The 54,104-nt window shown below is 73.8% G+C and carries 55 protein-coding genes (1 of these 55 running past the window's edge); 29 read left to right on the top strand and 26 right to left on the bottom strand.

All coding sequences use genetic code 11. From position 1 onward, the window contains the following. From ABZX67_RS12215 to ABZX67_RS12205, 3 genes are all read left to right on the top strand, one after another. Window positions 1–1,169 carry the 3' portion of a cytochrome P450 gene (locus ABZX67_RS12215; protein WP_355357858.1) on the top strand. It extends 28 nt beyond the left edge of the window, so the window shows 1,169 of its 1,197 coding nt (coding positions 29–1,197); the start codon falls outside the window, past its left edge; its stop codon occupies window positions 1,167–1,169. Further along, window positions 1,166–1,390 (top strand): ferredoxin, encoded by a 225-nt coding sequence (locus ABZX67_RS12210; RefSeq protein ID WP_355357855.1) that lies wholly within the window; start codon window positions 1,166–1,168, stop codon window positions 1,388–1,390. Before ABZX67_RS12215 ends, ABZX67_RS12210 begins: the two co-directional genes overlap by 4 nt. A 98-nt stretch (window positions 1,391–1,488) precedes the next feature. Continuing rightward, the gene (locus ABZX67_RS12205; RefSeq protein ID WP_355357852.1) at window positions 1,489–3,114 is read left to right on the top strand and encodes a CocE/NonD family hydrolase; all 1,626 of its coding nucleotides are present in this window, start codon (window positions 1,489–1,491) and stop codon (window positions 3,112–3,114) included. Here the strand turns inward: ABZX67_RS12205 and ABZX67_RS12200 are convergent. Beyond that, a complete protein-coding gene (locus ABZX67_RS12200) occupies window positions 3,111–3,779 on the bottom strand; it encodes an isochorismatase family cysteine hydrolase (protein WP_355357849.1) in 669 nt (222 codons plus the stop codon). The genes ABZX67_RS12205 and ABZX67_RS12200 overlap by 4 nt on opposite strands. A 228-nt stretch (window positions 3,780–4,007) precedes the next feature. On the opposite strand from ABZX67_RS12200, the gene ABZX67_RS12195 reads away from it, so the two are divergent. The 3 genes from ABZX67_RS12195 to ABZX67_RS12185 are packed head-to-tail and all read left to right on the top strand — an operon-like array spanning window position 4,008 to window position 5,870. Continuing rightward, on the top strand, window positions 4,008–4,514 hold the full coding sequence (locus ABZX67_RS12195; RefSeq protein ID WP_355357846.1) for an NUDIX domain-containing protein: 507 nt from the start codon (window positions 4,008–4,010) through the stop codon (window positions 4,512–4,514). Further along, the gene (locus ABZX67_RS12190) at window positions 4,511–5,182 is read left to right on the top strand and encodes an HAD-IB family phosphatase (protein ID WP_355357843.1); all 672 of its coding nucleotides are present in this window, start codon (window positions 4,511–4,513) and stop codon (window positions 5,180–5,182) included. The genes ABZX67_RS12195 and ABZX67_RS12190 overlap by 4 nt, the downstream gene beginning before the upstream one ends. Next, window positions 5,175–5,870, top strand: coding sequence for an SMI1/KNR4 family protein (locus ABZX67_RS12185; protein WP_355357840.1), 696 nt, complete (start codon window positions 5,175–5,177; stop codon window positions 5,868–5,870). Before ABZX67_RS12190 ends, ABZX67_RS12185 begins: the two co-directional genes overlap by 8 nt. 68 nt (window positions 5,871–5,938) lie before the next feature. On the opposite strand, the gene ABZX67_RS12180 is transcribed toward ABZX67_RS12185, so the two are convergent. Both ABZX67_RS12180 and ABZX67_RS12175 read right to left on the bottom strand, forming a co-directional pair. Next, window positions 5,939–6,865 carry an aminoglycoside phosphotransferase family protein gene (locus ABZX67_RS12180; RefSeq protein ID WP_355357837.1) on the bottom strand — a complete coding sequence of 309 codons (927 nt, stop codon included), beginning with the start codon at window positions 6,863–6,865 and terminating at the stop codon, window positions 5,939–5,941. A gap of 132 nt (window positions 6,866–6,997) precedes the next feature. Next, window positions 6,998–7,372, bottom strand: coding sequence for a hypothetical protein (locus ABZX67_RS12175; RefSeq protein ID WP_355357834.1), 375 nt, complete (start codon window positions 7,370–7,372; stop codon window positions 6,998–7,000). Window positions 7,373–7,692: 320 nt separating this feature from the next. Here ABZX67_RS12175 and ABZX67_RS12170 point away from each other — a divergent pair, with 320 nt between their 5' ends. Both ABZX67_RS12170 and ABZX67_RS12165 read left to right on the top strand, forming a co-directional pair. After that, a complete protein-coding gene (locus ABZX67_RS12170) occupies window positions 7,693–8,592 on the top strand; it encodes an SGNH/GDSL hydrolase family protein (protein ID WP_355357831.1) in 900 nt (299 codons plus the stop codon). 213 nt (window positions 8,593–8,805) lie between these two features. Next, window positions 8,806–9,858: a glucose 1-dehydrogenase gene (locus ABZX67_RS12165; RefSeq protein ID WP_355357828.1), complete on the top strand. Its 1,053-nt coding sequence runs from the start codon at window positions 8,806–8,808 to the stop codon at window positions 9,856–9,858. Here ABZX67_RS12165 and ABZX67_RS12160 read toward each other — a convergent pair. The 4 genes from ABZX67_RS12160 to ABZX67_RS12145 form a co-directional block, all read right to left on the bottom strand. Then, window positions 9,842–10,078: a tetratricopeptide repeat protein gene (locus tag ABZX67_RS12160; protein ID WP_355357825.1), complete on the bottom strand. Its 237-nt coding sequence runs from the start codon at window positions 10,076–10,078 to the stop codon at window positions 9,842–9,844. The two genes, ABZX67_RS12165 and ABZX67_RS12160, sit on opposite strands and share 17 nt — an antisense overlap. Further along, complete coding sequence (locus tag ABZX67_RS12155) at window positions 10,024–10,881, bottom strand: NB-ARC domain-containing protein (protein WP_355357822.1); 858 nt, start codon at window positions 10,879–10,881, stop codon at window positions 10,024–10,026. The genes ABZX67_RS12160 and ABZX67_RS12155 overlap by 55 nt, the downstream gene beginning before the upstream one ends. 339 nt (window positions 10,882–11,220) lie before the next feature. Further along, window positions 11,221–12,054 (bottom strand): DNA polymerase III subunit beta, encoded by an 834-nt coding sequence (locus ABZX67_RS12150; RefSeq protein WP_355357819.1) that lies wholly within the window; start codon window positions 12,052–12,054, stop codon window positions 11,221–11,223. Next, the gene (locus ABZX67_RS12145) at window positions 11,997–12,314 is read right to left on the bottom strand and encodes a MerR family transcriptional regulator (RefSeq protein ID WP_355357816.1); all 318 of its coding nucleotides are present in this window, start codon (window positions 12,312–12,314) and stop codon (window positions 11,997–11,999) included. The genes ABZX67_RS12150 and ABZX67_RS12145 overlap by 58 nt, the downstream gene beginning before the upstream one ends. A gap of 132 nt (window positions 12,315–12,446) precedes the next feature. On the opposite strand from ABZX67_RS12145, the gene ABZX67_RS12140 reads away from it, so the two are divergent. The 3 genes from ABZX67_RS12140 to ABZX67_RS12130 all read left to right on the top strand — a co-directional run bounded on the left by ABZX67_RS12140 (window position 12,447) and on the right by ABZX67_RS12130 (window position 15,438). Further along, window positions 12,447–13,709: an MFS transporter gene (locus ABZX67_RS12140; RefSeq protein WP_355357813.1), complete on the top strand. Its 1,263-nt coding sequence runs from the start codon at window positions 12,447–12,449 to the stop codon at window positions 13,707–13,709. A gap of 95 nt (window positions 13,710–13,804) precedes the next feature. Then, window positions 13,805–14,005: a hypothetical protein gene (locus tag ABZX67_RS12135; protein WP_355357810.1), complete on the top strand. Its 201-nt coding sequence runs from the start codon at window positions 13,805–13,807 to the stop codon at window positions 14,003–14,005. A gap of 131 nt (window positions 14,006–14,136) precedes the next feature. Continuing rightward, window positions 14,137–15,438: a phytase gene (locus tag ABZX67_RS12130; protein ID WP_355357807.1), complete on the top strand. Its 1,302-nt coding sequence runs from the start codon at window positions 14,137–14,139 to the stop codon at window positions 15,436–15,438. Window positions 15,439–15,466: 28 nt separating this feature from the next. Here the strand turns inward: ABZX67_RS12130 and ABZX67_RS12125 are convergent, their stop codons facing one another. The 4 genes from ABZX67_RS12125 to ABZX67_RS12110 form a co-directional block, all read right to left on the bottom strand. Beyond that, the gene (locus ABZX67_RS12125; RefSeq protein WP_355357804.1) at window positions 15,467–15,907 is read right to left on the bottom strand and encodes a DUF2267 domain-containing protein; all 441 of its coding nucleotides are present in this window, start codon (window positions 15,905–15,907) and stop codon (window positions 15,467–15,469) included. Window positions 15,908–16,050: 143 nt separating this feature from the next. Next, on the bottom strand, window positions 16,051–17,031 hold the full coding sequence (locus ABZX67_RS12120) for a TIGR03557 family F420-dependent LLM class oxidoreductase (protein WP_355357801.1): 981 nt from the start codon (window positions 17,029–17,031) through the stop codon (window positions 16,051–16,053). A 124-nt stretch (window positions 17,032–17,155) separates the two neighbouring features. After that, window positions 17,156–17,347 carry a hypothetical protein gene (locus ABZX67_RS12115; RefSeq protein WP_355357798.1) on the bottom strand — a complete coding sequence of 64 codons (192 nt, stop codon included), beginning with the start codon at window positions 17,345–17,347 and terminating at the stop codon, window positions 17,156–17,158. 122 nt (window positions 17,348–17,469) lie between these two features. Beyond that, window positions 17,470–18,417, bottom strand: a complete 948-nt coding sequence (locus ABZX67_RS12110; RefSeq protein WP_355357795.1) for a GNAT family N-acetyltransferase — start codon at window positions 18,415–18,417, stop codon at window positions 17,470–17,472. 120 nt (window positions 18,418–18,537) lie between these two features. On the opposite strand from ABZX67_RS12110, the gene ABZX67_RS12105 reads away from it, so the two are divergent. The 3 genes from ABZX67_RS12105 (at window position 18,538) to ABZX67_RS12095 (ending at window position 20,496) form a co-directional block, all read left to right on the top strand. After that, on the top strand, window positions 18,538–18,846 hold the full coding sequence (locus ABZX67_RS12105; protein WP_355357792.1) for a hypothetical protein: 309 nt from the start codon (window positions 18,538–18,540) through the stop codon (window positions 18,844–18,846). A 30-nt stretch (window positions 18,847–18,876) separates the two neighbouring features. Beyond that, window positions 18,877–19,956 carry a YihY/virulence factor BrkB family protein gene (locus ABZX67_RS12100; protein ID WP_355357789.1) on the top strand — a complete coding sequence of 360 codons (1,080 nt, stop codon included), beginning with the start codon at window positions 18,877–18,879 and terminating at the stop codon, window positions 19,954–19,956. 84 nt (window positions 19,957–20,040) lie between these two features. After that, a complete protein-coding gene (locus ABZX67_RS12095; RefSeq protein ID WP_355357786.1) occupies window positions 20,041–20,496 on the top strand; it encodes a DUF4383 domain-containing protein in 456 nt (151 codons plus the stop codon). Here the strand turns inward: ABZX67_RS12095 and ABZX67_RS12090 are convergent. Then, window positions 20,483–21,484: a DUF3048 domain-containing protein gene (locus tag ABZX67_RS12090; protein ID WP_355357783.1), complete on the bottom strand. Its 1,002-nt coding sequence runs from the start codon at window positions 21,482–21,484 to the stop codon at window positions 20,483–20,485. The genes ABZX67_RS12095 and ABZX67_RS12090 overlap by 14 nt on opposite strands. 128 nt (window positions 21,485–21,612) lie before the next feature. Here ABZX67_RS12090 and ABZX67_RS12085 point away from each other — a divergent pair, with 128 nt between their 5' ends. After that, complete coding sequence (locus tag ABZX67_RS12085) at window positions 21,613–22,503, top strand: ribonuclease BN (protein ID WP_355357780.1); 891 nt, start codon at window positions 21,613–21,615, stop codon at window positions 22,501–22,503. A gap of 48 nt (window positions 22,504–22,551) precedes the next feature. On the opposite strand, the gene ABZX67_RS12080 is transcribed toward ABZX67_RS12085, so the two are convergent. Further along, on the bottom strand, window positions 22,552–23,067 hold the full coding sequence (locus ABZX67_RS12080) for a hypothetical protein (RefSeq protein WP_355357777.1): 516 nt from the start codon (window positions 23,065–23,067) through the stop codon (window positions 22,552–22,554). Window positions 23,068–23,289: 222 nt separating this feature from the next. On the opposite strand from ABZX67_RS12080, the gene ABZX67_RS12075 reads away from it, so the two are divergent. Next, window positions 23,290–24,090, top strand: coding sequence for a VOC family protein (locus ABZX67_RS12075; protein WP_355357774.1), 801 nt, complete (start codon window positions 23,290–23,292; stop codon window positions 24,088–24,090). Window positions 24,091–24,113: 23 nt separating this feature from the next. On the opposite strand, the gene ABZX67_RS12070 is transcribed toward ABZX67_RS12075, so the two are convergent. Together ABZX67_RS12070 and ABZX67_RS12065 are read right to left on the bottom strand one after the other, a co-directional pair. Beyond that, window positions 24,114–24,992 carry a hypothetical protein gene (locus ABZX67_RS12070; protein ID WP_355357771.1) on the bottom strand — a complete coding sequence of 293 codons (879 nt, stop codon included), beginning with the start codon at window positions 24,990–24,992 and terminating at the stop codon, window positions 24,114–24,116. Between the two features lie 145 nt (window positions 24,993–25,137). After that, window positions 25,138–26,163 carry an NAD-dependent epimerase/dehydratase family protein gene (locus ABZX67_RS12065; RefSeq protein WP_355357768.1) on the bottom strand — a complete coding sequence of 342 codons (1,026 nt, stop codon included), beginning with the start codon at window positions 26,161–26,163 and terminating at the stop codon, window positions 25,138–25,140. A 412-nt stretch (window positions 26,164–26,575) separates the two neighbouring features. Between ABZX67_RS12065 and ABZX67_RS12060 the strand changes: the two genes are divergently transcribed. Further along, complete coding sequence (locus ABZX67_RS12060) at window positions 26,576–28,075, top strand: SpoIIE family protein phosphatase (protein WP_355357765.1); 1,500 nt, start codon at window positions 26,576–26,578, stop codon at window positions 28,073–28,075. A gap of 60 nt (window positions 28,076–28,135) precedes the next feature. On the opposite strand, the gene ABZX67_RS12055 is transcribed toward ABZX67_RS12060, so the two are convergent. After that, window positions 28,136–29,626, bottom strand: coding sequence for a hypothetical protein (locus ABZX67_RS12055; protein ID WP_355357762.1), 1,491 nt, complete (start codon window positions 29,624–29,626; stop codon window positions 28,136–28,138). A gap of 234 nt (window positions 29,627–29,860) precedes the next feature. Between ABZX67_RS12055 and ABZX67_RS12050 the strand changes: the two genes are divergently transcribed. Next, entirely contained in the window at window positions 29,861–30,979 is a 1,119-nt protein-coding gene (locus ABZX67_RS12050) for an aminoglycoside phosphotransferase family protein (RefSeq protein WP_355357759.1), read from the top strand. 67 nt (window positions 30,980–31,046) lie between these two features. On the opposite strand, the gene ABZX67_RS12045 is transcribed toward ABZX67_RS12050, so the two are convergent. Continuing rightward, entirely contained in the window at window positions 31,047–31,412 is a 366-nt protein-coding gene (locus ABZX67_RS12045; RefSeq protein ID WP_355357756.1) for an ANTAR domain-containing protein, read from the bottom strand. 249 nt (window positions 31,413–31,661) lie between these two features. Between ABZX67_RS12045 and ABZX67_RS12040 the strand changes: the two genes are divergently transcribed. Together ABZX67_RS12040 and ABZX67_RS12035 are read left to right on the top strand one after the other, a co-directional pair. Next, window positions 31,662–33,383 (top strand): PP2C family protein-serine/threonine phosphatase, encoded by a 1,722-nt coding sequence (locus ABZX67_RS12040; protein ID WP_355357753.1) that lies wholly within the window; start codon window positions 31,662–31,664, stop codon window positions 33,381–33,383. A gap of 132 nt (window positions 33,384–33,515) precedes the next feature. Further along, complete coding sequence (locus ABZX67_RS12035; RefSeq protein WP_355357750.1) at window positions 33,516–35,777, top strand: terpene synthase family protein; 2,262 nt, start codon at window positions 33,516–33,518, stop codon at window positions 35,775–35,777. Between the two features lie 16 nt (window positions 35,778–35,793). Here the strand turns inward: ABZX67_RS12035 and ABZX67_RS12030 are convergent, their stop codons facing one another. The 5 genes from ABZX67_RS12030 to ABZX67_RS12010 form a co-directional block, all read right to left on the bottom strand. After that, window positions 35,794–36,189 carry a S4 domain-containing protein gene (locus ABZX67_RS12030; protein WP_355357747.1) on the bottom strand — a complete coding sequence of 132 codons (396 nt, stop codon included), beginning with the start codon at window positions 36,187–36,189 and terminating at the stop codon, window positions 35,794–35,796. Between the two features lie 4 nt (window positions 36,190–36,193). Beyond that, complete coding sequence (locus ABZX67_RS12025; protein WP_355357744.1) at window positions 36,194–36,694, bottom strand: hypothetical protein; 501 nt, start codon at window positions 36,692–36,694, stop codon at window positions 36,194–36,196. A gap of 121 nt (window positions 36,695–36,815) precedes the next feature. After that, window positions 36,816–37,262 carry an ACT domain-containing protein gene (locus ABZX67_RS12020; protein WP_355357741.1) on the bottom strand — a complete coding sequence of 149 codons (447 nt, stop codon included), beginning with the start codon at window positions 37,260–37,262 and terminating at the stop codon, window positions 36,816–36,818. 55 nt (window positions 37,263–37,317) lie between these two features. Next, the gene (locus ABZX67_RS12015; protein WP_355357738.1) at window positions 37,318–37,560 is read right to left on the bottom strand and encodes a DUF397 domain-containing protein; all 243 of its coding nucleotides are present in this window, start codon (window positions 37,558–37,560) and stop codon (window positions 37,318–37,320) included. A 71-nt stretch (window positions 37,561–37,631) separates the two neighbouring features. Next, entirely contained in the window at window positions 37,632–38,507 is an 876-nt protein-coding gene (locus ABZX67_RS12010; RefSeq protein WP_355357735.1) for an alpha/beta hydrolase, read from the bottom strand. Between the two features lie 196 nt (window positions 38,508–38,703). Between ABZX67_RS12010 and paaK the strand changes: the two genes are divergently transcribed. Continuing rightward, window positions 38,704–39,990, top strand: coding sequence for a phenylacetate--CoA ligase PaaK (gene paaK / locus ABZX67_RS12005; RefSeq protein ID WP_355357732.1), 1,287 nt, complete (start codon window positions 38,704–38,706; stop codon window positions 39,988–39,990). Window positions 39,991–40,001: 11 nt separating this feature from the next. On the opposite strand, the gene ABZX67_RS12000 is transcribed toward paaK, so the two are convergent. Further along, window positions 40,002–40,868, bottom strand: coding sequence for an RNA polymerase sigma-70 factor (locus tag ABZX67_RS12000; RefSeq protein ID WP_355358121.1), 867 nt, complete (start codon window positions 40,866–40,868; stop codon window positions 40,002–40,004). Between the two features lie 271 nt (window positions 40,869–41,139). Here ABZX67_RS12000 and ABZX67_RS11995 point away from each other — a divergent pair, with 271 nt between their 5' ends. From ABZX67_RS11995 to ABZX67_RS11985, 3 genes are all read left to right on the top strand, one after another. Next, on the top strand, window positions 41,140–41,619 hold the full coding sequence (locus ABZX67_RS11995; RefSeq protein WP_355357729.1) for a carboxymuconolactone decarboxylase family protein: 480 nt from the start codon (window positions 41,140–41,142) through the stop codon (window positions 41,617–41,619). A 139-nt stretch (window positions 41,620–41,758) separates the two neighbouring features. Further along, window positions 41,759–42,850, top strand: coding sequence for a glutamate--cysteine ligase (locus tag ABZX67_RS11990; protein ID WP_355357726.1), 1,092 nt, complete (start codon window positions 41,759–41,761; stop codon window positions 42,848–42,850). 104 nt (window positions 42,851–42,954) lie between these two features. Next, window positions 42,955–45,354: a penicillin acylase family protein gene (locus ABZX67_RS11985; protein WP_355357723.1), complete on the top strand. Its 2,400-nt coding sequence runs from the start codon at window positions 42,955–42,957 to the stop codon at window positions 45,352–45,354. On the opposite strand, the gene ABZX67_RS11980 is transcribed toward ABZX67_RS11985, so the two are convergent. Next, window positions 45,344–46,516: an ionic transporter y4hA gene (locus tag ABZX67_RS11980; RefSeq protein ID WP_355357720.1), complete on the bottom strand. Its 1,173-nt coding sequence runs from the start codon at window positions 46,514–46,516 to the stop codon at window positions 45,344–45,346. The two genes, ABZX67_RS11985 and ABZX67_RS11980, sit on opposite strands and share 11 nt — an antisense overlap. A 150-nt stretch (window positions 46,517–46,666) precedes the next feature. Here ABZX67_RS11980 and ABZX67_RS11975 point away from each other — a divergent pair, with 150 nt between their 5' ends. The 4 genes from ABZX67_RS11975 to ABZX67_RS11960 all read left to right on the top strand — a co-directional run bounded on the left by ABZX67_RS11975 (window position 46,667) and on the right by ABZX67_RS11960 (window position 50,058). Then, the gene (locus ABZX67_RS11975) at window positions 46,667–48,484 is read left to right on the top strand and encodes a serine hydrolase (protein ID WP_355357717.1); all 1,818 of its coding nucleotides are present in this window, start codon (window positions 46,667–46,669) and stop codon (window positions 48,482–48,484) included. A 78-nt stretch (window positions 48,485–48,562) separates the two neighbouring features. Beyond that, on the top strand, window positions 48,563–49,414 hold the full coding sequence (locus ABZX67_RS11970) for an arylamine N-acetyltransferase (RefSeq protein ID WP_355357714.1): 852 nt from the start codon (window positions 48,563–48,565) through the stop codon (window positions 49,412–49,414). Between the two features lie 91 nt (window positions 49,415–49,505). After that, complete coding sequence (locus ABZX67_RS11965; protein ID WP_355357711.1) at window positions 49,506–49,697, top strand: antitoxin; 192 nt, start codon at window positions 49,506–49,508, stop codon at window positions 49,695–49,697. A 184-nt stretch (window positions 49,698–49,881) separates the two neighbouring features. After that, window positions 49,882–50,058, top strand: coding sequence for a hypothetical protein (locus ABZX67_RS11960; protein WP_355357708.1), 177 nt, complete (start codon window positions 49,882–49,884; stop codon window positions 50,056–50,058). 63 nt (window positions 50,059–50,121) lie between these two features. On the opposite strand, the gene ABZX67_RS11955 is transcribed toward ABZX67_RS11960, so the two are convergent. Together ABZX67_RS11955 and ABZX67_RS11950 are read right to left on the bottom strand one after the other, a co-directional pair. After that, the gene (locus ABZX67_RS11955) at window positions 50,122–51,687 is read right to left on the bottom strand and encodes an NAD(P)/FAD-dependent oxidoreductase (protein WP_355357705.1); all 1,566 of its coding nucleotides are present in this window, start codon (window positions 51,685–51,687) and stop codon (window positions 50,122–50,124) included. Next, the gene (locus ABZX67_RS11950; protein WP_355357702.1) at window positions 51,684–53,708 is read right to left on the bottom strand and encodes a tetratricopeptide repeat protein; all 2,025 of its coding nucleotides are present in this window, start codon (window positions 53,706–53,708) and stop codon (window positions 51,684–51,686) included. Before ABZX67_RS11950 ends, ABZX67_RS11955 begins: the two co-directional genes overlap by 4 nt. A gap of 148 nt (window positions 53,709–53,856) precedes the next feature. On the opposite strand from ABZX67_RS11950, the gene ABZX67_RS11945 reads away from it, so the two are divergent. Beyond that, window positions 53,857–54,057, top strand: a complete 201-nt coding sequence (locus ABZX67_RS11945; protein ID WP_355357699.1) for a hypothetical protein — start codon at window positions 53,857–53,859, stop codon at window positions 54,055–54,057. Window positions 54,058–54,104: the final 47 nt, after the last annotated feature.

Below are 54,104 nucleotides of genomic sequence, written 5' to 3'. Positions count from 1 at the left end.
TGCCGACGGCGCGTCCCCCCGGCTGCCCCTTCGACCCTCCGGCGGAGCTGATCGACGCGCGTCGGCACGGCCCCATCAGCCGCTACACCCACCCCGGCGGAAAACCCGGCTGGCTGATCACCGGATACGACCTCGTCCGGTCGGTCCTGGCCGACGCGCGGTTCAGCTCGCGCAAGGAGCTCATGAACGTCGTGGACTTCGAGCTTCCTCCGGCGCCGCCCGGCGAGTTCCTCCTCATGGACGAGCCCCGGCACGGGCGCTACCGGAAACCGCTGGTGGGCAAGTTCACCGTTCGGCGGATGCGCCTGCTCACCGAGCGCATCGAGCAGATCACCTCCGGCTGCCTGGACGCCATGGAGGAGGCCGGGCCGCCGGCGGACCTGGTGACCGCGTTCGCCAAGCCCATCCCCACCATCGTGATCTGCGAGCTGCTCGGGGTCCCGTACGAGGACCGGGGCTCCTTCCAGGAGCAGATCGACGCGTTCATGGGCGGGGAGGTGAGCGACGAGGAGCTGGTAGCGGCCTACACCGCGACTCAGGAGTACCTGGCGGAGCTGGTGGCCGCCAAGCGCGCGCACCCCACCGACGACGTGCTCAGCGAACTCACCGACAGCGATCTGACCGACGAGGAGCTGAAGGGCATCAGCCTGATTCTGCTGGCGGCCGGGTTCGACACGACCGCGAACATGCTGTCCCTCGGCACGTTCGCGCTGCTGCGCAACCCGGAGCAACTGGCCGCGCTGCGCGCCGACCCCGCGCTCACCGACGGCGCCGTGGAGGAGCTGCTGCGGTATCTGAGCGTCGCCCAAACGGTCATGAGGACGGCGCTGGTGGACGTCGAGCTGGGCGGCCACACCATCGAGGCCGGCACGACGGTCGTCCTGTCGTACCACACCGCCAACCGCGACCCCGAGCGCTTCGCCGATCCCCATGTGCTCGACCTCCACCGGCCGTACGGAGGGCATGTGGCCTTCGGCCACGGCATCCACCAGTGCCTCGGGCAGCAATTGGCCCGCGTCGAGATGCGCGTCGCGTTCCGCGCGCTGGTCGACCGCTTCCCCACGCTGCGCCTGGCCGTACCGGCCGAAGAGGTCGCCCTGCGTCCGGCGACCGCGGACATCCACGGGGTGAAGAGCCTTCCGGTCACCTGGGACAAGGGGGCGTCATGAGGACGACGGCGTACGTCCGCGTCGACCGTGAGCGCTGCATCGGCGCGGGGATGTGCGTACTGACCGCCCCGGAGGTCTTCGACCAGGATCCCGAGGACGGCCTCGTCCTGCTGCTGGACGCCGAGCCGCCCGCGGCCCCTCTCGCGGCGGCGCGGATGGCCGCCGGTGTGTGTCCCTCCAGGGCGCTCACGGTTCACGAGCCGGAAGCCGGCGGTTCCTAGGCGGTGACCATCGGCACGTGGGGTCGTTCACCAGCACAGCACCACGCCGGCCGACACGCGCGCACACGCGCGTGTGCACTGATCACGGACGCCTCCCCATGCCCTTGCCGCCGCATCCCGCAGGCTCCCCGCGCCACCGCCGACGCCGCCACCGCTGGGCGGCGGCCGTGGCCGCAGCCGTCGCCCTCGGGCTGACCTGGTCCGCGTCGCCGCCCACGGTCCCGCGGGCCACCGCCCGGGTGGTCGACGCACTGCCGCTCGCGCAGCGCATCGCGACCGAGCCCGGGGTGACCCTCGACGTGCGGGTATACGCCCCGGCTCGCGCCGTGCGACCCCGGGGAACACGGCCGCCGCTGCTGGTGATGCCCGGGACGTGGATGGCCGGCAGACTGCCCTACCTCCTCGAGGCCCGCCACTACGCCGACGCCGGATACCTCGTGGTCGCGTACTCCCCGCGGGGGTGGGGCTCGTCCATCGGCACCATCGACACCGGAGGGCCCGGCGACGTCCGTGACCTGTCGGCCGTCATCGACTGGGCCGTACGCGGCCGGGTGGCCGACCCGGAGCGCAGCGGCGTCCTCGGCTACTCCTACGGAGCCGGGCTCGGCCTCCTGGGTGCCGCCGCCGATCCGCGCATCGACGCGGTCGCCGCGATCGGTGGCTGGGCCGACCTCGGCGAGGCTCTGCTCGGGCGTACGACGGAGGAGCGGGCCAAGGTCGCCATCCTGGCGGCCTCCGCTCACCTGCTCGGGCGTCCGTCGCCCGAGCTGACGGCGTACGCGCGGGCGGCGCTCACCGGTACCACCACCGCGCGGATGCGGGCGTGGGCGGAGGTGCGGTCACCGCGGCACCACCTGAAGGCGCTCAACGCCCGCCGCCCCGCGGTCTTCCTGGTGCACAACTGGGGCGACATGCTCGTGGCCCCTCCCGCCCAGATGGCCCGGTTCTTCACGTCGCTCAAAGGCCCGAAACACCTGGAGTTGCGGCCGGGTGACCATGTCGAGCCGCTGCTGCACTGCGGCCTGAACCTGCGGCTCGAACCGTGCCGGCGTGCGCAACGGTGGCTCGACACCTACGTCCGGGACCAGAAGGACGGGGCCCGCGAGCCTCTGCCGCTGCTCGTACGGCCGCGCCTCGGACACGGCGACGAGCGCTACACCGGCTGGCAGGCGATGACCGGTCGGACGCCGGAGCTGCGGCCGCTGGTGCCGCGTACCGCCACCGTCCGCGCGGGCGTACTCACCGGTGCGGACGCGGGGTTGCCCGGCCTGTCCCCCACCCTGGACAAGCACGGCCTGCCGCAGCCGGTCGTCATGCCGCTCGTTCCGGCCGCGGGCGCGGCCGTGTGGGACCTGCTCCCCGGCCGCCCCCGCCCCCTGCCGGTGCGCGGCACGCCGTCCCTGACCCTGACCGTCACACCCGGCGCTCCCCGGGGCACGCTGTTCGCCTACCTCTACGAGGTGGAACCCCTCGGTATCGGGCGGCTGATCAGCCACGTGCCGTACACGTTCCGCGATCGCGCCCCCGGGGTGCCGTTCACCGTGGAGTTGGACATGGGGGCGACGGCGTACGACGTTCCCGCCGGCAACCGGATCAGTCTGGTGGTCGACACCACGGACCCCGTCTACCGGCAGCACAACCCGCCGGGCGCCCGCATGTCCCTGAGCTCGCCCCGCGTGACGCTTCCGCTGCGGGCCGCGCCTGCGGCAGGCGGGGACCGTTAGCCGATCAGGGCGAGGACGTCCGCTGTCGGCCGCACGTCGCCGAAGGAGCGATAGACGGTGCGGAGGGTGGCGTTGTGGTCCTCGTCGCGGCCGGTGGCGCAGGCATCGGCCACCATGATGACCCGGTATCCGAGCGTCCAGGCGTCGCGGACCGAGGATTCGCAGCACACGTTGGTGACCGTGCCGGTGATCAGCACCGTGTCGATCGACCGTTGCCGCAGCAGTTCGTGCAGGGGGCAGCGGCCGGGGAAGAAGGCGCTGGGTGCCGTCTTCTCCACCAGGACGTCGTCGGCGGCGACGCCGAAGCCGGGCCACAGGCGTGTGGCGAGCGGCCCGCTGCCGCCGCAGGCCCGGAACATCTCGGCCGCCTCGGGGCCGTGGAACTCGTCGCCGACAGGGGTGCGATCGGTGCGTCCGGGGAGTACCCAGGCCACTGTTCCGCCGGCCGCGCGCAGGCGGTCGCCCAGGCGCTGGATGTTCGGCACGATGCCGCGGCAGTACGGGTTGGCGTCGACGAAGAACGGGACCATGTCGACCACCACCACAGCGGTGCGGGCGGGGTCCAGGGTCTCGTACGCGAATCGGCGGCCACGGCGCTCCTCCTGACGCCGGTAGTCCCGGTCCTCGATGTGCCAAGCGTGCAGGAGCGGTTCGTTTCCCGTCACGGCGGTGCTCTCCCCTCGGTGGTGGTCGGGGCGGTGGGTTCCGGCCGGCCGCCGGCCGCCGCCGCTCTGGTTGCTCCCCATGCGGCGAGGGGTCCATCCGCCGGTTCCCGGTCGGCCGAACGGCGGTGCGATGATGCGTTCGTGGTGACAGAACGGAGAAGCGATGGGGGCACCGTGCGCAGGGGCGGAGGCGGCCCGGGGGAAGTTCACCGGAGCGGGCCCTCGGCGGTGACGAGCTCGTCCGCGCGGGGGCCCCGGCCGGTCGTCGGGGTCGGAGCCGTACTGCTGCGGCCCGACGGCGCCGTGCTGATCGGGCACCGGGTGAAGCGGGGGGAGTCCGCGTCCTGGTGTCTGCCCGGAGGACACGTGGAGGCCGGGGAGACCTTCGAGCAGGCCGCTCTCCGGGAGACTGCCGAGGAAAGCGGCATCACCGGGGCGGGCGGCGCGCGGGTGTTCGCCATGGCCCTGCACACCGCCGGCGACCGCACCCACATGACGGCGGGCGTGCTGGCGCGGGTCGCGGCCGAGGACGCCGTCGCCGCCGTCCTCGAGCCGGAGGTCCTCGACCGATGGCTCTGGGCGCGGCCCGAGGACCTGCCCGCGCCGCTGTTCCCGCCGAGCGCGGCGCTGCTCGCCGCCTGGCTGAACCGGCCCGCCCCGGACGGCTGGGCCGTGTATCCGGCGGCCGCACAGGACGCGCCGGACGCGCCGGGCGGCCCGTGGGCAGGGCGATGAGCCGCCTGCACGTCTTCGACATGGACGGCACTCTGCTGCGCGGCACCACCGCCGGCCTGGAGATCGCCCGCCGTCTGGGCTGCCTGCCGGAGCTGGTCCGGCTGGAGGCGGCCTTCGCGGCGGGAGCCGTGGACACCCGCGGGTTCGCGTCCGAACTGTGCGGGTTGTGGCGGGGGTTGGCCGCCGAGACGGTGGCGGGCGTGTTCGCCGGCGCTCCGTGGATCGGCGGGCTGGCGGAGGTGGTCGCGGACATCCGGGAGCGCGGCGAGCACAGTGCCGTCATCACCATGTCCCCCGACTTCTTCGCCGGCCGCCTGACGGCGCTCGGCGTCGACCAGGTCGTCGCCTCCGGGTTCCCGCCGCTGCCGTTGCGCACGGCGCCCGATCCGGCGCGGATCCTCACCCCCGCCGACAAGGTCCTCGTCATGGACCGCATCCGCACGGCGCTCGGCCTCGACCGGGACTCCTGCGTCGCGTACGGGGACTCCGGCTCGGACATCCCCCTGTTCCTCGAGCTGACCCACACCGTGGCCGTCAACGCCGGCAGCGCCCTGCGTCGACTCGCCCGCCACCGGTACGACGGTGACGACCTGCGTGGGGCGTACCAGGCCGCCAGGACCTCCATGGGGTGCTGTCAGTGCGCGGCCGTAGGGTGCGGGCATGGCTGAGACCTTCGACATCCACGCCGGGCTGACCCGGGCGCTTCACGACCGCGCGGAGGCCTGGCGGTTCATCGCCGGCTTCGCCGCGTACTGGCAGCGGCCGCTGCGCCCCGGCGACGGCTGCAGCCCGGCGGAGGTGGAGGCGGCCGAGCGTCGACTGGGCCTGCGCCTGCCGGCGGCGCTGCGCGAGGCGTACCTGCGTTTCGGGCGTCGGGGCGACCTCACCGGCAATCACGACACCCTGCTGGCGCCGGAGGAGCTGTACGTCGCCGACGGCGCGCTCGTCTACCGGGTGGAGAACCAGGGCTGTGCCTTCTGGGGCGTCGCCCTGGAGGAGCTCGACCGCGACGAGCCCGGCACCGTGATGCGTACCGATCTGGCGGACGCGTCCCAGGAGCGCTGGGAGCCCTGGGAATCGAGCCTGACCGCGGCCTGCGTCGAGATGGTCATGTCGGAAGTGGTCCTGTTCGACGGCGGGTTCTGCGACTACCTGGAGACCGAGGCCCGGGAGATCGCGGTGGTGGAGCGGCTGTTCCGGGAACTGCCGCCCGTGGGGCGCGGGATGCGCTGGTTCTCCGGCGAGGACGTCCTGATACGAGAGCTCGAGGGTTTTTGCGTGTACGCCCGGGCGCGTACGGAGGCGGCGCTGGAGCGGTTGCGGGAGGCGGTGCCGGGCGACTGGCTGGAGGGGTGAGGAGCGCCGGGGCGTCGGCGGGAGCCGGCCGCCGAGCCCCGGTGTCCCGGTACCCCGGTGCCCCCGCCTCACCGGGTCCGCGCCGGTCCGCCGACGTGCTCCTGGTCGGCGAGGACTTCGTCGATGACGTGTCGGGCGATCCTCGCCATGGCCGGGTTCGTGTCGCGGTAGTACCGCAGTTCGAGGAGCGCGATCGACAGGGCCCAGCCGCGGCCGCGCGCCCAGGAGGCGTCGTCGGCCTCCAGCGCGTCCCGGAACGTGCCGCGCGCCTCGGCCGGCAGGACGTACCAGGCGGCGATCAGGTCGACGGCGGGGTCCCCCAGGCCCAGGCATCCGAAGTCGATGACGGCGCTGAGCCGGCCGTGGGCGGTCAGCAGATTGCCCGGCTGGAGGTCGGCGTGGATCCAGACGGGCGGGCCGGGCCAGGCGGGCGCGCGCAGAGCCGTGTCCCAGACCAGGGACGCGCGGGCCGCCGCGTCGGTACCGAGGGTTCCGCGCAGGTGCGCGAGCGCGGCGCGGGTCTCGGCGTCCCGTCTCGCCAGGGGTTCGCCGCGGTACGAGGCAGGCCCGCCGGCGGTGTCGAGGCCGTGCAGCGCGGCGGCGAACTCGGCGAGATCGCGCGCGAACGCGTCCGGTTCGGCGATGCGCCCGATGTCCGGGTTCGCGCCGTCGAGCCACCGGTAGACGGACCACGGCCACGGATAGCCCTCGGCGGCCCGCCCCGTGCCCAGCGGCACGGGAATCGGCACGGGGAGCGCGGGGGCCAGCCGTGGCAGCCACGTGTGCTCTCTGCCCACATCACCGGCCGCCCCCGCCGTGCGGGGCAGCCGTACGACCATGTCCTCGCCGAGCCGGTACATGGCGTTGGACGTGCCCGCGGAGTCGACCGGGGCCACGGGCAGCCCCGCCCACCGCGGGAACCGTGCGGCGATCAGCCGGCGTACGAGAGCCGCGTCGATGTCCGGCTCGTCCGCGTGCATCTTCGCGGCGCGCATGGGTTCCTCCAGCGGTGGTGACAGGCGGGGCTGTGACGGTCGGGGCTGGGCCGCCCGGCTGGGGGCCGACCGCGACACCACTGGAACGCGGGAGCCCGGGGCCGGTCAACTCATTTCGCGCCCCGCCGTCTTCTAGAAGAGGCCCACTCTGCTCGGCGGGATGAACAGATGCGCGGCCCGGTGCTCTGCGGCGACCAGTTCGTAACCGGTCGCGTCCTTCCTGGTCAGCCATCTCCGGTGGTCGGCGCAGCGCGCGCATCCGCCGAGCCAGTCGGGCAGCAGGTCCCGGTGGGAGGTCGCCAGATGGTGTGCGAGGCGGATCTGTGATCCGGGGCCGCTGTCGAAGGGGTCGTAGTCCACGCCGGGTTCGACGGTGAGGCTGAGGATGTCGATCTCCGCCAGGGTGCGTTTCATCGCCCCGTAGATGCGGACGCAGTCCGCGCAGTCGAACATCCACGCGGGAGGCAGGGGCCATTCGTCATCGGGATTGATGTCGTCGGTGCTCATACCCGTCACGGTAGGAGCTGACGGCCGCGGGGTGGGGCCGCTTGCCGATGTTCGAGTGCCTCATCGAAGGGCGGCGGTGACAGGGGGCTCAGCCCAACAAGTATCCGATTGAACGACTTCTTGCGAGATCCCTTGACGGACCGTCACGTCGACCGCATATTACGTGCCAGTACAACTGGTCAGTAACTGCGCGCGCAGTGCCCTCGCGGTGTCATCGGGCAGGCGGACGGGCCCGCCTCGCCTCCATGACGCCGTGCGCCTTGCCCACCTGTCCCGACCGCCAACGGCAGGCGCTCCACCCCCACTTGAGAGGCACCGTCATGCGATCAGTTCCGTCGAGCCGCCGCCCCCGCCCCCGTACCCGTACGCGGGCCCTCCTCGCCCTCACCGCCACCGCGGCCGCCCTCGCGACCACCGTCGGAGCCGGTGCGAGCCCCGCACTCGCCGACGAGGCCGCGGTCAACCGCTATGTCGCCCTGGGTGATTCGTACGCCTCGGCAGCCGGTGTACCGGACCAGACCGACTCCACCTGCGCGCGCTCCAGCCGCAACTACCCCGCGCTGGTGAACGCCGCGCTGGCACCCGCCGCCCACAAGGACGTCACCTGCGGCGGCGCCACCACCGTGCACCTGACGTCAAGCCAGCACGCGTCCGTGCCACCGCAGTTGGACGCGCTCAGCGCCGACACCGACCTGGTCACCCTCACCGTGGGCGGCAACGACATCGGCTTCGCCAACATCATCGTCCGCTGCGTGAGCCTCGGCCTGTTCAATATGTCGGGCTCCCCGTGCAAGACCAGCTACACCTGGACCGGCACCGACCGGCTGGCCCAGACCATCAACGCCACCGCCCCCAAGATCGCCGCCGCCATCGAGGGCATCCGCCAGCGCGCCCCCCAGGCGAGAATCCTGGTCACGGGCTACCCCGCGATCCTGCCGGACGACGGCACCAACTGCCCGTCGGTGGTCTCCATCGCCAAGGGCGACGCCCCGTGGCTGCGCGACACCCACAAGCGCCTCAACAGCATGATCGCCACGCAGGCCGCCGCGCACGGCGCGGTCTACGTCGACACGTACACCACGTCCATAGGCCACGACGCGTGCAAGCCGGCCGGCACCCGCTGGGTGGAGCCGCTCAGCACGAATGCCGCCGCTCCGTTCCACCCCAACGCCGCCGGGGAGCGGGCCATGGCCGACGCGGTCCTCGCCACCCTCGACTGACCACCGTCGACCGACCTCCCCCGGACCTGCGGCTTCCGCCGGCTCGCGCGGTCGCGCCGAGCCGGCGGAGGCGTTCCCGCGCTCTGCCGGGTCCGTGTCGCTCGGGCCGTTTGGCCCGCCTCGGCCGGGTACCCGCGACAGGCAGGCGACGTACAGCGGCCGCGTGCGCCCGGCCGCTGTGCTCCGAGTCCGCGCAAACCCAGGGAGAAGCCGATGCGCGCCGTCACCATCCGCCCGTCGTCCGCCCGGTCCCTGGAGGTACGGGACGTTCCCGAGCCGGTCCCGGGCCGTGGCGAGCTGCTGGTCGAGGGCCTGGCGGTCGGGGTCTGCGGCACGGACAAGGAGATCCTGGCCGGAGAGTACGGCTGGGCCCCGCCGGGCGAGGAGCGGCTGATCCTCGGGCACGAGTCGCTGGGGCGGGTGCGCGAGGCCCCGCCGGGCAGCGGGTTCGAGACGGGGGACCTGGTGGTGGGCGTGGTGCGCCGTCCGGACCCGGAGCCGTGCAGTGCCTGCGCGCACGGCGAGTTCGACATGTGCCGCAACGGCCGCTACACCGAGCGCGGCATCAAGGAACGCCACGGGTACGGCAGCGAATTCTGGACCGTGGAGGGCGACTACGCGGTCCGGCTCGACCCCGGCCTGGAGGAGGTCGGCGTGCTGCTGGAGCCCACCACCGTGGTCGCCAAGGCCTGGGAGCAGGTGGAGCGGGTCGGCGGACGGGCCTGGTTCGAGCCGCGGCGCGCGCTGGTGACGGGGGCCGGGCCGATCGGTCTGCTGGCCGCGCTCCTCGGCGTACAGCGCGGACTGGACGTGCACGTCCTCGACCGGGTGACCTCCGGGCCGAAGCCGGACCTGGTGGCCGCCCTGGGGGCGACGTACCACAGCGAGGACATCGACCGGGTGACGTCCTCCGTACGTCCCGACGTGGTGATCGAGGCGACCGGGGCCGGGCACCTGGTCTTCGACGCGATGGCCGGGACCGCCACGTACGGCATCGTGTGCCTGACGGGCGTGTCGCCCAAGGGGCGGCAGCTGTCCGTCGACGCGGGCACCATCAACCGGGAGCTGGTGCTGGAGAACGACGTGGTCGTGGGTTCCGTCAACGCCAACCTGCGCCACTACCGCCACGCCGCCGACGCGCTCGCCAAGGCGGACCGGGGCTGGCTGGAGCGCATGATCACCCGGAGGGTGCCGCTGGAGCGCGCCGAGGAGGCGTTCGCGGCGCAGGGCGACGACATCAAGGTCGTCATCACCCTGACGGGCTAAGCCCCCGGTCTCCCCCGGCCCTCTTCGTGTTCGCGCCCTTCGCCCGCGTCGCGCGCACCAGGTTGTGCATCGCCGCGTTCTCGCTCGCCGGATCGGCCGTGTCGCGGAACAGCCGCAGGGCCCGCCGGCAGGCGTCGGCGGCCTCGTCGTAGCGCCGCAGCTCGATCAGTGCCGTGCCCAGGTTCGTGTACGCCCCCGCCGCGGCGTGGGGGTCGCCCATCTCCTCGAAGACGCGGGCCGCCTCGCGGCCTGCCTCGGCCGCCTCGTGGTGGAAGCGTTCCATCCTGATGTACGCGATGGCGGCGTTGGCGGAGGCTCGTCCCTCGCCGTGCCGGTCGTGCGTGTGCCGGTAGATGGCGGCGGCGTCCCGGTGGGCTCCTCGACGTCGTGCGGGTCCTCGCCGGTGAGACGGGCCGCCGCCTCCGTCGCCAGGTCGGGCCCCGCGTTGAGGGCCAGCAGCCGGAACAGCCGTGCCTGCCGCTCGGTGAGCACGCGGTACGACAGGTCGAAGGCGGCTCGTACGGCCCGGTCCTCGCGGTGCAGTCCGTCGAGGCGGCGGTGCGCGTCGCCCAGCGCCTCGGCCAGGGACGCCAGGGGGCGGGCCGGCGTGTCGGCGAGCCGGGCCGCGGCGATCTGGACGGCCAGCGGCAGCCCGCCGCACAGCTCGGCGATGCGGGCGGCCTGCTCCGGTTCGCGGTCCACCCTGGTGTCTCCGGGCCGGGACCGGCGCAGCAGCCGGCGCAGGAGCGCGACGGAGTCGCCGGTTTCGAGCACGTTCAGGTCGAAGAGGCGTTCACCGAGGTGGAGGGCGAGCGTGTGGCGGGAGGTGACGAGAACGGCGGTGGTGGCGTCGGCGGGCAGCAGCGGCCGCACGTCCTCGCCGGCGGACGCGTTGTCGAGGACGACGAGGACGCGCCTGCCCTCGTCGGCGTACCCCTGGAGGAGGGTGCGGTACAGCAGGGTGCGGCTCTGCACGTCGGGCGGGATGTGCTGCGCCGGCACCGCCAGCGCGCGCAGCAGCACGTCGAGGGCGTGCGCCGGGGTCAGGCGGCGCTCGTCGTCGTAGCCGAAGAGGTCCAGGAAGAGGACGCCGCCGGGGAACCAGTCGGGCCGGCTCAGCGCGCGGTGGGCCGCTTGGAGGGCGAGCTCGGTCGGCGCGGTCGAGGCACTCCTGGTTCCAGTGCAGTGTCTCCTCGGGCGTCGGCTGGTGCCGGGCCAGATAGTGGGCGGCGACGCAGGCTTCGTAGTCGTCGGTGGCGCTCTCCCACGCGCGCCGGAACAGGGCCTGGGCGTCGGTCTCCCGACCTTCGGTCTCGGCCTGCATGCCCTGGGCGCACAACTGGACGACGGGGTTCTCGGGGTTCACGCCGACTCCTCCCTGACGGGTATCACGAGGGTGGTGAAGCTTCCCTGGTCGGCGGAGCGGACGACGACCGGCTCCGCGGGTGAGGAGACCTCGAGGAGCACGTCGGGGCCGACCCCGGCGTCGAGCGCCGCGAGGAGCACCTCGGGGTCGAAGGAGACGCGCAGCGGCTCCCCGGTGCGCAGGGCCCGCTGGGTCACGGGCGCGGCACCGGGGCGGGAGAGCAGGAGGTGCCGGCCGTCGGTGTGCAGGGTGGCCGTGCCGCTCGCCTCGGCCGTGGCGAGTTCCGCGCGCAGGGCGGTCCGGTCGGCGATGATCCGCGTCCGGGGGGCGGGCAGCGCGTCCAGGACCAGGCGGTAGTCGGGGAAGGTCGCGCCGACGGGCGTCACGGTCCGGGTGTGGCCGCCGCTCACGAGGCGCGCGTCGCCCCCGCCGCCGGCCTCGATCACGATCTCGGGCCGGCGTACGGCCCAGGAGGCGAGGTCCCTCATGTCGTGGGCGTCGACCAGGAGCCGGCGGGGCCCGCCCTCGGTCGCGAGCGGCCGCAGCGTCCGGACCGCCAGCCGGTAGCGGTCCGTGGCCACCAGCCGCACCTCCTGGCCGTCGAGTTCGACGAGGACGCAGCCGAGGGCGGGGAACTCCTCGCGCAGGGCCGCGCCGACGACGGCGGGCGCCACCTGCCGTACCGCGCTGGCCAGTTCCGCTCCCCCGATCCGGACCCGGGTGGCGCCGGCGCCGTCCGCCGGGCCGCCGAGGACCGCCCCGATCTCACCGATCACCGACCGGGCCGCGTCGGCCGCCTCCCGCGCCTTCCGGGCGTGCGCCTCGAGCACCGCGCGCGCCTCTCCGGGGGGCCGTCGAGGACCAGCGAGGCGTCGGTGAGCGGCACCCCGGCCTCCCGCAGGCGCCGCAGCAGCGCGGCGCGGGGCTCCTGGCCGGGGGCGTAGAAGCGGTAGCCCGTCACCTCGTCGACCCGGGCCGGCCGCAGCACGCCGCAGTCGTCGTAGAACCGCAGAGCGCTCGGTGCCAGGCCCACCCTGCGCGCGAAGGCGCCGATGCTCAGCAGGCCGTCGTTGTCGTCCCTGTCATCCATGCCTGCGAGTGTGGGCGTTCAAGCGGCTTGAAGGTCAAACCCTATGCTGCTGCCCATGCCGACACGCAGATGCACGCACCACGCACGTGAATCGGGTCACGACCGCCTGCCCGGCCGCGCGGCGGACCGGTCGTGACCGCGACGCCCACCGCCGTGCGCCGCCGGATCCTGGCCGACCTCACCCCCCTGCGATCCTCGGCCCACTTCCGGCGCCTGTGGTTCGGCAACACCGTCTCCTGGATCGGCCAGGGCATGACGACCCTGGCGATCTCGCTCCAGGTGTACGACCTCACCGGCTCCACCTTCTCGGTCGGCCTGGTCGGCCTGTTCTCCCTCGTACCGCTGCTGTTCTTCGGCCTGTACGGGGGCGCCGCCGCCGACACCGTGGACCGGCGCAAGCTGGGGCTCGGCAGCGCCACCGGCTCGGCCGTGCTGTCCGCGGCGCTCACCGCGGCCACGTTCGCGGGGTTCCACCACGTCGGGTTCCTGTACGGGATCGTCGCGCTGCAAGCGGTCTGCCAGGCGCTCAACGGGCCCGCGCGCAGCTCCATGATCCCGAGGCTGCTGCCGCCCGAGCAGTTGCCGGCCGCCAACGCGCTCAGCTCGATGACGATGACGTCCGGCACGCTCGTGGGGCCCATGCTGGGCGGGTTCATCGTCGGCCTGTGGGGGTACGAGGCCGCCTACCTGGTCGACACCGTCACCTTCGGCGCCGCCCTGTACGCGATGTGGCGGCTGCCCGCCATGCTCCCCGACCGCAAGGGCGGCGAAGGCGGCACCGGGCGGGCCTCCGTCCTCGACGGGTTCCGCTTCCTCGGCACCCGGCCCAATCTGCGGATGACGTTCTTCTCGGACCTCTGCGCGATGATCCTCGCCCACCCCCGGGCCCTGCTGCCGGCCGTCGCCGTCCTCTGGTACGGCGGTGACGCGCGCACCACCGGGCTGCTCGTGGCCGCGCCCGCCTTCGGGGCGCTCCTGGGCGGGGTGTTCTCGGGGTGGCAGGGCCGGATCCGGCGGCACGGGCTCGCGGTACTCCTCGCGGTGGCCTCGTGGGGGACCGCCGTCGCGGTCTTCGGGCTGACGCGCGAGCTGTGGCTGGGGGTGCTCTTCCTGGCGCTCGCCGGATTCTCGGACACGGTCAGCATGGTCTTCCGCAACACCATGGTCCAGGCGGCGGTCCCCGACGACATGCGCGGGCGGCTGCAGGGCGTGTTCCTCGTGGTCGTCGCGGGCGGGCCGCGGCTGGGCGACTTCGTCGCGGGGTCGGTCGCCGACCTGACCACGCCGGCGCTCGCGGTGACGGGAGGCGGTGTCGCCTGCGTGGTGGCGGTGGGCCTGCTGGCGCTGCGCTGGCGCGGGTTCGCGCGGTACGACGCGCGCGACCCGGCGCCGTGAGGCCGCGGCACCCCCAGCACATCCGTACATTCGCACATCCGCGCGGAGGCGGCTCGGGTCGTGACGCCGGACCGGGTTCGGCGGTTGAACCGGGCATGAAGAAGCGCAGCATGCTCGCCGTCGCGTCCCTCGCCGTCGGAGCGGCGGTCGCCGCCCTCAGCCCCGCCCCCGCCGCCCAAGCCGCTCCCGGAGGCGGCGGGCTGAGCACCCCGGACCTGCTCGGCCCCCTGGAGTCGGCCACCACGAGCCTCGACGGCGAGGAGGCGCCGGAAGAGGACGACGCGCCGGACGCGTAGGGCTTCGGCCGAATCCGTCGCGTTCACGTCATGTACATCTCCTTCACGGAAGGGAGACGTTCCGGCGCCGCGGGAGCGGACCATGCTCCAGGGCGAAGTCGTGATGTCCTCGGTCGTGAAGGAGTTCATGCGTGATCAGGGTCCGCCGTCCCCACCCGGTCGTCATCGCATCGGTCGCGGCGCTCGCCGCGCTCTCGGTCCTCGCCACCACCGCACCGCCGGCACGGGCGAGCGGTGACGGCGCCGAGGCGTCGCTGCCGCTCGTCGTCCCCCGGGCCGAGACGCCCACGCTCCACGACGACGAAGCGGGCGGCAACGCCGACGCGGACGACCCCGCCATCTGGCGCAACACCGCCGACCCCGGGCGCAGCCTGGTCATCGGTACGGCCAAGGAAGGCGGCCTGCGGGTCTACGACCTCGACGCCCGCCCCGTGCAGTCCCTCGCGACACCGCCCGGCGGGCGGTTCAACAACGTCGACCTCGTCCACGGTCTGCGGCTGCCCGCCGGGCGCGCCGACGTCGCCGTCACCACGGACCGCGGCAACGACCGGCTGCGCTTCTACCGCATCCGGCCCGGCGCGCCCGGCGGCCCGCTCGTCGACATCACCGACCCCGCCGCCGCGCCCGTCTTCTCCGCCGACGAGAGCGAGATCGAGGAGCAGCGGACCGCGTACGGCCTGGCCACCTGGACCGACCGGGCGACCGGCCGCTCGTACGCCCTGGTCAGCCGCCGCGAGCGCACGAGCATCGCGCTGCTGGAGCTGACCGCCGGCGCCGACGGCACGGTGGGCTACCGCAAGGTCCGCTCGCTGGACCTGCCCTCCGCCTTCCCGCTTCCGAACGGGTCGTCCTGGTCGCCGTGCGCCGAGCCGGGCGAACTGCCGCAGGTCGAGGGCATGGTGGTCGACCCGGCCAACGGCGTGCTGTACGCCGGTCAGGAGGACGTCGGCATCTGGCGCCTGCGGGCGGACCTCACGTCGGCGCCTCAACTGGTCGACCGCGTACGCGAGTACGGCGTGCCGGCGGTGTACGACGAGCAGAGCGACGAGTGCGTGGCGGGGAGCGACCCCGGCTTCGGCGGCTCACGCCTGTCGGCCGATGTCGAGGGGCTGACCCTGCTCACCGAGCCGGACGGCGACGGCTACCTCCTCGCCTCCAGCCAGGGTGACGACACCTTCGCCCTCTACGACCGCGAGGTGGCGGACGCCAACGAGTACGAGGGCGGCTTCCGCGTCACGGCCGCGTCCGCCGCCCTGGACGGTTCCGAGGAGTGCGACGGCGCCGCCGTGCTCAATGCCCCGCTGGGCACGCGGTACCCGCGCGGCCTGCTCGTCGTCCAGGACGGGCACGACACCCCGGCCGACGGGGACCGCGCGGCCACCGGCTTCACGTTCGTGGACCTCGGCGACGTACTGGACGCCGTCGACGACTGACCGGCCCGGCCCGCCCCCTCCCCCGCCTTCAGGCGGCCTGGGGGCGGGTCAGCTGGGCCTGGCCGAACAACAGGGCGTAGCCGTCGGGGAGTTGGGCGAGCAGGCGGCCGAGGAGGTCCGGGCCGGCGAGGCGGGCGACGGCCCGGAGGACCGAGCCGGTGTCCCAGCGGGCGGCGCCCAGGCCCGCGCCCGTGCGGGCGGCGATCTGCTGGACGAAGCCGAAGCCGGACACCGCCTGGGGCTCGGGGACCTGAGAGGCGAACTCGCGTGCCGCTTCGGCGGGGAGCCGTTGTGCGAGTTCCACCCGTTCGTCGCCGGTCACCTGCCGTCCGAGCTCCGCCAGCACGCTGCGCGTGATGGCGTCCGCCTGCGCTCGTGTGGCGTACAGGCCGTTGCGCTTCACGTGGTCGACCAGGTCGTCGTACGACAGGGGCGCGTTGGATCGCGGGGCCGGGACGGTGGTGAGCATGGGTGTGCGAGTCGCCTTTCTCGTCTTCCTCACTGCGTGGGATGCCCTACGGCTTTTTATATAGCTCGCCCATGAGAAAGTTGACAACCCTCGACTCAGTGTCGACCCGGCGCACCCGGGTTCCGACCCCCGCACCCCCGTGTTCAGGCCGCCTCCCCGTTGGCCTTCAGCTGACGCATCCGCAGATCGAGCTCGCTGCGGTAGAAGTCGATGAAGCCGTCCGGGTCGGGGCCCGCGTTCTGCATGACCAGGCGGTCGAAGCCCGCGTCGACGAAGCCCTGCGCCACTTCCACGTACCGCTCGGGGTCCGTCCCGCAGGCGAACTGGCCGAGGATGTCCTCCTCGCGCACGGTCGTCGTGGCGGCGTCGAAGTTGACGGGGTTGGGCAGCTCGCTCATCACCTTCCACCCCGTCACCGCCCACCGGGACGTCTCCAGCGCGGCGCGTGCCGCGGTGTGCTCGTCCGGCGCCCACGCCATGGGTACCTCCGCGTACCGGGGGCCGCCGCCGCCCGCCTCGCGGTACTGGCGGACGATGTCCGGCTTGGGCTCGGTGGCGAAGAGGCCGTCCCCGAGCTCGGCGGCGATCCGGGTGGAGGCCGCGCCGCTCGCGGCGACGGCGATGAGGGGCGGCTCGGCGGGCAGGTCGAAGACGCGGGCGTCGGCGAGACGCAGGTGCTTGCCCTCGTACGAGCGGTAGCCGCCGCGCCACAGCAGGCGGATGATCTCCAGGGCCTCGCGGAGCATCTCGTGGCGGGTGCTGACGGCGTCGGGGAAGCCGGTGCCGACGACGTGCTCGTTGAGCCGCTCGCCGGAGCCGACGCCGAGGACGAACCGGCCGTCCGACAGGACGGCGAGGGTCGCGGCCGCCTGCGCGATGATCGCGGGGTGGTAGCGGACGGTCGGGCAGGTGACACCGGTCGCCAGCCCGATCCGGCTGGTCCGGGCCGCGATGGCGCCCAGCACCGTCCAGGCGAAGGGCGAGTGCCCCTGGTTGTCCAGCCAGGGGTGGAAGTGGTCGCTGATCTCGACGAAGTCGAATCCCGCTTCCTCCGCCAGGACCGCCTGCCTGACCAGTTCACCGGGTCCGAAGGCTTCTGCCGCGAGCTTGTAACCGATCTCCATGGGGCTGAGGGGTACCCCGCAGGGCACGGCCGTAACAGGACGGAGGGCGAAAGGGTGAGGGCGGTCCGCACCGTGTGCAGCCCGCCGGGACCTCCGTACGCCGCCGGTCGGCCCGTCGGCCCCGTCAGCCCGTCGGGGCGGGCGGGAAGGGCATGCGGGGCGTGTACGCCTGCCGCCCCAGCCCGCTGAAGTCCATCGCGCGACCCACCTGCGTGAGGGTCTCCTCGGCGACGCGGCGGACGTCGGTGGGGACGTCCCCTCTTTCCGCTATCAGCCTGTCGTAGATCGGGGCATCGCCCAGCACAGCGGAGTCCATGTCGAAATACCTTTCCGTCAAAGCGTGTTGGTCGCTCGGTCGCTCGCCCCGCCGCTGGGGTAAGCCGGGCACGAGTGTACGGGCCCATGATCCGCCGTGGGGGTCGCGCGGGCGCCTCGGGCTCAGGCCGTCACCGGAAGCGTCACCTCCCAGGTGTCGACGGCGTACTCCCTCCGCATCCCGTGCGCCTCGTAGAGCCGCAGGGCACCCGTCTCGTTGAGCGTGTCCACGCCCAGGCCGAGCGTCTCGCGGCCCAGGGCCGCGTACGCGCCGAAGGCGTGCCGCAGGAGGTGGCCGCCGAGGCCCCGGCCGCGCACGTCCTCGCGGACCCCGAGGTTGCTCACCCAGGCCATGGATTCGCGGTCGTTGCGGCTGACGAGCACGGCGGCGTCGCCGGCGCCCTCCAGGGCGGCGATCCAGACGAGCGACCAGTCGCACTGCGCGGCGTCCATGTCGTGGAGCCACTGCTCGTACGTACGGCTCCGGTGGTCGAAGTGCCCGGCGAACGTCTCCTCGACGAGGGCGTGGGCGCGGCGGCGGTCGGCCTCGTCGGTGCAGTCGCGCAGCGTCACGCCCGCGGGCGGCTCGGGTACCGGATCGCCCTGCGGCGATATCGCCCGGCTCATGACGTGGTAGCGCCGCACCCGCCGCCAGCCCCGGGCGTCGAGGAGGGCGGTGTCGGTGGTCGGCTCGTGGTTCAGGTGGAGGTGGACGACCGCCCGGTCCGCGCCGCTGCCGGCCGCCCGGGCACGGGCCCGCTCCTCGGCCAGCCCCAGCAGCCGTGCGCCGGCGGCCTGGTGCGCGGGCAGGACGTAGTGGTCGATGTTCACGCGCTCGGCCCTGGAAGCGGGCAGTACGAGCGCGTAGGCGACGAGCCGGCCGTCCTCGAAGGCGAGCCACGAGTCCTCGGCGAGGTCCACGTCGGGGTGGGCGAGGTCGGCCTCGACGCTGTGGAGCTCGGTGTCGGGCGCGCCGGTCTCGATCGTGTCCACGGCGTTGAGCAGCTCGCATATCAGCGGCGCGTCATCCGGCCGGGCGGCCCGGACGGTCGGTTGGGGTGCTTCGTGCATCGGATCACTGTCGGTGTCCGGTGTCACGGCGCGCAAACCGTTTTACGCGCGAACCGTCGCTGTGCGGGTGTCGCGGGAGTCGCGGGTGTCACGGGAGCCGAACGGGAGAACACTGGCACCATGAGAGACGTTCTCCGTGACTTCCTGACGGCCCTCACCTCCGCCAGCCGGGCGCGCGTCCAGCGGGAATCCGCGGAGCGGCAGCAGCAGCTCGCCGAGCAGTGGCGGGAGCGCCTCGCCGAGGGCGGCCGGTCGCCCGAGCGGCAGGGGGACGGCTTCCTCGTCCCCGACATGTCCGAGGCCGAGCGGGAGGCCGAGTACGTGGCCGCCACCCTGGAGCCCCTGGAGACCGGCGGAACCAGCGGGACCGGCGGCGCCGACGGCACCGGCGGCACCGGGGAAGAGCCGGACCGGCCCCGGGAGGGTTGAACCACCGTCCGGGCGGTTACCCGCGAACCCATGGCACGGATGACGAAACGGCAGCACAGGAACGAGCCGGAGCCCCCCGTCACCGGCCCCGGCCAGGGCGACGGCGGCCACCGCGGCGCTCCCCCCGACGACCGCCCCGGTCCCGACCCCGAGGTCCAGGACCGGGCGCCCGACCAGCCCACCGAGATGCCGAAACGGTCCTGGGGGGCCGTGCTGCGGCGGACGTTCGCGGAGTTCAAGGACGACGAGCTCGCCGACCGGGCCGCGGCCCTGACGTACTACGGGGTGCTCTCGCTCTTCCCGGCCCTGCTGGTCCTCATCTCGCTGCTGGGCCTCGCGGGCGACTCGGTCACCCAGTCGGTGCTGGACAACCTCCAGAAGTTCGCGCCCGGCGCGGCGCGGGACGTCATCACCAACGCGGTGCAGCAGTTGCAGGGCTCGGCGGGGGTCGGTTCGGTCATGGCCGTGGTCGGTCTGCTGGCCGCGGTGTGGTCGGCCTCCGGTTACATCGCGGCGTTCATCCGCGCGTCGAACGCGGTGTACGACATGCCCGAGGGCCGCCCGGTGTGGAAGGTGATGCCGCTGCGGCTGGCGCTCACTGTCACGCTGATGGTCCTGGCGCTGGTCAGCGCGCTGATCGTGGTCTTCACCGGCACGCTCGCCCGGCAGGCGGGTACGGCGCTGGGCCTCGGCGACACCGCGATGACCGTGTGGTCCATCGCGAAGTGGCCGGTCCTGGTCCTGCTCGTCACCATCATGATCGCGATCCTGTACTGGGCCGCGCCCAACGCCCGGGGCCGCGGCTTCCGCTGGATCACCCCGGGCAGCCTGCTCGCCCTGCTGATCTGGCTGCTCGCCTCCGGCGGCTTCGCGCTGTACGTGGCGAACTTCGGCTCGTACAACAAGACCTACGGCACCCTCGCCGGCGTGATCATCTTCCTGATCTGGCTGTGGATCACGAACCTGGCGGTCCTGCTCGGCCTGGAGTTCGACGCGGAGCTGGCCCGGCAGCGCGCCATCGACGGCGGCCACCCGGAGGACGAGGAGCCGTACGTGGAGCCGCGCGACACCAGCAAGTGGACCGATGAGGACCGTCGGCGCATGGAGTGAGCGGGCGCCGAGGAGGGGTACCCGGGCGCCGCGGGCCCCGTGGCGGGGCCCGGAGGCACCGCCCCGACGAGGAGGCTTCCCGTCATGACCAGATCACCGCGTACGACCGCCGTTCCCCGCAGCCCCGTCCAGCAAGCCGCGCTCCTGGTGGGGCTGGTCTTCCTGCTGGTGGCGGTGCTGGGCTTCATCCCGGGCATCACCACCGACTACGGCTCGATGGAGTTCGCTGAGCACCACTCCGAGGCCAAGCTGCTGGGCGTCTTCCAGGTGTCGATCCTGCACAACCTCGTGCACCTGCTGTTCGGCATCGCGGGCCTCGCCATGTCCAGGTCCGTGTCCGGTGCCCGGGCGTTCCTCATCGGCGGCGGGGTCGTCTACCTGGCGCTGTGGCTGTACGGGCTCTTCATCGACCACGACAGCGGCGCCAACTTCATCCCCGTCAACACGGCCGACAACTGGCTGCACTTCGCCCTGGGGGCCCTGATGGTCCTGCTGGGCGTGGTGCTGACCCGCCGTCGCGCCCGGGTCAGCGGGCGGTGAGCACGATCCACACCTGACCGGGCGCGAAGTTCAGCGGCTGCCCGGCGGGTGTGGTGAAGGTGGTGCCGCTCTCGGGCGCCGGCCGGTTCCACCGCGCGTCGTGGGCCCGGCCGTCGCGCAGGACGAGCGCGTCGCCCGAGCCGACGGTCTCGGTGTACGGCGAGACGCTTCCCGACCGGTCCCGGAACTTCGAGGGGCGCACCTCGACGTCCTGCACCACGACGGTGGGGGCGCCCATCGGGCCGCCGTCCGTGGTCCGGGCGGGCGTCCCGTCCATGGCCACCTGCCACCGCTTGCCGCTCTCCGACCAGGTGAAGGTGTAGCGCGCCGCCGGGTAGCGGACCGTGTGCTCGTTGACCTGCCGGCCGCCCTCCGGAGCGGCGCCGAAGCGGAAGCCGATGTCGCGCGCCTTGTCGGCCTGCGGCGCGGCGGCCAGGGCCCGGTCGGGGCGCAGGTAGAGGTTGTGCGGCGCCGGGCGGTCGCCGCCGCGGACGTAGGCGCCCGGCGCGTCCGCCGGGGCGAGCGGGAAGAGGGGCGCGGCGTCGATGAGGGGCTGGAGCTTCGACTGCGCGCCGGAGTACGCGAGCGCCGGGCGGCCGAACTGCCGCAGCAGCTCCATGTCCGACTCGCGGACGCTGCGCACCGGCCCCACCGTCGGCGGCTGCCGGGAGGAGAAGACGGCGAGGATCCGGCTCTGCCCGGCCTCGACCTGCTCGACGTAGACGATGTCCGCGGCGCCGAGCCCGGTGTGCGGGCGCGCCGGGCGCACGTTGTCGATCTTTACGGCGAGGACCGGCGTACCGGAGCGGGCCGGGAGGCCGGTGAAGGGCGAGACGCCGGCCGGGGTGGAGGCGGGCGGCTTCGGGGAGACCCCGCGCGGCTCGGACCGGTCGGAGGAGGAGCAGCCGTAGAGCCCGGCGGCCACGGCGGCGCACACCGCCACGGCGACCCCTGCCGCTGCTGGTCCCGGCTTGCGCTTCGTACCCATCGGCCCAGCTCCTTGCCACCAGTGCACCACGAAAACGGGCGCCGGGACAGAGCTGCGCGGAGGCGTCCATTCGGGGTCTCCTGCGCGACCGGCCGTAGCGGCGGGCGCCGCCGGGGTATGCGACTCCCATGCCCGAGAAGTCTTCCGGTGCCGAGGGCCGGCGATGGTGGGCCGGCCGGCTGGACCGGCTCGGCCGGCTGTACGGCGCCTTCCACGGCTCGGCCGCCGGGCGCGGGTGGCGCCGGGGCAACGAGCTGGAGCTGATGCACCGGTCCATGGGGTTCGCGGCGATCGGGCTGCTGACCCTGGTGCCGCTGCTCATCGTGGTGGCGGCGGCCGACCCGGCGAACGGGCAGGGCTTCGCGGACTGGATCTCGGACGGGCTCGGCGTGTCGACCCCGGCGGACATGGAGGTGCGGCGGCTGTTCGCGACGCCGGGGCGGGCGCTGGAGTCGACGACCGGCTTCGGTATCGCGGCGCTGGCGGTCTTCGGGATGACCTTCGGCGGTGTCGTGCAGACGGGGTACGAGAAGGTGTGGGAGCTGCCCGCGGCGCGCTGGCACACCATGTGGCGGCACGGTGTGTGGCTCGCCGTCCTCATCGGCTACCTGCTGCTGTCCGCGCACGTGGCCACGCGGCCGGCGGACGCGGGCGAGCTCACCTGGCGGGCCACGGTGGCCGTGGTGACCGGGGTGCTGTTCTTCTGGTGGTCGCAGCGGCTGCTGCTGGGCGGGCGGCTGCCCTGGAGGGCCCTGCTGCCCGGCGCGGTCGCGACCGTGATCGGGCTGGCCGGGCTGCGGGGCTTCTCGCGGCTGGTGTTCTCCCCGCTGATCGCCTCGAACACGGTCGCGTACGGCCCCGTCGGCACCATGCTGGTCGTGCAGTCCTGGCTTGTGGGGGTCGGCTTCGTGGTCTTCGGCGGCTCACTGGTGGGGCGCCTGCTGTACGAGGAGCGCTGGCACCTGGAGCGGATCGCGCGGCGGTGGCGGGACCGCGTCCGGGCGCGGCGGCGGCCCTAGACGGCCGCCATGGAGCCGCCACCGGCCGGTGGTGTGCTCCGTCGGCGGTCAGATCAGCCCGACGCTGGAGAGGTAGTACGCGACGACGGCCGCCACACAGGCCAGGACCACCCACGAGCGCAGGCTCGTGTGCCGCTGCTGTAGCCGCTGCCGCCGCTGTGCCCGCCGCCGCAGGCGGGCCTGCCGGCGCTCGTGCTTGCGCTCCCGCCTGCCGGGCTTGCGGTCGCGGCCGGGGCTGCGGCCGTCCGCCGGGCGGCCGGTCCGGGGCGCGGCGTCGGCGGCGGTGTCGGCGAGCAGGCGGCGGCAGGCCGCGGCGAGCTCCGCCGTGGAGGCGGAGAGCGGCATGATCACCTCGGAGCGCGCCGGGGCGGTGGTGCCGCCGTCCAGGATGCGGCCGGCGCGCAGCAGGACCTCGTCGCGGCCGCCGGCGGGGGCGAGGCTGATCCAGCGCTCGACGTGTTCGCCGCGGATGACCACTCCCCCGGCGCGGTCCCGGTAGACGGTGTGCTCGCGCCACAGCACCGCGGCCAACTCCCCGGCTCTCTCCCTCAGCTGCGTGCTCATACCCCACCCCTTCACCGAACGTCTGAGCGAACCACCGCACTTTAGCGTCAGGTACACACCAAGTGGCTCCTCGGGGCCCGCGCCGGCCCGCGCCTGGAAAAGGACGCGTGGAGCCCGAGCGGGTGGGCAGGCAAACAGCCGGGCGAAACAGGACCGCCCTTGTAAACAGTGCAAGGATGGACATCCGGGCAGAGCGGCATGGTGACACAGGGCGGTTTGCACATGAATACGAAACCGACAGCGACCAAGGGCGTTACCTCGAGCGAGGCCGTGTACGGCGCCCCGTGCTGGGTCAGCCTGATGACCCACGACTTGAGCGCCGCGCAGAAGTTCTACGGTGCCGTGCTCGGGTGGACGTACCGTCCGGCGCGGCTCGGCGAGGAGTTCAGCGTCGCGCTCGCCAACGGCAAACCGGTGGCCGGGATGGGCGCCCTGGCGGGCGCTTTGCAGATGGCCGTCGCCTGGACCCCGTACTTCGCCGTCCAGAACGCCGACGAGACGGCGTCCCGCATCAGGGAGCGCAGCGCCACGGTCGCCGTCGGGCCGGTGTCCTTCGCGATGGGGCGCGGCGCCCTCGCGGCCGACCGGGACGGGGCGGTGTTCGGCATCTGGGAGGGCCAGCTGCTGACGGGCTGGGAGAACTGGCGGGACGCGGCACCCGCCTGGGTGAGGCTGCAGACCCGTGACGCCTTCGAGGCGGCGATCTTCTACGGGGAGATCCTGGACTGGGCGAGCGGGCGTCCCGGCTGCTGCGACGTCGAGTACGAGGAGGACGAGGTCGTCCTGCGCAGCGGCGGCCGCGTCGTCGCCCGGCTCAGCTCCGGGGCGCTGGAGGCCGCGCCGGACCCGTCGATCCGCCCGCGCTGGCAGGTCTACTTCCCCGTGCCGGACGTCGACGCGTGCGTGCGCGTGGCGCGGGAGCACGGCGCCTCCGTCGTCCACCACGAGCCCGGCGTGGAGGCCACCCTGCGCGACCCGGACGGGGGCCTGTTCGTCGTCACCACCCAGACGCTGGCGGAGTGAGCCGGCCGGCCCCGTACGCCGGGCTACGCCCCCGCCGGCAGCCCGCCGAGCTGGTCCAGCAGCATGCGCCGTTCGGCCTCCTCCCGGGCGAGGACGGCGGCCAGGACGTCGTCGTCGCGGCGGCGGGTGATGGCCTCCCGTACGAGCGCGGCGAGGACGTCCGGCGGGATGGCCTCCGCCTGGGTGGCGGCGGCGCCGGCGCGCAGAGGGGCGGACGGCAGGTGCAGCTCGGCGATCTGCGCCTCGGTGACGGCCAGGCGTTCGAAGTCGACGCGTACGTCGGGGGCGTCGAGCGAGGCGAAGGCCTTGACGTCCTCGGCGAGGGAGGTGAAGAGGTGCTGCCGCCCGGGGTCCCAGTCGCTGACCACCATGACGCACACGGCGCCGTGTCCGCCGCTCGCTGCCCGGCGCGCGGCGGCGCGCCTGCCGGACAGGGAGGTGAGGACCCCGCCCGCGTACACGGGCACGCCCCACGGGTCGGTGACGGCCGTCAGCTGCGGTACGAGACCGGCCGGCTCGCACCACACTTCGAGGCGCGCCTCCTGACCGGCCTGGCGGTCGAGCCGGTAGGCGCGGGCGGCGTCGGCGACGGCCCGCCGGAAGCCGATCGGGCCTTCGAACGTCCGCGGCTCGGCGGCGGGGTCGGCGTCGTCGCCGATCGCGAGCCAGGAGATGCGGCCGGCGCGGCGGGCCATGCCGAGCATGTCGACCAGCCTTCTGTACGTGCGCTCCTGCTTGGCGAGCGCGCCGTCGGCGACCGTCGCGTACCAGATCTGCCGGATGGTCAGCGGCAGCTGTGCGGCGTAGCGGCCGAGGACCATCTCCACCTCGGCCAGTAACTGCTCGGTCGCCGGGCGCGGTTGCCAGCCGGGCTGGTAGCCGCGAGGGCGTCTGTCCGGCACGGCGGCCCCTTTCGACCCGACACCTGTCTCCTTAGGGCTTGCCCGCTGAGGGAGCCGTCGTCACCCGTGCGGAGGGTACGGATCGGGTCACATCCGGCGACGGAGCACGACGAGGCCGGACGGGGGCGCGTGCGTCGGCCGGCCTTCAGCCGACCTTGCGGCCCGCGAGCGGCGCGGTGTCCTGGCCGGCGCCGGTCCGCATGCCGCGCAGCAGCTCCTCCAGCGCGTCGAGCGCGCTGCGCTGCGGGTGCCAGCCGAGCTCGACCCGGGCGCGGGTGCAGTCCATCAGCGGCAGGCGCAGCACCGCGTCGAAGAGCTGCGGCGAGGCGGGCACCAGCCGCAGGTTCCAGGCGGCGGCCAGCGCGGCACGGACGGCCGGGCGGGGCACGCGGACGAGCCGGGCGCCGAGCAGGTCGGCGAGTTCCTCGGCGCCGATGGGGGGCTCCGCGGCGATGTTGAAGGCGCCGCCCACCTCATGGCCGAGCGCGAGGCGGTACGCCTGCGCCGCGTCGTCGGTGTGCAGGGCCTGGAACCGCAGCCCGGGGATGTCCGGCACGAAGGGGACCGCTCCCGGGCGGGCCAGCGTCCCCGGCAGGAAGCGCCCGCCGAAGATCCGGCGCTGTTCGCTCGCCGACTCCTCCTTGAACAGGAACGCCGGGCGCATCCTCACCACCCTGACGCCGGGGTTGCGGACCTCGAAGGAGTCCAGCACCCGCTCCAGGTACGCCTTCTCGCGGCAGTACGCGGCCTCCGGCCAGCCGTGCGTGGGCCACGACTCACCGACGGTCCGGTCCTTGGGGCCCGGCGAGTAGGCGCCGACGGAGGAGGCGTGGACCAGGACGGGCACGCCGGCGGAGGCGACGTCCCGGAAGACCTGGAGGCTGCCGAGGACGTTGGTGCGCCAGGTCCTGACCGGGTCGTGGGTCGGCTGGAACGCCCAGGCCAGGTGGATCACGGCGTCGGCGCCCTCGAAGTGCCTGACGAGGTCGGTGTCCTCGGAGAGGTCCACGGCCGCCCAGTCGGTCTTGGGCGGCGACCAGCCGGGCAGCCTGCGCGCCAGGCCCAGTACGGATGCGATCTGCGGGTCGTCGGCCAGCGCCGCCACCACGCTGGTGCCGACGTTGCCGGTGGCTCCGGTGACGACGACCCTCTTGCCGGCTTCCATGCTCACGGTCCTGCCCTCCGACGGATCGTACGGACGTACGGATCGACGTGCCCCCGGCACCGCGCCGGGACGCTCCGGGTACCCGCTCGGCGGCCGTCCACGTGCGCGCCGTCAATGCCGTGACCGCGGGACGCACTCCTACGGGTGGGATGGAAAATCCCGCTCCGCAGCGGCCTCGCACGCGACCTGCGCTGGGGCAGGTCCGGCTCGACGCCTGCCGTGACGGAGCGGAAAGGCTTCGATACGGCGCGTTCCGGACGGAGTTGGCCGGTAATCGCCGAGCCTTTGGCATATGCCAAAAGCACCCCCCTATCGAGTGTTGCCAAACCCCTTACAGGCCATCGCGGCCTGTGCAACAGTCGTAACCGGTCCTTATATTTCAGACCCTGGCCACACCGCGCCCGTATCGGAGTACGACATGCCGTCCCATCTGTTCGCGGACCGTGCCGCCGGGCAGCCGCCCGAGCGCGGCACGCTGGACGCGCTGATCTCGCAGACCCGCCGACTGCGGGGCGACGTCGACGCCGTACGCCGGGACGCCGTCGCGGACGAGGACGACCCGCAGGGTCGCTGGCAGCGCGCGCTGTGCGATCTCGCCGTCCACCAACTGGACGACCTCGGCGCGCAGTTGGGCCAGCTCAAGGAAGGGCTGCGCGAGGACCGCGCCCTCGACGCCCGGTCCGCCGACGCCGACGCCCGGGCCGCCGAAGAACGGGCCGAAGAGGGCGAGGGCGCCGGGGAAGCACCCTCGGACGCGCCGCCGCGCACCGGTGCGCTGCTCAGCCGGGTCGGCAGCGCCCAGTGGAACCTCCTCACCGACGAAGTGACCTGGTCCGACGAGCTGTTCCAGATCTTCGGCCGCTCTCCCGAGTCGGGCCCGATGTCGCTGGACGAGCTGCCGTCCATGGTGTTCGCCGAGGACCAGGCGGCGCTGACCGCGATGGTGACGGGCTGCCTGATCGACGGCAAGCCGATCGACGGCGAGTTCCGGATCGTCCGGACCGACGGCCGGGTGCGTACGCTCCACATGATGGGCGAGCCGGTCCTCGACGCGGACGGCTGCACGGCGTCGATGTGGGCCGTTTTACGGGACGTCAGCGAACTGCGCCGCAGTGAGCGGGTGGTTCGCGAATCACGGGAGTCGCTCCGCCGCCGCCAGGACATCGAACAGACCGAGCACCGGGTGGCGGTGGAGCTCCAGGAGGCGGTCCTGCCGCCGTGGCGCGGCTCGCTGCGCCTCCCGGACGGCGGGCCCGCCGCCCTCGACCTGGCCGGGCAGTACCTGCCCTCCGGTTCCAGCGCGTTGATCGGCGGCGACTGGTACGACGCGCTGGAGCTGCCCGACGGGGACACGCTGCTGTCCGTCGGCGACCTCACCGGGCACGGCGTGTCGGCGACCTCCTCGATGGCGATGCTGCTGGGCGCGCTGCGCGGCATGGCGGTGGCCGGGATCCGGCCCGGGCCCCTGATGGGACACCTGAACCAGCTGCTGGAGGCGTCGGCGCACACGGCGCTGGGCAGCGCGGTGTGCTGCCGCTACACCCCGGCGACCGGCACGCTGACCTGGGCGCAGGCGGGACACCCCGCCCCGCTGCTGTTCCGCGGCGGGACGGGGCGTGCGCTGACGCGGCCGGACGGCGTGCTGCTCGGCGCGACCCCGCAGACGGCGTACGAGCAGACCGAGGTGCGGCTGCTCCCCGGTGATGTGCTGGTCCTGCACACGGACGGGCTCACGCGCGGCACGGGTGCGGACCCCTTCGGCACGGAGGGGACGGAGCGGCTGGTCCGGATGGCACCGCGGTTCGCTCGAGCGCGCGACGCGCAGGAGTGTGTGCGGGTGGTGGTGGAGGAGTTCGGCGCCTGCCCGCGCGAGGACGACGCCTGTGTCATGGTCGCCCGGATCGGCGACCCGTCGTAGGCACGGTCGTAGGTTCGGCGGTCGTAGGTACGGCGGTCGTAGGTACGTCGAAACGACGTCTTAGATCTCGGTGTTCCGCTGCTTCTTCGCGGGCTTGGGCATCGCCACCTGGATCTCCTCGCGCAGGTCCTCGATCTTCGAGTAGTCCGCGTACTTCCCGGTGAGCCGGTACATCTCCCGCAACCGGTCCCAGGTGCGCTGCGAGGAGGTCTCCCCCATCGACATCAGGGCGAGGCGCGCGTACCGGTCGGCCTGTTCGGGGTCGTCGGCGATGAAGCACGCCGACGCCATCGACAGGTAGTCGAAGATCTTCGAGCGCTGCCGGCCGTCGATGCGCAGGGCGAGCGCCTTCTGCGCGAAGTGCTGGGCCTGCTTCGCGGCGCCCGGTTCGTGCTCGGCGAGGGTGCGGTAGGCGAGGGCCTGCATCCCGTACAGGTCCTCCTTCTTGAAGGTCTGCATCCAGCTCGGCGGAGGCACGTCGCTGCGGTCGGAGACGAAGAGCTCCTCCGCCTCCCCGAGGGTGCGGCGCATCGCCTGGCCGTGGCCCATCGCCGCCTGCGCCCACGCCTCGATGGTGTGCAGCATGGCGTGCGTGCGGGGCAGCATCTCGGGGCCCGAACCGGCGCGGGCGAGCTTCATCAGGTCCAGGGCCTCGTCGGGGCGGCCGAGGTGGACCATCTGGCGGGCGGCGCGGGAGAGGGCCTCGCCGGCGCGCGGCAGGTCGCCGCCCTCGCGGGCCGCGTGCGCGGCGATGACGAAGTACTTCTGCGCGGTGGGTTCGAGGCCCACGTCGTGCGACATCCAGCCGGCCAGGACGGCGAGGTTGGCGGCGACGGCCCACAGCCGCCGCTGGATGTGCGGGGGGTGGTGGTAGGCGAGCATGCCGCCCACCTCGTTGAGCTGGCCGACGACCGCCTTGCGCTGGAGCCCGCCGCCACGGGCGGCGTCCCAGGCGCGGAACACTTCGACGGAGCGTTCCAGCGCCTCGATCTCCTGGGACCCGATGGGGGCGGCCTCGTAGCGGTCGAACCCGGCCGGGTCGGCGTGCAGGGGGTCGTCGAGGCGCGGGGAGTCCGCGCCGAGTGCGGGGTCGGTGCGGAACCAGTCGTGCATGGCGCTGGTCAGTACGGAGCCTGCGGTGAGCGCGGCACCCGCGCCCACCAAGCCGCGTCGGTTGAGCATGAGGTCCATTCCCGTGAATTCGGTGAGGACCGCAGCCGTACGCTCGGGCGCCCAGGGCAGCCCGTCAGGGTTGTCGGTGTTCCTGACGTCCCGCCGTTTCCCGGCGCGCCCGTGTCGTACGAACCCGAGGTCCTCGATGGTCACGACACGGCCGAGTCGCTCGGTGAACAGGGCTGCCAGCACCCGGGGCACGGGATCGCGCGGGGTCTCCCCCATGTCGATCCAGCGCCGGACGCGCGACGTGTCGGTCGCCAGCTGCGGGTGGCCCATGGCCGCCGCCTGCCGGTTCACGAGCCGCGCGAGCTCTCCTTTGGACCAGCCGGCCAGGCCGAACAGATCTGCTAGGCGGGTGTTGGGTTCTCCGGTCACGTCAAGCCCCCAGGTTCTCGGCTGAGTTGACACTAGCCCGCTGTCATAGGGCTGGCGACTATTCGCCAGGCTTCGCCAGGGTCCGCCAGATGGTGTGCCACCCGCGCGCGGGTGTCAGGTAGGAAAGCGCCACCCCGCCCCGGTAACCGGCCCTCATTCCCCAGGGTGTCGGCCGGTTGCCGGGCCGGGGCAGCGTACGTAACTCGTCGGCACACGAAGGGATCTGTCTCGCCCATGTACACAGCATCGTCCTCCGTGTCCGCCCCGCCCCGGCCCGCGCGTACCCTCCCGGCCGGCAGCGGGCCGTATCCGGATCCACCCCAGGCCGTGCGGGCCCGGCGCTGGGCGGGACCGGCGGCGGGGCCGCTCAGTGGAAGGATCGACCTGTCCGGTCCGCAGGGCGCGCAGTTGCGCAAGGCGATCGCGTCGGTGCACCGGATCTGCCCGGAGTTCAACCCGGTCCAGCTGATGCGGCGCAGCAGCCGCTCCGTCCTGCTCGTCGGGACGACGGGACGGGCCACCGCGGTCGCCAAGGTTTTACTGGACCACTCCACCGCCTGGGCCGAGCGCATCCGTCATGAGATCGCGGCCTACCGCACCTTCGTCCGGCACCGCCCGCCGGTGCGGGCGCCGCGGCTGATCGCCGCGGACCCCGACAACTGCACGCTGGTGATCGAGCGGATGCCGGGGCGGCCCGCGGCGCTCAGCCGCCACCCCTTCGAGGCGCCGCCGCGCGCGGACGTACGGGCCGCGCTGGGGGCGATCGCGCGGCTCAACGCGTGGCGGCCGCCGGCCGGGATGTTCGACGCTCCGCTGGACTACGCCTCGCGGATCTCCCGCTACCACGAGCTGGGGCTCTTCACCGACCGGGACCGGGACGACCTGCAGAAGCTGCTGCATGGGCTGGCGCACGCGGGCGGGCTGGGCGGTGTGGGCCAGTTCTGCCACGGTGACGCGCTGCTGTCGAACATCCTGCTGTCGCCGGCGGGCCCGGTGCTGGTCGACTGGGAGCACGCGGGCTGGTACCTGCCGGGGTACGACCTGGCGACGCTGTGGGCGGTGCTGGGCGACGCCCCCGTGGCGCGGCGCCAGATCGCGCAGCTGGCGCAGGCGGCGGGGCCCGCGGCGCGCGACGCGTTCCTGGTGAACCTGATGCTGGTGCTGACGCGGGAGATCCGGACGTACGAGACGGCCGTGCAGCGCACGATACGGGAGGCACCGCCGGTCGGCTCGGTACCGGTTCAGCCGGGCGGCCTGTCCGCGGGCGAGGAGCAGCGCCTGCTGCTGAGGCGGCTGCACGACGACTGCGCCATGGCCCGCCGGGCCGTGCGCGCCGCGGTCGGCACACGCTGACCACCTCGGGAGGGGAGTGCGCTGTGTGACCGGTGCCGACACACCGGCGCACAGCGCACTGCTGGTTTCACGGGCGCGGGTGCCGTGGTGTGGCGCGGGAGGGGCGGGAGGTGCGGGCCGCGTGGACGGCCCGGTGGAAGGGGGCGTACAGGTCCGACGGCAGAGCGGTGCCGTCGGCGGTGGCGACCAGCGCTGCGGCGACGTCCCGCAGCTTGGTGTTGCCGTGCTGGGAGATCTCCACGAGCACTTGCCAGGCCCGGTCCGCCGGGCAGGGGGTCAGCGCCATGATCATGCCCTGGGCGCGGTCGATGACGCCGCGGCTCTCCAGGGCCCGGCGCAGCTGGTCCACCTCGGTGGCGAGGCGTGCGGTGTCCGTGCGCTCCACGGGGTGCGCGGTCGTCACGGCCGGGTCCGCCCTTCGGTCGGCTTCCACGTCATGGGGTCGTTCCTCCGCTGTTCCTCTGCGGTGTGTGCCTGCCGGGGTTGTGTCCCGACCGCAGAGGGCGCAAGCACGCCGTACGGCCCGTCCGGGCAGGGACTTTCGTCCCATCGTGGGCGGCCCTTCTTCCGGCCGACCGGGCCCGGTGTCGGCCGGTGGAGTGGCCGGGCGTTTACCGCCCTCCGTGCCGGATACGCGGCAGATGTCCGTTTGCAGGTGTCTATGATCCGGGAGGCCGCGACCATGCCGTCCGACGTGGCGTCGCTGAAGGCCTTCATCGAGCGGGAGATCACGACGCTCCGCGCCGATGTGCGCAGGGCGACGGATGCCGCCGCGCCCGCCCCCGGGCGCCCGGACGCGCCGGCTCCCGGCGAGGGCGCCCGCGAGGCCAGGCAGTGCCCGTGCGGCCAGGGCCACGGCGCCTCGCACAGCTGCGTGGACGCGGATGAGGACCACGACCCGTGGCGCTGTCTGTGCGCCACGCTGCCGGGCATCCCGGTGTCCGCCGCGCTCCTCGCACCGGTGCGGGACGATTCCGGGGCCGTCACGGACTTCGTCATCCGGGCCGGAAACCACATCCGCTCGGTGGAGTGGCTGGTGCCGCCGGACCAGCAGGTCGGGCAGCGGTTCTTCGAGGTGGCGCGCACCGGCGCCGCCGCCAGCGGGCTGCTGTCCGCGCTCAGTGAGGTCCTGGAGACGGGGCGCGCGCTGGGCGGCCTGGTGGTGGACTACACCGAGGAGCGGTACGGCAGGCTCAGGCGCGTCCAGCTGGTGCACTACGCGGCCGCCTGCGGCGAGCAGGTGCTGACGACCTGGCGGCCGGTGCGCAGTCAGGCGGAGCTGCTCACCATCGACGCCCAGCACCTGGCCTCCATGGGGTGGGGCTGGTGGGACCTGCTGTCGGGCGGGGTGTCGTGGTCGGAGGGGCTCCAGCGGATCTTCCGTACGGATCCGGCGCTGCCGTGGACGCTGCTGGAGCTGTGCGATCACCTGGTGGCGGCGGACGTGAGTCCGTTCGGCGAGTTCATCGCGTCCGTGCTCGCCGGTGAGGAGCCCGCCTGGACCCGGATCCGGTTCCTGGTGCTGGGCGAGGTCCGCACGGTGGACCTGCTGGGGCGGCCGGTGGCCGGGACGGACGGGCGGCCCTGGGCGGTGCAGATCGTGGCCCGCGACCTCACTCCGCAGATGCGCAGCCGGCGCCGCCTGGTGGAGAAGCAGGTGGAGACGGAGCAGCTGCGACAGCAGGCCGCGGCGGAGCGGCACGTCGCCTCGGCCCTGCGCGAGGCGCTGCTGCCGACGTACTCCGAGGGGCTGGCCGAGCTGGGGCTGACGGCCGCGGCCGCGTACCTGCCGGCCGAGCCGGACGCGGCTGTCGGCGGCGACTGGTACAAGTGCCGTCCGCTGCCGAACCGCCGGGCGCTGATCGCGATCGGGGACGCGAGCGGGCACGGGCTGGACGCGGTGGCCCGGATGGCCCAGCAGCGGTACGCGATGGCGGGGCTCGCCCACTCGGGCGCCTGCGCCGGTGACGTCACCACGTGGCTGAACGAGCTGGTGTGCAGTGAGCCCGCCCCCGCGACGGCCACCATGTGCGTGGGGCACGTCGGGGACGACCGGGTGTTCCGGTGGACGTGTGCGGGGCATCCGGCGCCGCTGCTGCTGCGCGACGGCCATGTCTTCGCGCTGCCGACCGACCACCGGGGGCCGATGCTGGGTGTGCTGCCCGGCCATGACTACGAGACGGCGGAGTTCCCGCTGGAGGGCGGGGATGTGCTGCTGCTGTACACCGACGGGGTGGTCGAGCGGCGCGGCCAGGACATCACGGACGGCATCGAAGCGCTGGCGCGGGCGCTGACCGGGAGCAGTGGTCTGCCGCCGCAGGGCATCATCGACCGGCTCACCGACGAGTACGAGCGCACGGCCCATGACGACGACGCGTGCCTGCTCGCCGTACGCGTCGACTGAGCACGGCCCCACCCCCCACCAGTACGACTTATATGACTAATTCATGAGTCGCGTGGGACGCATGGGACGTGGGTAAGCCCGGCCCGGAAGTGTCCTTTCCTTCACCCTTCTTCACCGAAAGGCCCCGCGCGCATGGCTCAGCCCTTCGTCCTGCCGGATTTCTACGTGCCGTATCCGGCACGCCTCAATCCCCATCTGGAGGCGGCCCGCGCCCACACCAAGCAGTGGGCGCGGCGGATGGGGATGCTGGAGGGCTCGGGCGTCTGGGAGGAGCACGACCTCGACTCCCACGACTACGCCCTGCTGTGCTCGTACACCCACCCGGACTGCGACGCCGACGCGCTGTCCCTGGTCACCGACTGGTACGTCTGGGTCTTCTTCTTCGACGACCACTTCCTGGAGGTGTTCAAGCGCACCCAGGACCTGGCCGGCGGCACGGCGTACCTGGACCGGATGCCGGCCTTCATGCCCATGGACCTCGACCAGGGGATGCCGGAGGCGACCAACCCGGTGGAGGCGGGCCTCGCCGACCTGTGGACCCGTACCGTGCCGAGCATGTCGGCGGGGTGGCGCTCCCGGTTCGCCGAGGCGACCGAGCACCTGCTCAACGAGTCCCTGTGGGAGCTCGCCAACATCAACGAGGGCCGGATCGCCAACCCCGTCGAGTACATCGAGATGCGCCGCAAGGTCGGCGGCGCGCCCTGGTCGGCGGGGCTGGTGGAGTACGCGGCCGGCGCCGAGGTCCCGGTGTCGGTCGCGAACTCGCGGCCGCTGCTGGTGCTGCGGGACACGTTCGCCGACGCCGTGCACCTGCGCAACGACCTCTTCTCGTACCAGCGGGAGGTCGAGGACGAGGGCGAGAACAGCAACGGCGTGCTGGTGCTGGAGACGTTCCTCCGCTGCTCGACGCAGGAGGCCGCCGAAGCCGTCAACGACCTGCTGACGTCCCGGCTGCAGCAGTTCGAGAACACGGCGCTGACCGAGGTGCCCGCGCTGTGCGTGGAGAAGGGACTCGGGCCTGAGGAGTGCGCCGCCGTCGCCGCGTACACCAAGGGGCTGCAGGACTGGCAGTCCGGCGGCCACGAATGGCACATGCGCTCCAGCCGCTACATGAACGAGGGTGCGCTGGGGGCCCGTTCGGCGCTCCCCGGGGTGCTGGGCACGTCGGCGCTCGACATCCGCACGCTCTTCGGGCGGCCCGCCGCCGCGCGGCTGCGCACCCTGACCCATGTGCCGCACCAGCAGGTCGGGCCGTCGCTGCTGCCGGACTTCGACCTGCCCTTCCCGCTGTCGCTCAGCCCCCACCTGGACGACGCCCGCGCGAAGGCGCTGGCGTGGGCCGGCCGGATGGGCCTGCTCGACGACATCTGGGACGAAGCCATGATGGACGGCTTCGACCTCCCGCTGTGCGCGGCGGGTCTGGACCCGGACGCCACCGCCGAGGAGCTGGAGCTCAGTTCGCTGTGGCTGACCTGGGGCACGTACGGCGACGACTACTACCCGCTGAAGTTCGGGCGGCCGCGCGACCTCGCCGGAGCTAAGGTGTCCACCGAGCGGCTCAAGGCGTGCATGCCGGTGGAGGATCCGGCGGCCGGCGCCGTCGGCGCCGTCAGTCCGATGGAGCGGGCGCTGGCCGATCTGTGGGCCCGCACGGCCGGGCCGATGGGCCCCGACGCCCGGGCGTCCTTCCGCGGGGCGATGGACCGCATGCTGGACAGCTGGATGTGGGAGCTCCACAACCAGGCGCAGCACCGGGTGCCCGACCCGGTCGACTACATCGAGATGCGGCGCCAGACCTTCGGCTCCGACATGACGATGAGCCTGGCGCGGCTGCGGCACGAGGGCGGGCTGCCGGCGGAGCTGCTGCGGAGCGGTCCGGTGCGCAGCCTGGAGAACGCTGCCCAGGACTACGCCGCGATGCTCAACGACCTCTTCTCGTACCAGAAGGAGATCGAGGTCGAGGGCGAGGTGCACAACGCGGTGCTGGTGGTGCAGACCTTCTTCGGCTGCGACTACCCCAGTGGTGTGGCGATCGTCGACGACCTGATGCGGGGGCGGCTGCGGCAGTTCCTGCATGTGAAGGAGAGGGAACTGCCCCTGCTGGCCGAGCAGTTCGGGCTGGAGGAGACCGGCCGGGCGGCGCTCGACGCGTACGTCCGGGAGCTGGAGGACTGGCTGGCCGGCATCCTCAACTGGCACCGCAGCGTGCGCCGCTACCGCGACGAGGACGTCCGCTCGGGCGCCGGCACGGCACGGCTGCGGGGCGTGAGCGCACCGGACGCCACGGCGCCGGCCGAGTCCCGCACGGCTCGGGCCGGCGGCCTGCCGACCGGGCCGGTGGGGCTGGGTACCTCGGCGGCCCGGGTGGCGGAGCTGTTCGCGTCCCGGAGCTGAGCGGGAGAGGGGGCCGTCAGGAGGGGCGGATGCCGCGGAGCTGGTCCAGTTCGCGGCGTTCGCGCTTCGTCGGGCGGCCGGCGCCGCGGTCGCGGACTCCGGCCAGCGCGACGTGCTCGCGGGGCGGCGGGGGCGGGCTGTTGTCGATGTACGCCTCCGCCGCGACGGGTGCGCCGACACGCTTGGTGAGCACGCGGGTGACCTTGACGATCCGCTCGCGGCCCGCGTGGTAGAGCCGCACCTCGTCGCCCGGCTTAACCGCCTGGGCGGGTTTGACGCGCTCGCCGTTGACGCGGACGTGCCCGGCGCGGCTGGCCGCGGCGGCCTGCGACCGGGTCTTGGTGAGCCGTACGGCCCAGATCCAGCTGTCGACGCGGGGGGTCGCCCGCGTGGTCCCCTCGTCCGTCGCCATGGGCTCAGCCCTGCTGGAAGAGTTCCGCGGGCAGGGGCTTGAGCAGCGCGTACAGGTCGTCGGTGATGGGGCGGTCCCAGCTGGCGATGGTGACCAGGACGTTGTCGCTGCGGTCGAACTGCACGCAGGAGATGCGGCTCTCGGAGAGCTTGAGGCGGCGCACGATCAGCAGGTTGTCGCCCTGCATGACCGGCACGTCCTCGGTCTCGACGACCTCGACCGGCTCGTCGTTGTCGAGCGCGGCGAGGAGCTGGGCGACCTCGAAGGGCACCTGGCCCTCGGCGAGCTCGCGCGCCGGGGAGCCCTCCGGGAGGTTGCCGATGATCATCGCGGGACCCCGGCCGCCGAACAGGTCGTACCGGAGGAAGACACCCTGGCAGCTGCCGTCGGGGGCGGGGAGCAGACCGGCGCCGAGATTGCCGGGCCAGTCGCCCGGGTCCATGGCCAGGACATCGAAGTCCGGGCCGGCGGGTGTGGCGGCGCTGCGGCGACGGAGGAAGGACATGCCGCCATGGTACGTGCCCGGGCGCCCGGAACGGCGGGCGGCCCCTCGGCGGACGGCCCCCCGAACGGCGGGTACGCGGGCGGCCCGCGCCGCCGCGCGCACGGGCGCGGCTCGGCGCGGTTCACCGCATCGGGGGACGGCCGGCCGCCGGGCCCGCCGCTCCCCCGCGCTCGGCGAGGAGGCGCAGGGTGGTGAGGGCCTGCCGGGCGTGAGCGTGCTCCACGAAGAGGTGGTCGTGGTGGTAGCCCGCCACGACGTTGCAGCTCAGTCCCGCGTCGGCGAGCGCGCCCGCGACGGCGGCGGTCAGGCCGACGGCGTCGAGCGCGGAGTGGACACGCAGCGTGATCCAGCCGGCCACGTAGTCGTACGGGAGCGAGGCCGCGTCCGCCTCCTCCTCGCGGACGACCACGGTGAGGCCCTCGGACTCGGCGACCGTGACCACGGGGTGCAGGCCGGGCGGGACGGCCGGGCCGTCGACGGTACAGAAGACGTAGCGGCCGGGGTGGAGCTCGGGCCGCAGGGCGGCCAGGAGCCGGGTCAGGTCGCGCTCTCCGGTGGTTCCACTCATGATCGCCAGCTTAGGCGGGCGCACCGGCGAGGACCCGGCTCCCGGCGCCCTGCCGTCAGGTGAGGTCGAACTCGCCCTCCCGGGCGCCCCGGACGAAGGCGCGCCACTCGGCCGGGGTGAAGATCAGCGACGGGCTCTCCGGGCGGGTGGCGTTGCGCATGGCGATGAACCCCTCGACGAAGGCGATCTGCACATCGCCGGCGCCCTGGGTGCCCGAGCGCCAGTCCGCGTCGCTGAGGTCGAGGTCCGGCTTGTTCCAGTCCATGAGCTGCTGCTGGGCGGTGATGCTGTCGGCCACGTGCGTGCTCCTCCCGGTTCGTCCGTCCGCGCACACCCTAGTCATCGCGGCTTGTCCCCGACAGACCGCGATCAACGGGCCCTGGAGGGGGCGTCGTCGGTGGTGGGGTCGAGGAACGCGGCGACGGTGCGGGCGAATGCCCCGGGGTCGTCCACCCACGGGTAGTGGCCGGCGCCGCGCTGGACGGCGAGCCGCCCGTGCGGGAAGAGCGCGGCGAGTTCGGCGGCGCTGGCGGGCCGCGGGCCGGCGTCGTACTCGCCGGCGAGGACGAGGACGGGCGCGGTGACGGCGGCGAGCGCGGCGCGGGTGGCGACGGGGTCGCCGAGTGCGCCGTCGGCGTAGAAGGCGTCGGCGGCCGCGAAGTTGGTCTGTTCGTCGTCGCTCGCGGCGTGCGCCCGGGCGGCCGCGTCCCACCGCCCGTACATGAACGGCAGCACGAGGTCCCACACCTCTTCGATGTCGCGCCCGGCCAGCATCTCGTCGAGGGCGGGGCGGCTCCGCGCGTACCAGGGCTCGCCCTGGCGCAGGTCGGCTGCCTCGCGCCGGTCCTCGGCGGTGGCGTCGATGCCGGCGGGCCGGGTGCCGCCGGTGACGAGGGTGAGGGAGGCGAGGCGGTCGGGGTGGGCGGCGGCGTACAGGACGGCGAGGGTGGCGCCGGCGGAGTGGCCGAGGAGGTCGAGCCGGTCCAGACCGAGGTGGACGCGCAGCGCCTCGACGTCGTCGACCTGGCGGTCGGCGCGGTAGGTGCCGGCGTCGGCGGGCTCGGCGGAGTCCCCGGTGCCGCGGGGGTCGAGCAGGACGAGCCGGCGGTGGGCGGTGAGCCCGCCGAGGTCCCCGAGGTAGGCGGAGGCGCGCATCGGCCCGCCGGCCAGGCAGACGAGCGGCTCGCCCTCCCCTCGCAGGTGGTAGGCGAGCTCGGTCCCGTCGTACGCGCTGAACTTCGGCATGGGCGAGATCCTCACAGCGGGGTGGACGGGCTCGCAAGGCGGTTCGCGGTTCCGGCCGGCGCGCAGGGGCTCCGGCGCGGAAAGCGGCTGTCGGCCTCTTGCCTTCCCGCCGCCGGGTTGGATAACTGATCCCCAACGCGTCGACCGAATGATCGGTCGACCGTCCGCGACCGGACCTCAGGACGGGAGAACGGCGATGACGGACCTGCTCGACGCCGGGGAGAAGCTCGGCCGCGCGGAGCTGGCGGCCCTGCAGCTGGAGCGGCTGCGGGCGACGCTGCGCCACGCGTACGAGAACGTGGAGTTCCACCGGCGGGCCTTCGACAAGGCGGGGGTACGGCCCGAGGACTGCCGCGAGCTCGCCGACCTCTCCCGGTTCCCGTTCACGGCGAAGGAGGACCTGCGGGAGACGTACCCCTTCGGGATGTTCGCCGTGGAACGGTCGCGGGTGCGGCGCATCCACGCGTCGAGCGGGACGACGGGCCGGCCGACCGTCGTCGGCTACACGGACGGCGATCTGGACGTGTGGGCGGACGTGATGGCGCGGTCGATCCGCGCGGCGGGCGGACGGCCCGGGCAGATGGTGCATGTGGCGTACGGCTACGGGCTGTTCACGGGCGGGCTCGGGGCGCACTACGGCGCCGAGCGGCTGGGGTGCACGGTCGTGCCGGCCTCCGGGGGCATGACGGAGCGTCAGGTGCGGCTGATCCAGGACTTCCGGCCCGAGATCATCATGGTGACGCCGTCGTACATGCTGACCCTGCTGGACGAGTTCGAGCGGCAGGGGGGCGATCCGCGCACGACGTCGCTGAGAACCGGGATCTTCGGCGCGGAGCCGTGGACGGAGGAGATGCGGCGCGAGATCGAGGAGCGGTGCGGGATCGACGCGGTGGACATCTACGGCCTGTCGGAGGTGATCGGGCCGGGCGTCGCGCAGGAGTGCGCGGAGACGAAGGACGGGCTGCACATCTGGGAGGACCACTTCTACCCCGAGGTCGTGGACCCGCTGACGGGCGAGGTGCTGCCCGACGGGGAGCACGGCGAGCTGGTGTTCACCTCGCTCACCAAGGAGGCGATGCCGGTCGTCCGGTACCGCACGCGGGATCTGACGCGGCTGCTCCCGGGAACGGCGCGGGTGTTCCGGCGGATGGAGAGGGTCACGGGGCGCAGTGACGACATGGTGATCCTGCGGGGCGTGAACCTCTTCCCCACGCAGATCGAGGAGATCGTCCTGCGTACGCCGGGCCTCGCGCCTCACTTCCAGCTCAGGCTCACCCGGGAGGGGCGGCTCGACGCGCTGACCGTGCGCGCGGAGGCGCGGCCGGGGGCGACGGCGGAGGTGCGCGAGCGGGCGGCGGGAGCGGTGGCGGCGGCCGTGAAGGAGGGGATCGGGGTGTCGGTGGCGGTGGAGGTGGTGGACCCGGAGACGCTGGAGCGGTCGGTGGGGAAGCTCCGGCGGATCGTGGACCTGCGCGGGGAGTGAGGGGCCTGGGCTCAGCGGCTCAAGACGGTCTCCCGCTCCAGGCGCGACAGCTTCTCGGGGTTGCGCACGGCGTAGAGCCCGGTGACGAGGGCGCCGTCGACGCGCAGCGCCATGACGGTGTCGATCTCGCCGCCCAGCCGGACGATCAGCCCCGGGTCGCCGTTGACCCGCGTCGGCCACAGCGACACCGCACCGGCGATCCTGCCCAGCACGTGCGCCACCTGACCGGCCCCCACGACGGGTGCCGGTGCGGCCCGCACGACTCCACCGCCGTCGGTGAGCAGGACGACGTCCGGCGCGAGGAGGTCGAGCAGGCGTCGCAGGTCGCCCGTTTCGACCGCCCGCTGGAACGCCTCGGCGGTGCGGCGGGCCTCGGTGGCGGAAGCGGCCCCGCGCGGCCGGCGTGCGGCGACGTGGGCCCGTGCCCGATGGGCGATCTGACGGACCGCGGCCGTGGTTTTGCCGACGGCCTCGGCGATGTCGTCGTACCCGAGGCCGAACACCTCGCGCAGCACGAACACCGCGCGCTCGGTCGGGGCGAGCGTCTCCAGTACCAGCAGCATCGCCATCGAGACGCTGTCGGCCAACTCGACGTCCTCCGCCACGTCCGGCGCGGTCAGCAACGGCTCCGGCAACCAAGGGCCGACGTAGGACTCCTTGCGACGGCCGAGCGCGCGCAGATGGCTCAGCGCCTGGCGGGCGGTGATCCGGACCAGGTACGCACGCTGGTCCCGCACGGTGCCGGGATCGACGCCCACCCAGCGCAACCAGGTCTCCTGCAGGACGTCCTCGGCGTCGGCGGCCGAGCCGAGCATCTCGTAGGCCACGGTGAACAGCAGGTTGCGGTGGGCGACGAACGCCCGGGTGACGCGGTCCATGTGGTCGCCGCCGGTGCCCGGCTGCGACGTGTCCCCCGTCGGGTCGCTCACAGTCCGGTCGTTCCTGGTTCGGTGGTTCATCGCCGGCTCCCGCCCGTTCGCTCTCGACTGCGCCGTACACCAGACGCCGGTCCCCACCGCTGTGTGACACCCGCGGCCGGTGATGCACGCCACATCACCGAGCCGTCACAGGGGTCGGGCGGTCGGCGTCTTGTGTCCGTCCGGGTGCGGCAGCACGCGAGACCACGAGACCACGAGTGAGGACGACGTCATGGAAGCTCGTTTCAACCTGTTCGACAGCCCGACCGCCGCGAAGGTCGCCAAGCGGTTTTACAGCACCTCGTTGGCCCTGGAGGGGTCGACGCTGCCGAAGGCCGTGCGGGAACTGGTGGAGCTGCGGGTCGGCCAGCTCAACGGCTGCGGTTTCTGCGTCGACGTCCACACCAAGGAGGCCGCGGCCGCCGGTGAGACCGCGCTCCGGCTCCACCTGGTCGCCGCCTGGCGGCACAGCACGGTGTTCACCGAGGCCGAGCGGGCCGCGCTGGCGCTCGCCGAGGAGGGCACCCGGCTCGGCGACCACGGCGTGTCCGACGAGACGTGGGCCGAGGTGCGCGAGCACTACGACGACGACCAGGTGGGTGCGCTGGTCTGCGTGGTGTCCCTGATCAACGCGGCCACCCGGATGAACGTGATCGTGCACAACCCGGGGGGTTCGTACGAGCCCGGCATGTTCGCCGGCATGTCGAGCTGACCGGCGGCAGGCGCCCGCGCGGTCGGCGGTACGGTCGGCCGCGCGGGTGTCTCGGGGAGTGGACGCCGCGATCGGGGGCAGGTGAGCCGCATTCCGGGTGTGTACGGAGCATCCGGACGGTTGTGGAGAGGCGGTTGTCGTGCGCAGCGTGGGCGTCGAAGAGGAACTCCTGCTCGTGGACCGTGAGAGCGGCGAGCCCAGAGCGCTCTCGGCGGCGGTGCTGGCCGCCGTCTCGCGGGACCCCCAGGGCAATGAGGAGGTCTTCGAGAGTGAGTTGCAGCGCCAGCAGCTGGAGTTCGCCACACGGCCGCAGACGGCCATGGCGGACCTGGGGGTCGAGATCCGGCGCTGGCGGGCCGAGGCGGCGCGCCATGCGGAGGGGCTGAACGCCTCGGTGGCGGCGCTGGCGACGTCGCCGCTTCCGGTGAGTCCGACCATCGGCACCGGGGAGCGGCACCAGTGGCTGAAGGAGCACTTCGGCCTCACCGCCCAGGAGCAGCTGACCTGCGGGTGCCACGTCCATGTGTCGGTGGAGTCGGACGAGGAAGGGGTGGCGGTCCTCGACCGGATCCGGCCCTGGCTTCCCGTGCTGCTGGCCATGAGCGCGAACTCGCCGTTCTGGCAGGGCGAGGACAGCGGTTACGGCAGCTACCGCAGCCGCGTCTGGGGGCGGTGGCCGTCCGCCGGGCCGGTGGAGGTCTTCGGCTCGGCCGACCGCTACCACGAGCAGGTGGGCGACATGGTCGCGAGCGGGGTGCTGCGCGACGAGGGCATGGTGTACTTCGACGCCCGGCTCTCCCACTCGTACCCCACCGTCGAGATCAGGGTGGCCGACGTCTGCCTGGACCCGTCCACGACGGTGCTGCTGGCGACGCTGGTACGGGGCCTGGTGGAGACCGCGGCGCGCCAGTGGCGGGACGGCGAGCCGCCCGCGCGGCACGGTGTGACGCTGTTGCGGCTGGCGTCCTGGCGGGCGGCCCGGTCCGGGCTGGAGGACACGCTGATCCACCCGCTGACGATGCGGCCCGCGCCGGCCGAGGCCGTCGTGCGGGCGCTGTTCGAGCATGTGCGCGACGCCTTGGAGGAGAGCGGCGACGTGCCGGCCACGCAGGAGGCGCTGGCGATGCTGCTGAAGACGGGGAACGGGGCCAGGGTGCAGCGCGAGCTCCTGGAGCGGGAGGGGAGCCTGCGGTCCGTGGTCACCGAGTGCGTGCGCCGCACGCTCGACTGAGCGGGACCGCCGCACACGCGTACCGACCGGACGGTTGACAGCGGGCGGTCGGGGGTGGGTGCATGGCCCAACAAGCTTTCGTTCCGGTCTTGTTGGGAGGCGCCTTGCACGTCCGCAGCAGGCTTTCGCGGAGCCGTCTCAGACGGCTCGTCCCGGCCGCCGTCGCGCTCGCGACGGCGGCCGCCACGGCCGGTGCCGCCGGCCCGTCCGTACCGACGGAGCGTCACCGGCCCTCGGACGGCGGCCTGTCGGCCGTCATCCGCTACACCGAGTACGGCATCCCGCACATCGTGGCCAAGGATTACGCGAACCTCGGCTTCGGCACCGGCTGGGCGCAGGCCGCCGACCAGATATGCGTGCTGGCCGACGGTTTCGTGACCGTACGCGGCGAACGCTCACGCCACTTCGGGGCGGGCACGGCGTCCGACGGGGCGCTGTCGTCCGCCGCCACGAACCTCTCCAGCGACCTGTACTTCCAGGGCGTGCGCGACGCGGGCACCGTGGAGCGGCTGCTCGCGACCCCGGCGCCCGCCGGGCCGAGCCGCGAGGCGAAGGAGCTGATGCGCGGCTGGGCGGCCGGCTACAACGCCTGGCTGCGGCAGAACCGCGTCACCGACCCGGCCTGCGCGGGCGCCGCCTGGGTGCGGCCCGTCACCGCGCTGGACGTCGCCCGGCGCGGTTTCGCCCTGGCGGTGCTGGGCGGGCAGGGCCGGGCGGTCGACGGCATCACGGCGGCGCGGCCGCCGGACGCCGCGCCGGGCGCGCCCGTCGCGCCCGTGGATCCCGCCCGTGCGGCGGAGGCGGCCCGCGCGCTGTTCGCCGCCGAGAGCGCCGACATGGGCTCCAACGCGGTGGCGTTCAGCGGCGCCACCACGGCGAACGGCCGCGGGCTGCTGCTGGGCAACCCGCACTACCCGTGGCACGGCGGCCGCCGCTTCTGGCAGTCGCAGCAGACCATTCCCGGCGAACTGAACGTCTCGGGCGGCTCGCTGCTCGGCGGTACGGCCGTCAACATCGGTTTCACCGAGAAGGTGGCGTGGAGCCACACCGTCGCCACCGGCGTCACCCTCAGCCTCCACCAGTTGGCGCTGGACCCGGCCGACCCGACCGTGTACCTGGTGGACGGCAGCCCGGAGCGGATGACGCAGCGGACGGTCACCGTCCCGGTGAAGGACGGCGCCCCCGTCACCCGTACGCAGTGGTGGACGCGGTACGGGCCGGTCGTCACCTCCCTCGGCGCCTCGCTGCCGCTTCCCTGGTCGACGACGACGGCGTACGCGCTGAACGACCCGAACGCCGTCAACCTGCGCTCCACGGACACCGCGCTGGGCTTCGCCAAGGCGCGCTCCACGCGCGAGATGTCCGATGTGCTGCGCCGCACGCAGGGGCTGCCGTGGGTGAACACGATCGCGGCGGACGCGTCCGGGCACACGCTGTTCACCCAGTCGCAGGTGCTGCCGCGCATCACCGACGAGCTGGCCGCGCGCTGCTCGACACCGCTGGGCAAGGTGACGTACCCGGCGTCGGGCGTGGCGGTACTGGACGGCTCGCGCACGGAGTGCGCGCTCGGGTCGGACCGGGACGCGGTGCAGCCGGGCATCCTCGGGCCGTCGCGGATGCCGCTGCTCCAGGACACGCCGTACGCCGTGAACTCCAACGACAGCGCCTGGCTGACCAACGCCGACCGGCCCCTGACCGGCTACGAGCGGGTGTTCGGAACGGTCGCGACGCCGCGTTCGCTGCGGACCCGGGGCGGTGTCGAGGACGTCGCCGCGATGGCCGCGAGGGGGCGGCTGACGGTGGCCGACCTCCAGCGGCAGCAGTTCGCCAACCGGGCGCCGGCCGGGGATCTGGCAGCCGCCGACGCGGCGGAGGCGTGCGCGGCCGCGCTGCCGGACGACCGGGAGGCGTGCGGGGTGCTCGCGCGCTGGGACCGGACGGTGGACACCGGCAGCCGGGGCGCGCTGCTCTTCGACCGCTTCTGGCGCAGGCTCACCGCGGCCGTCCCGGCGACGCAGCTGTGGAAGGTGCCCTTCTCGGCGGCCGACCCGGTCCGTACGCCGCACACGCTCGACACCTCCTCGCCCGCCTTCGCCAAGGCCCTGAAGGACGCGGTCGCCGAGCTGCGGGCGGCGGGGATACCGCTGGACGCGCCGCTCGGGGAGCACCAGTTCGTGGTGCGGGGCGGCACGCGCGTCCCCGTGCACGGCGGTACGGAGTCGCTCGGCATATGGAACAAGACCGAGGCCGTGTGGAACGCCGCGGGCGGGGGCTACACGGAGGTGGCGCACGGGACGAGCCATGTCCAGGCGGTCGGCTGGGACGGCGGCCGGTGCCCGGTGGCGCGGACGCTGCTGACGTACTCCCAGTCGTCGAACCCGCATTCGCCGCACTTCGGCGACCAGACCGCGCTGTTCTCGGGCGAGCGGTGGGTGAGAGCCCGGTTCTGCGAGAAGGACATCCTGTCCGACCCGAAGCTGAGGGTCGTACGCGTCAGGGGCTGATCGACAGGAAGACGAAGGCGGCGAAGAGCACCAGGTGCACGCCGCCCTGGAGGAGGGTGGCCCGTCCGGGCACCACGGTCAGGGCGCTGACCACCGCGGTGAGCGTGAGCAGCACCAGGTGGACGGCGCCCAGACCCAGCACCAGGGGCCCGGACAGCCAGATCGAGGCGAGCGCGATCGCCGGCACGGTGAGGCCGATGCTGGCGATCGCGGAGCCGTAGGCGAGGTTGAGGCTGGTCTGGACCCGTCCGCGGCGCGCGGCGCGCACGGCGGCGAGGGTCTCGGGCAGCAGCACCATCAGGGCGATGACGACCCCGACGACCGCCTGGGGAAGCCCCGCCGACTCGACGCCGTCCTCGATGGCGGGTGAGACCAGCTTGGCGTTGCCGACGACGGCGACGAGGGCCACCAGCAGCAGGCCGAGGCTCGCCCAGGCGGCGCGGGCGGCGGGCGGCGGGGCGTGGTCCTCCTCGCTGTCGGCGGGGCCGTCGGCGAGGCCCCCGTCGCGGGCGACGGGCAGGAAGTAGTCGCGGTGCCGGACGGTCTGCACGGTGACGAAGAGCAGGTAGAGGGCGAGCGAGGCGACGGCGGCGAAGGCCAGCTGGGCGCCGGTGAACTGATGGCCCGGCTTGCCGGTGGTGAAGGTGGGCAGGACCAGGGTCATGGTGGCGAGTGTGGTCACGGTGGCGAGCGCGCCGCCGGAGCCCTCGGCGTTGAAGACGGCCACCCGGTGGCGGCGCAGCGCGGCGACGAGCACGGACAGGCCGACCACGCCGTTGCAGGTGATCATGAAGGCGGCGAAGACGGTGTCGCGGGCGTACGTGGACGCGTCACCGCCGCCCCCGGCCATCAGCATCACGATGAGCCCGACCTCGATGACGGTCACGGCGACGGCCAGGACGAGGGAGCCGTACGGCTCGCCGACGCGGTGGGCGACGACCTCGGCGTGGTGGACGGCCGACAGGACGGAGGCGATCAGGCAGAGCCCGACGACGGCGAGGAGCGGGCCGGGCAGGTGGCGCCCCCAGCCGGCGGCGAGGACGGCCACGGCGACGACCGGCGCCCAGGTGGTCCACTGCCGGGCCGGGTGCGCGGGCCCGTGGCCTTCGCCCCGCCCGGCCGCCGGCCCCTGGTGGGGACCTTGTTCCGTGCCCGTACTCATGCGGCCACGCTGCCAGAGCGGGGTGGGCGCCGCGCGCTGTGGGGGCCACAACGGGTGCGGTGTCTTGACGGGTCCCGGGCGACGGTAAGAAAGTTTCACCTGCCGCGGGGGTGCCGGAAGGATTCTTTCAGTGAGGCTGGAGGGGTGGGGATGGCGGAGGGGATCAGTCGGCGCCGGCTCGGCGGTGGAGTCCTGGCTCTGGGAGGAGCGCTGGTGATCGGTTCGATTCCGGGTGCCGCCGCGGCGGACGACGGCGGGCCCGGCCCGGGCCGGGGCACCGGGTCCGGGGCGCGGGGCGGGCGGCCGACGCTGCGGCTGGGGTCCGCCGAGCGGGCCGGGCTGCTGCCCGGCCACCTGGACCGGCTGGTGGCCGACGCGGAGCGGTTCCTTGAACCCTCCCCCAAGCACCCGTGGTACGCGGGGGCGGTGCTGCTCGCGGGGCGCGGCGGCACGGTGGCGCTGCACAAGGCCATCGGGCACGCCGTGCGGTACGCGGCGTACGACGAGAAGACCGACACGGGCGTGGAGCTTCCGGCCGAGCGCCGGATCGCGATGACCGAGGACACCGTCTTCGACCTGGCGTCGGTGTCGAAGCTCTTCACGGCGGTGCTGGCGGTGCAGCAGATGGAGCGCGGGGCGCTGGATCTGGAGGCGAGGGTCACCGCGTACCTGCCGGACTTCGGGGGCGGCGGCAAGCAGGACATCACGGTGCGTCAGCTGCTCACGCACACCTCGGGGCTGCGGGCCTGGATCCCCCTGTACGAGGAGCCGACGCGGGAGGGGAAGCTGCGCCGGCTGTGGCGGGAGGAGCCGGCGAACCCGCCCGGGAGCACGTACCTCTACTCGGACCTGAACCTCATCACGCTCCAGCTCATCCTGGAGGAGGTCACCGACCGCACGCTGGACGCGCTGCTCCGCAACGAGATCACCGCTCCGCTCGGAATGCACCGCACCCGTTTCAATCCGCCGGCCTCCTGGAAGCCGCTGATCGCCGCCACCGAGGACGCCCGCCGCCCCTGGTCCGGACTCGACCGCGGCCTGGTGTGGGGCGAGGTGCACGACGAGAACGCGTACAGCCTCGGCGGTGTCGCGGGCCACGCGGGTGTCTTCTCCTGCGCCTGGGACCTGGCCGTCCTCGCCCGTACGCTGCTGAACGGCGGCGTCTACGGCCGTGCCCGGATCCTGGAGCCGAAGTCCGTGGAGCTGATGTTCACGGACTTCAACACCGCCTTCCCCGGCGACGAGCACGGGCTGGGCTTCGAGCTGTACCAGCACTGGTACATGGGCGCCATGGCCACCCCGCACACCGCGGGCCACACCGGCTTCACCGGCACCAGCCTGGTCATCGACCCGACCACCGACTCGTTCCTCGTGGTCCTCGGCAACTCGGTGCACCCGGCGCGCTCCTGGCGCTCCGGCTCGGCGCCCCGCGTCGCCGCCGCCGACCACATGGCGCGCGCCGTCCCCGTCCGGCCGGCGCACGGCCGCACCGCCTGGTACGCGGGCATGGCGTCGAGCACCACGGCGACGCTCACCCTGCCCGACCTGCCGTCGCCGGTCTCGGACCGGGCCCGGCTGCGCTGCGCGCTGTGGTGGGACACCGAGCCGGGCGCGGACGCCCTCTTCCTGGAGGGGTCCGGCGACGGGGGCGCGACCTGGCGGCCGGTGCCGTTCACGACCGTACGGCCCGGCGGAGGCGGCGGCGAGCCGGTCCGGCATCCCGGCGGCACGGTGACGGGCTGGTCCGGGCGGGTGTGGCACCGGCTCGACGCGGACCTGGCGGCCTGGCGGGGCACGGCGTCGCTGCGGCTGCGCTGGCGGTACGCCACCGACCGGCGGTACGTCGGGCGCGGGGTGTACGTGGACGGGCTGCGGGTGCGCGACGGCGACGACGTCCTCTTCGACGACGCGCGCCCCTCGGACGCGGCGCGCCTCCGGCTGGATGGCTGGACCGCCTCGATGGACTGATGGACCGCCTCGATGGGCTGAGTCGACCGCATACCCCGCGGACGAACCGGTGAGACTCGCTCGTTAGGGTGAACAACCATGATCTCCAAGGCATTTGAGGACTACCTGTCCCGCCTGGGCGTCACCCGTCCGGGGGCGCCGTCCGTCGAAGCCCTGTTCGCGCTGCAGCGCGCCCATCTCGAACGCGTTCCCTACGAGAACATCGACATCCAGCTCGGCCGCCCGCCCGGTATCGAGCCGGAGCTCTCGGTGCGGCGGTTCGCGTCCGGGCAGGGCGGCTACTGCTTCCACCTGAACGGCGGCTTCGCCGCGCTGCTGGAGGCCCTCGGGTACGACGTGACCCGGCACGTGGCCGGCGTCCACGAGGACCCGGAGGGCCGGGGCGCCAACGGCAACCACCTGGCGCTGACCGTACGCGTCGGCGGCGAGGGCTGGTTCGTGGACGCGGGGCTCGGCGACGGGCCGCACGAGCCGCTGCCGCTGCGGCCGGGGACGTACCGCCAAGGGCCGTTCACGTACCGCATGGAGCCCTCGGACACCGAGCCGGGGGGCTGGACCCTCTTCAACGAGGGCGGCCCCTTCCCGGTCATGGAGATGGCGGGGCGGCCGGCCACGATGGCCGACTTCGCCGCCGAGCACCTGCGGCTGTCCACCGCGCCGGACTCGCCCTTCCTGGGGACCTTCGCCGCGCTGCGCCGGGACGCCAAGGGGCTGGACGTCCTCCGGGGCAGGGTGCTCACGCGGATCGACGCGGCGGGGCGCGCCGAGCGGACGCTGGACACGCCGGAGGAGTGGTACGGCGCGCTCGCGGACGTCTTCGGGCGGAACCTGGACACCCTCGACGGCACGGACCGGGCCGCGCTGTGGGAGCGGGTGACGCGCGCCCACGAGGCGTGGCTCGCGGCCCGGGCACAGGCGCCGACGGGGTGAACCGGTCACCCGGACGGGCGCCCGGATGCGGATCCGGGGGGCTGCGGCGAGACTGAGGGGCGGGGGACGTCACGACCAGGAGGATGACCCTATGTCCGTGATGGACAAGCTCAAGCAGATGCTCAAGGGCCACGAGGACAAGGCAGACAAGGGCGTCGACAAGGCCGGCGACGTCGCCGACCGGAAGACGCAGGGCAAGTACAGCGGCCAGGTCGACACCGGCCAGGACAGGCTGAAGGAGCAGTACGGCCGCGACCCCGGCCAGGAGCCGCCCCGCACCTGAGCGGGGTCGCGCCCCGCGCTTCGCCACCCGCGCCCGGGCCCCCCGCCCGGGCGCGGTGCCGTGTAGACGGCCGGACAGCGGGATCGTGCGGCGTGGCGCCACCCGGGCGGGCGCCTCGGCGTGCGGGCCGCCGACAGCTGGTGAACAGTCGAGTCGAGTCCCCCTCAACTCGAAGGAGAATCCCATGCTTCGGCGTATCTCGGTGATCCTCGCCGGTCTGACGGCCGCCTGCTTCCTCTCCGCCTCCCCGGCGGCCGCGGGCGGCGACGACTACAAGCTCGGCTGGCTCGACGGCTACAAGGTCAAGGCGGGCAAGGTCCACGTGGGTCACATCCACGGCGGGTACTTCCACCTCGGCTGACGCGGCGCCACGTACGTGGGGACGGGAGCGGCGCTCCCGTCCCCACGTGCGTCCGGCGGCGGTTCAGCGGCCCAGGACCGCCATCGCCGCGTTGTGGCCGGGGATGCCGCTGACGCCGCCGCCGCGGACCGCGCCCGCTCCGCACAGCAGCACGGTGGGGTGCGCGGTCTCCACGCCCCAGCGGCCGGGCCCCTCCCTGCCGTCCGTGTCGTCGGTGGCGTACGGGAACGCCAGGTCGCGGTGGAAGATGTGGCCGCCCGGCAGCCGCAGCTCGCGCTCCAGGTCGAGCGGGGTCTTCGCCTCGACGCAGGGGCGGCCGTCCGCGTCGCGCGCGAGACAGGCGGCGATCGGCTCCTCCAGGTAGCGGTCCAGTTCGGCGAGGGTGGCCTCCAGGAGCGCGGCGCGGGCGGCGTCGTTGCCGGCGGTGAACAGCCGCGCCGGGGTGTGCAGGCCGAAGAGCGTCAGCGTGTGGTGGCCGCGGGCGGCGAGGTCGGGGGCGAGGATCGAGGGGTCGGTCAGGGAGTGGCAGTAGATCTCGCCGGGCGGGGCGGCCGGCAGCCGCCCGGACACCGCCTCCCGGTACGCCGCCGCCAGCTGCCGGTACCCCTCGGAGACGTGGAAGGTGCCCGCGAAGGCGTCGCGCGGGTCGACGGAGCGGTCCCGGAGGCGGGGCAGCCGGGTGAGCAGCATGTTGACCTTCAGCTGGGCGCCCTCGGCGGGCGGCGGGGCGGGTTCGCCGAGGAGGACAGTGAGGGCGTGCGGGGAGGCGCCGACCAGGACGTGGCGGGCGGTGACCGTGCCCTCGGCGTCCCGGGTCCGGTAGGTGACCTCCGCGGTGCGGCCGTCGGTCTCGATCCGCGTCGCCTCGCGGCCGGTGGCGATCTCGGCGCCCGCCGCGCGCGCCGCGTCCGCGAGGGCGTCGGTGAGCGCGCCCATGCCGCCGACCGGCACGTTCCAGTCGCCGGTGCCGCCGCCGATCACGTGGTAGAGGAAGCACCGGTTCTGCGCGAGGGACGGGTCGTGGGCGTCCGCGAAGGTGCCGATCAGCGCGTCGGTGAGGACCACGCCGCGGACCAGGTCGTCGCGGAAGTGCTCCTCGATCGTGACGCCGAGCGGCTCCTCGAAGAGGGCCCGCCACGCCGCGTCGTCCGCGACGCGGGCGCGCAAGGCGTCCCGGGTGGGCAGCGGCTCGGTGAGGGTGGGGAAGACGCGTGCGGCGACGTGCCGGGTGCGGGCATGGAAGCGCCGCCAGGCCGCGTACTCGGCGTCCGAGCCGGTGAGCGCGGCGAACGACTCGCGGGTGGTGCGCTCCCCGCCGATGAGGAGGCCGCCGGCGCGGCCGTCGCGCAGGGTCGGGGTGTACGAGGAGACGCGACGGGGGCGGACGGCGAAGCGCAGGCCGAGCTCGCGGACGATCTTCGGCGGCAGCAGGGACACCAGGTAGGAGTAGCGCGAGAGGCGGGCGTCGACGCCGGCGAAGGGCCGGGTGGAGACGGCCGCCCCGCCGGTGGCGGGCAGCCGTTCCAGGACGAGGACGCTGCGCCCGGCGCGGGCCAGGTAGGCGGCGGCGACCAGGCCGTTGTGGCCGCCGCCGACGATGACGGCGTCGTACGGGCGCGAGGGCGTCATGGTTCCTCTCCGCGGTGGCTCGTGTGGGCGGCGACCCGGCGGTGGAGCTCGGCGGCCTCGGCGTGGCGGCCGAGCTGCTCCAGGCAGTGTGCCTCGTCGTCGCGGCCGGCGAGCGTGTCGGGGTGGGCGGGGCCGAGGACGCGCTCGCGGGCGGCGGCGACCCGCTGGTAGCCGCGCAGGGCCTCCGGCCAGCGGCCCAGCCAGCCCAGCGCGACGGCGACCTCGCGGCAGCTGGCGAGCGTGTCGGGGTGGTCGGGGCCCAGCATCCGCTCGCGGATCGCGCACACCTCGCGGGCTTCGGCGAGCGCCTCCTCCCAGCGGCCGAGGCGCCCGAGGTTGACGCCGACGCCGTGCCGGGCGCGCAGGGTCTCCGGGTCGTCGGGGCCCAGCGCCCGGGTGCGTGCGTCCACGAGGTCGCGGTAGAGCGCCAGGGCCTCGTGGCTGCGGCCGAGGCGGCCGAGGCTGATGCCGGTCTCGTAGCGGGCGGCGAGCGTGTCGGGGTGGTCCGGGCCCAGGGTGCGTTCGCGGGCGTCGGCGACCTCGCGGTAGGCGTGCAGGGCCTCGGGCCAGCGGCCCAGCCGGCCGAGGGTGTGCGCCACCTCGTACCGGGTGGCCAGGGTGTCCGGGTGCTCGGGGCCGAGCAGCCCGGCGCGGGCCGCGGCGACGTCGGCCGCCATGCGGTACGCCTCCTCCAGGCGCCCCAGCCTGCCGAGGCTGTACGCCAGGTTGTGGCGGCAGCGCAGGGTGTCGGGGTGGTCGGGGCCGAGGGTGCGTTCGCGGGCCGCGAGCACGCGCCGGTACAGCTGGTGCGCCTCGAAGTGGCGGCCCTGGCCGCCGAGGACGTACGCCATCTCCTGCTGGGCCGCGAGCGTGTCGGGGTGGTCGGGGCCGAGGGCCGCGTGGTGCCGGGCGGCGAGGGCGCCGAGCGCGGCGTGCGGCTCGGGGGCGGGCGGCGGGGACTGGGGGGCGGTCCACTGGCCGGTGAGGCCGGCGGAGGGGTCGGGCGGGGTGGCGCGCAGGGCACTGGTGCCGACGGCCTTGGGGCCGGTGGTCATGGACCGGGTCCAGGAGGGCAGGCGCGGCGCACGGTCCGGCAGCGGCCGTCCGGCGGGCCGGTCGTCCCGCCAGGGCCCCGCGTACGGCGGGGGCGCGCCGCCCGGGCCGGCCGTGCGGGCGGCGGTGAGGCGGCGGCGCAGGTCGGCGGCGTCGTCCGGGCGGTCCTCCGGGGCCTTGGCGAGCAGGTCGAGGACGATCCGCTCGAAGGGCTCGGGCAGTTCGGGCCGGTGGTCTCGCGGCGGCTGTGGCGGGGTGTCGCGGTGGCCGACGAGGATCGCCCAGGCGTCGCCGAGGTCGAACGGCGGGGCGCCGGTGGCGATCTCGTACAGCACGCACCCCAGCGAGTACAGGTCGCTGCGGTGGTCGACGGACCCGCCGCCGATCTGCTCGGGCGACATGTAGTGCGGGGTGCCCATGGCGATGCCGGTGCCCGTGAGGCGGGCGGTGAAGCCGATGTCGGCGCCGAGGCGGGCGATGCCGAAGTCGCAGATCTTCACGGTGCCGTCGGTGAGGCGCACGATGTTGGCCGGCTTGAGGTCGCGGTGGACGACGCCCTGGCGGTGGGTGTACGCGAGGGCGTCGGCGACCTGTTCGGCGATGTCGACGACGTCGTGGACCGGCAGCGGCCGGTGCTCTCCGTCCTCCAGGAGCCTGCTGAGGTCGCGGCCGTCGAGGAGCTCCATGACGAGGTAGAGCACGCCGTCCCAGTCACCGAAGTCGTGGACGACGGTCACGCCGCGGTGCTGGAGCGCGGCCGCGACGCGCGCCTCGCGGCGGAAGCGCTCGCGCAGCGCGCCTACGACGTTCTCGTCGCGACCCGGCCCGAGGCCGAGCGGTTTGAGGCACTTGACCGCGACGCGGCGGCCGAGCGCCTCGTCCGTGGCGCGCCACACCTCGCCCATGCCGCCGCGCCCGATCACCTCGTGCAGCCGGTAGCGTCCGTGGATCAGCCTGGTGTCCCCCATAGCGTGCTCTCGCCCCCGTCGGTTCGCCACGCCCCTCCCCCGCCGGTCCAGTATGGCGGCCTCTGCCCGGAGTGTGTACGGGGCGGGCTGGGTACCCGGAGCCGGTCCGACGCCAGTCGAACACCGGTCGAACCGGGAGGTGACCGTCATGCCGGAGCCGGGCAGCAAGAAGTACGACGTACGGCGCGCGCGGACGCGCAAGGACGCGGAGAACGAGGGCGTGTCCGACCAGCAGGCCAACGAGGAGGCGAACGCCAGGCTGCAGCGGGACGAGGGACTGCGCTCGCGCGGGGCCCGGACGGAACGCGGGCGGGGGCCGAAGGGCGAGAAGGGGGAGCGGCCGAAGTAGTCCGCGCGGGCGGTGAAGGGCGGGGGGGGGGGGGGGTTGCCCCGCCC

This window comes from Streptomyces sp. NPDC003036 (assembly GCF_040611175.1).
GTDB lineage: Bacteria > Actinomycetota > Actinomycetes > Streptomycetales > Streptomycetaceae > Streptomyces.
This window is presented reverse-complemented; position numbering and strand designations above follow the sequence as displayed.

Bases quoted from the DNA above. Each gene is read 5' to 3' on its own strand.
- ABZX67_RS12210 (WP_355357855.1), top strand. From the start codon at position 1,166: ATGAGGACGACGGCGTACGTCCGCGTCGACCGTGAGCGCTGCATCGGC.
- ABZX67_RS12205 (WP_355357852.1), top strand. From the start codon at position 1,489: ATGCCCTTGCCGCCGCATCCCGCAGGCTCCCCGCGCCACCGCCGACGC.
- ABZX67_RS12190 (WP_355357843.1), top strand. From the start codon at position 4,511: ATGAGCCGCCTGCACGTCTTCGACATGGACGGCACTCTGCTGCGCGGC.
- ABZX67_RS12185 (WP_355357840.1), top strand. From the start codon at position 5,175: ATGGCTGAGACCTTCGACATCCACGCCGGGCTGACCCGGGCGCTTCAC.
- ABZX67_RS12180 (WP_355357837.1), bottom strand. From the start codon at position 6,865: ATGCGCGCCGCGAAGATGCACGCGGACGAGCCGGACATCGACGCGGCT.
- ABZX67_RS12175 (WP_355357834.1), bottom strand. From the start codon at position 7,372: ATGAGCACCGACGACATCAATCCCGATGACGAATGGCCCCTGCCTCCC.
- ABZX67_RS12170 (WP_355357831.1), top strand. From the start codon at position 7,693: ATGCGATCAGTTCCGTCGAGCCGCCGCCCCCGCCCCCGTACCCGTACG.
- ABZX67_RS12165 (WP_355357828.1), top strand. From the start codon at position 8,806: ATGCGCGCCGTCACCATCCGCCCGTCGTCCGCCCGGTCCCTGGAGGTA.
- ABZX67_RS12160 (WP_355357825.1), bottom strand. From the start codon at position 10,078: ATGGGCGACCCCCACGCCGCGGCGGGGGCGTACACGAACCTGGGCACG.
- ABZX67_RS12145 (WP_355357816.1), bottom strand. From the start codon at position 12,314: ATGGATGACAGGGACGACAACGACGGCCTGCTGAGCATCGGCGCCTTC.
- ABZX67_RS12135 (WP_355357810.1), top strand. From the start codon at position 13,805: ATGAAGAAGCGCAGCATGCTCGCCGTCGCGTCCCTCGCCGTCGGAGCG.
- ABZX67_RS12125 (WP_355357804.1), bottom strand. From the start codon at position 15,907: ATGCTCACCACCGTCCCGGCCCCGCGATCCAACGCGCCCCTGTCGTAC.
- ABZX67_RS12120 (WP_355357801.1), bottom strand. From the start codon at position 17,031: ATGGAGATCGGTTACAAGCTCGCGGCAGAAGCCTTCGGACCCGGTGAA.
- ABZX67_RS12115 (WP_355357798.1), bottom strand. From the start codon at position 17,347: ATGGACTCCGCTGTGCTGGGCGATGCCCCGATCTACGACAGGCTGATA.
- ABZX67_RS12110 (WP_355357795.1), bottom strand. From the start codon at position 18,417: ATGCACGAAGCACCCCAACCGACCGTCCGGGCCGCCCGGCCGGATGAC.
- ABZX67_RS12105 (WP_355357792.1), top strand. From the start codon at position 18,538: ATGAGAGACGTTCTCCGTGACTTCCTGACGGCCCTCACCTCCGCCAGC.
- ABZX67_RS12100 (WP_355357789.1), top strand. From the start codon at position 18,877: ATGGCACGGATGACGAAACGGCAGCACAGGAACGAGCCGGAGCCCCCC.
- ABZX67_RS12095 (WP_355357786.1), top strand. From the start codon at position 20,041: ATGACCAGATCACCGCGTACGACCGCCGTTCCCCGCAGCCCCGTCCAG.
- ABZX67_RS12090 (WP_355357783.1), bottom strand. From the start codon at position 21,484: ATGGGTACGAAGCGCAAGCCGGGACCAGCAGCGGCAGGGGTCGCCGTG.
- ABZX67_RS12085 (WP_355357780.1), top strand. From the start codon at position 21,613: ATGCCCGAGAAGTCTTCCGGTGCCGAGGGCCGGCGATGGTGGGCCGGC.
- ABZX67_RS12080 (WP_355357777.1), bottom strand. From the start codon at position 23,067: ATGAGCACGCAGCTGAGGGAGAGAGCCGGGGAGTTGGCCGCGGTGCTG.
- ABZX67_RS12075 (WP_355357774.1), top strand. From the start codon at position 23,290: ATGAATACGAAACCGACAGCGACCAAGGGCGTTACCTCGAGCGAGGCC.
- ABZX67_RS12060 (WP_355357765.1), top strand. From the start codon at position 26,576: ATGCCGTCCCATCTGTTCGCGGACCGTGCCGCCGGGCAGCCGCCCGAG.
- ABZX67_RS12050 (WP_355357759.1), top strand. From the start codon at position 29,861: ATGTACACAGCATCGTCCTCCGTGTCCGCCCCGCCCCGGCCCGCGCGT.
- ABZX67_RS12040 (WP_355357753.1), top strand. From the start codon at position 31,662: ATGCCGTCCGACGTGGCGTCGCTGAAGGCCTTCATCGAGCGGGAGATC.
- ABZX67_RS12035 (WP_355357750.1), top strand. From the start codon at position 33,516: ATGGCTCAGCCCTTCGTCCTGCCGGATTTCTACGTGCCGTATCCGGCA.
- ABZX67_RS12030 (WP_355357747.1), bottom strand. From the start codon at position 36,189: ATGGCGACGGACGAGGGGACCACGCGGGCGACCCCCCGCGTCGACAGC.
- ABZX67_RS12025 (WP_355357744.1), bottom strand. From the start codon at position 36,694: ATGTCCTTCCTCCGTCGCCGCAGCGCCGCCACACCCGCCGGCCCGGAC.
- ABZX67_RS12020 (WP_355357741.1), bottom strand. From the start codon at position 37,262: ATGAGTGGAACCACCGGAGAGCGCGACCTGACCCGGCTCCTGGCCGCC.
- ABZX67_RS12010 (WP_355357735.1), bottom strand. From the start codon at position 38,507: ATGCCGAAGTTCAGCGCGTACGACGGGACCGAGCTCGCCTACCACCTG.
- paaK (WP_355357732.1), top strand. From the start codon at position 38,704: ATGACGGACCTGCTCGACGCCGGGGAGAAGCTCGGCCGCGCGGAGCTG.
- ABZX67_RS12000 (WP_355358121.1), bottom strand. From the start codon at position 40,868: ATGGACCGCGTCACCCGGGCGTTCGTCGCCCACCGCAACCTGCTGTTC.
- ABZX67_RS11995 (WP_355357729.1), top strand. From the start codon at position 41,140: ATGGAAGCTCGTTTCAACCTGTTCGACAGCCCGACCGCCGCGAAGGTC.
- ABZX67_RS11980 (WP_355357720.1), bottom strand. From the start codon at position 46,516: ATGAGTACGGGCACGGAACAAGGTCCCCACCAGGGGCCGGCGGCCGGG.
- ABZX67_RS11975 (WP_355357717.1), top strand. From the start codon at position 46,667: ATGGCGGAGGGGATCAGTCGGCGCCGGCTCGGCGGTGGAGTCCTGGCT.
- ABZX67_RS11970 (WP_355357714.1), top strand. From the start codon at position 48,563: ATGATCTCCAAGGCATTTGAGGACTACCTGTCCCGCCTGGGCGTCACC.
- ABZX67_RS11965 (WP_355357711.1), top strand. From the start codon at position 49,506: ATGTCCGTGATGGACAAGCTCAAGCAGATGCTCAAGGGCCACGAGGAC.
- ABZX67_RS11960 (WP_355357708.1), top strand. From the start codon at position 49,882: ATGCTTCGGCGTATCTCGGTGATCCTCGCCGGTCTGACGGCCGCCTGC.
- ABZX67_RS11955 (WP_355357705.1), bottom strand. From the start codon at position 51,687: ATGACGCCCTCGCGCCCGTACGACGCCGTCATCGTCGGCGGCGGCCAC.
- ABZX67_RS11950 (WP_355357702.1), bottom strand. From the start codon at position 53,708: ATGGGGGACACCAGGCTGATCCACGGACGCTACCGGCTGCACGAGGTG.
- ABZX67_RS11945 (WP_355357699.1), top strand. From the start codon at position 53,857: ATGCCGGAGCCGGGCAGCAAGAAGTACGACGTACGGCGCGCGCGGACG.